Raw genomic sequence first — 57,671 nt, 5'->3', positions numbered from 1 at the left:
CATAATACCCTGCTTTCCTTCTATACGCACTCTGCAATGCCCGGGTTACTGGACCGGCCGCACCTTGTCCAATGACAATAGACTGATCTCCCGATCCAACCAGTGTCGTGACCGGTACGATTTCCTGAACAGAGCCTGTCGTAAATATTTCATCCGCTCCGCTGAATACTTCCCAGCTGTAGTGCCCTTCTTCGGCTTCGATTCCAAGCTCGGTAGCCAGTTCCAGGACAACGGCCCGGGTAATCCCCGGTAAAATGCCCGTACTGATATCAGGCGTATATAAATGCCCCTCTTTGACAAAAAAGACGTTGCTGACAATACCCTCAGCCACATCCCCTCCTGCGGTTAGCATCAAGCCTTCTGCCGGTCCGCCGGGATGGGCAGGATACCGCTCCAATTCCCGCTTTGCGAGTATATTGTTCATGTAATGCAGAGATTTCATCCGGACAGGGGATTCCGGTGTATTCCTTGGAAGAGACAGCAGGCGCATCACTCTGCCTTTTTCGTATACATCTTCCTTCGTGACCGGCAGCTCTTTAGCAAACAGGATCTCGAAGGGCTTCACATAATCACCGAGAGGCAGACCCAGCAGACCCTCGCCCGCCGTAACCGTATACCGGATATAAGCATCCTGAAGGCCATTAGCCTCCATCAGCTCCGATATCCAGCGGCTCATCCCGTCATGGTCTGTCATGTGGGCTATCCCAAGCTGTCGGCAGCTATCCATAAGTCGGTCCAAGTGCCGCTCTAATTGAAATGGCTTCCCCTGATAGGTGCGAAACGTCTCGAATACGCCCATTCCGTACAGAAGACCGTGATCCATTACAGACACCACAGCCCCGGCAGCATCCACGATGCCGCCGTTCAAGCCAATGAATCTCATGCCTTGGCGCCAGCCGTGCGCTTCAAAAAGTTGCGCAGCATCTGATGACCGTGATCGGTAATAATCGATTCCGGATGGAATTGCACACCTTCAACCGGATATTGTTTATGGCGCAAGCCCATGATCTCGCCCTCTTCGGTCCAGGCGGTAACCTCAAGATCATCCGGCAGGCTCTCCTTCTCCACGATCAGCGAGTGATAACGCGTTGCAGTGAAAGGAACCGGCAGACCTTCAAAGACCGAATCGCCTGTATGGTGAATGGGCGAGGTTTTCCCGTGCATCAGCCGCTCCGCGCGAATCACTTTGCCACCAAAAGCTTGGCCTATCGCCTGATGACCGAGGCAAACACCGAAGATTGGAATGACACCCTTGAAGTGTTCAATAATCTCCAGGCTGATACCCGCCTCATTCGGTGTGGCCGGTCCAGGCGATATGAGAATATGATCCGGTGCCAATGCCTCGATCCCGGCAATATCAATCTCATCATTCCGGTATACCTTGACTTCCTCTCCGAGCTCTCCCAAGTATTGAACCAGGTTATACGTAAACGAATCATAGTTATCGATGACAAGTATCATGTTATTTCCCCCCTATATTCGCAGCCACCGCTGCAGCTTCTTCTTCACTGCACATCAGTGCCGCAATCAAAGCCTTTGCCTTGTTATGGCACTCCCTGTACTCTCGATAAGGATCGGAATCAATCACGATGCCCGCTCCCGTCTGAATGTAGCCAATCCCATCCTGTACCGCAAGGGTCCGGATAATAATGTTTAGCTCCATATCCCCATTATAATCGATCCAGCCCATAGAGCCGGTATAAGGCCCCCGGGTAACAGGCTCCAGTTCTTCAATGATTTCCATGGTCCTGATTTTGGGAGCGCCTGTTATAGTGCCGCCAGGGAATGTTGCCGCGATGACATCATATGCATTGTTTCCCTCTGCAATTTGACCCTCCACCTGTGACACCAAGTGCATCACGTGGGAGTATCTCTCCACCGTCATCAGCTCAGGAACATGAACCGATCCGTATGCCGCAATCCGTCCAATGTCATTCCGCTCCAGATCAACCAGCATGATATGCTCCGCCCGTTCCTTCTCACTGCCAAGAAGCTCAGCTTCCATAGCAGCGTCCTCATCCGGGTTGCTTCCGCGGCGGCGGGTTCCTGCGATCGGCCGCGCAGACACAACATCGCCATCAAGCTTCACCAGCAGCTCCGGTGAGCCGCTCGCCAGACTAAAGCCAGGTGAGGACAAATACCCCATGTAAGGCGACGGATTCAATATACGCAGCCATTCATAAATATCAGCAGGGTCCGCATGCAGCTGCAAATGCCGCCTTAAGGATAAATTCACCTGAAACACATCGCCTTGGCGGATGTATTCTTGAATGGATAACACCGCTTGCTGGAATGCTTCTTGTGAAAAATCAATCTGCAGCCGATCCCAGATCTCAACGTTGGGCCCGGACAGCTCCTGTGCTTTTGCCTGCCGTTCCTGCCGCACATGCTCATCTTCGGACATAACACCGATTCCTGAATTTGTTCCAAACATCTCGTTCCACTGGGACAGCATGGATTCAGCTCTAATAGCGGCTGTTTCATATAACTGGCCCAATAGTTTCTCCTGCTCGGGCGCAAGTACCGAGTCATTACACGTGCCTGAAGGATCACCCGACACTGACACCGGCTCTTCTGACTGAATGTCCAGGGCTGCTGATTTGTTTGCCCATGGCAGCGGAACGTGAACCGAGCAGTACATGCTATCATCGGTGTGATCATATATCCAAATCTCTTCCATGCGCATCCACAGGTAATCCGGAAAGCCCGGCTCATCCTTGGCCATCGTGGGGAGCTGTTCAATCGAGCGGACCACATCATAGCTCAGGAAACCGGCGCAGCCTCCACGAAAATCAGGCCATTCCGGCACACGTGGGGCTTTCCAGGCTCCCATCCACTGCTCCAGGAGATGCAGCGGCTCTCCTGTTACGTTCGTTCTTTTACCGCTGGACAGCTCTATGACCTCGCCGCTGCTTCCTTTTCCCTGGAGAATGGAAACCGGCTGCAATCCAAGATACGTGTAGCGTCCGCCCTTGCCGCTCTCCAGCACGAAGGCATACGGCGACGCCGCTTTCCATGCATGTCTCCAGGACAAGGGCAACCCTCTTGATGTTCCTTTATATTGAACCAGATAGGGAACTACGGACCAGCCCTCTTTAGCCCATTCTTGCCACTGGGCCAGCTTCACTCTTCTCTCCATGCCGATCCTCCCTTAGTCTCCAAAAGCCTTACTGTTGCCTGTCAGTATACTGTATCCCGCTTCTCTTGAAAACCCTAAATAGGGCATGTCCCACAATAATTTTTGTCCATGGATGAGCTTGGATTCCATTAAAGCGTTCTCTTTGGGAGTAGTATACACAAAAAGCCCCCAATGCTATAAAACACATTGAAGGCTTCCTTATAACTACGTATGTCCAGACCCTAACGGAACGGGAAAATTCGCAGTTTTATCTTAAAGTCGTCTTATTCGAAGTTATAGAGAGGCGTGCTCAGGTAACGTTCCCCGTTACTTGGAATCACAGCTACCACCCGTTTGCCCTTACCCAGCTCTTTAGCCACCTTCAATGCAGCATATACAGCAGCACCGGAAGAAATACCGCCAAGAACGCCTTCTTCCTTCGCCACACGACGGGATGTTTCAAAGGCATCATCATTCTCTACGTGCACGATCTCATCGTAGATTTCTTGATTCAGGATTTCAGGAATAAAGTTTGCTCCGATGCCTTGAATCTTGTGAGGACCTGGTTTGCCTCCGGCAAGGATCGGCGAAGCAGCGGGCTCTACCGCAATGATTTTGATGTCAGTGAACTGGCCTTTCAGCACTTCACCTGCTCCTGTGATCGTACCGCCTGTTCCGATACCAGCGATGAACGCATCCAGGGAACCTCCGATGGACTCGATGGCTTCCACGATTTCAGGACCTGTCGTCTCACGGTGTATCTTCACATTGGCTTGGTTCTTGAATTGCTCAGCCATAAAAAATCCGGCATTTTCTTTCTGAATTTCTTCTGCCTTCTTAACCGCGCCGTTCATACCTTCCGATCCTGGCGTCAGGACCAATTCCGCTCCGTAGGCACGCAGCAGGTTGCGGCGCTCCAGGCTCATGGTTTCAGGCATAACGATAACTGCTTTGTAGCCTTTGGCAGCAGCCACCATCGCCAAACCGATACCCGTATTTCCACTTGTTGCTTCAATTATAGTATCACCTGGTTTCAAGCGGCCGTCTTTCTCCGCCTCTTCCACAATGCTGATTGCAATGCGGTCTTTAACGCTTGCTCCCGGGTTCTGGTATTCCAGCTTCAGATAAATCTCTGCGCTATCCTCGGGTACAATCCGGTTTAAACGGACAAGTGGAGTTCCACCGATTAATTCTGTCACATTATTGACGACTTTTGCCATGAATAAAGCCCTCCTCATAAATATAAAATGTACAAACATAGTCAATACATAATGATGTTATTCATTCTAATGTCGAATCATTGAATTTGTAGTGTCTGGGATGTGTTAAAAAGATAGTGGAGCCAGCATAATCTGAAACTTTCGATTATTTCGGCTTTCCTAATATCCGAGTAAAAAGGTGGGTTTTCGTTCTTTCATCTTATCAACGTTATAAGCCATTGTCAATATCCCATTGCTCGAAATTCAACATTTCTAGGCGGATTTTCCTGCGTCTCTTGAACGAGAAGAGGGCGTGTCCCTTACCATTGCGGAATCTGAAATGCCGCTGTGTGCTTGCTTTGACGAATAAGGCTAACTTAAGTGAAAAAAAGCTCCTGCAGCAGATTTACTCCGCTACAGCGAGCTTTTCCTCATTTTGATCTACAGCGTGACTGTGCCCGCGCTGATTCGTGCCTCATACTTCTCCCGAAGCTGCCGCTCCAGTTCCGATAAGGATATCGACTGTTCCAGCGCTAGCTGCTTACGAACCGCTTCGCGAATCTTGTCCTCGCTGGGAGCCTTAGGCTCAATAATATCGTGCAGATAAACGATCGCATAGGTGTCTGTGAGTGAGATAGGTCCCGCAATATCCCCTGGTTCAAGCTCTAAAGCTGCATCAAGCAGTGCGGGCGGCAGAAAAGGATCATCCTCTTCGATCAGCCCTATCTGTCCACCCTCCTCACGGGTGTATTCATCCAAGGATATCTCAGACGCGAGAGCAGCAAAATCTTCACCGTTCTCCAGCCGGTCCATAGCCTGGTTCGCCTCATCCTCCGAAGCCACTTCAATCATGGACAAATTCAGTTGTTTCTTGGGGCGAAATTGATCAGGGTACAACTCCAGATAAGCATCAATCTGCTGCGGTTCGATATAAACATCAGAGGTGGCGATTTTTTCAAGCAGCATCCTATAGGTCGTTTCCATCCTTAATTCTGCTTCGGTAATCCCTAACTGGTTTTCCATTTCCGATAAGAACCGTTCCTTTGAACCGTAGCTGCGGCTCATCACGTCGATCTCCGCATCTACTTCCGCCGTCGTAATATCAATGCCCTTCGCCTTGGCCTCCAGAGCTACCGCTTGCCGATTCAGCATGGTCATCAGCATTTCGCGGCCATAACGCTTTTTTAGCTCGTCAACCCATTCGTCTTCAGTGATCGCCCTGTCCTGTATGGATGCGACTGCCAGGGATCCATCTTTCAATGATGGCGAAGCCTCCTGCGAAAAAATCCCCGAAAACAGCACCCAGCCGCCCATACCTATTACGCATGCTGTCAAGACAATGACGGTCGCCCACAATCCCTTCTCTTGTCTCGTCATCACGGTCGCTCATCCCAACGTTAAGATTTGGCCCGCTCTAGCACGGATCTTAGCTGTTCTTCATCGTAAGTATATTTCTCATTGCAAAAATGACAGGAAACCTCCGCCTTGCCATCCTCTTCAATCATCTGCTCAAGCTCTTCAAGTCCTAAGCTGATCAAAGCGCGCTCAACCCGCTCCTGGGAGCAGTCGCAGCTGAAGATCACTGGCGTTTCCTCCAGAATGGTCACATCCGGAACAACCCGCTTCAGGATATCCTCGAGCTCCAGTCCTTCTTCCAGCAACTCGGTAATCGGTGGAATCTTGCTTAACGCAAGCTCCAGCTCCGTAATCTCCTCGTCGGTCACTCCAGGGAGGAGCTGAACGATGAAACCTCCGGCATTCGCCACGGTGTAATCCGGTGAAACCAGCACACCCAGACTTACCGCGGAATTGGTTTGCTCCGAAACGGCAAAATAATACGTAAAATCCTCGGCCAGCTCACCTGAAATGATCGGAACGCTGCCCCGATAAGGTTCCTTTAGGCCGAAATCCTTAATCACATCAATGTGGCCGGTGGTACCCACCGCTGCTGCAACGTCCATCTTGCCCGGACGAATGTTCGTCAGCTCGACATGCGGATTTTTGACATACCCGCGAACTTCTCCGTTGGCACTACTCTCGGCTGCAATCAGTCCGATCGGTCCATCGCCGCGTACTTGTATGCTAAGGCGTTCGTCTCCTTTCAGCATGGCTCCCATCATCGCTGCTGCTGACACGGTACGGCCCAAAGCGGCTGTGACGACAGGGAACGTATCATGTCTCCGGCGCAACTCTTCTACCAGTTCGGTTGTCCGAACGGCAAATGTCCGTACTTTTCCGTTTAGTGCAGTTCCCCGCAGCATACGGTCTTTTTGTTTATCCATCTTGAGGCCTCCTTGTCCTTCTTAGTTGTTATGTCCAACTGAAGTATAACGATTAATTCCGTTCATAAATAATGCGCAAGCCTTCAAGCGTTAAAAGCGGGGCAATCTCCTCAATGGATTCCGTCTCGCTTGCGATCAGCTCGGCCAATCCGCCGGTAGCAATAACCTTAACATTGTCCGTTCCCATCTCGGCTTTTATGCGTTTGACCAGACCATCGACCTGGCCTGCGTATCCATACACGATGCCGGCCTGCATGGCATGGACGGTGTTGCGTCCGATTACCTTTTTGGGCTTCTCGAGCTCGATGCGCGGAAGCTTGGAAGCACGCTGTACAAGGGCCTCCGTGGCAATCCCAATCCCGGGCACTATAGCACCGCCGAGGTAATTCCCATCCCGATCAATGCAGTCAAACGTCGTCGCCGTACCGAAATCCACTACAATCAGCGGCCCTCCGTACTGCTCGACGGCTGCCACAGCGTTGACGATTCGGTCAGCGCCCACCTCACGCGGATTTTCGTACCGCAGATTAAGCCCGGTTTTTATGCCCGGTCCCACGATAAGAGGGGCTTTGCCAATGTATTTATTACACATCTCCTCAACCACGCCTACAAGCGGAGGAACTACGGAAGACACAATAACCCCTTCTATTTGGCTTACCAATATATTCGACATTTGAAACAAATTGTGAATTAATACGCCGTATTCGTCCACGGTAGATTGACGCGCTGTACTGATCCGAAAATCATGCAGCAGTTTCTTGCCCTGGTATACCCCCAGCACAATATTGGTATTCCCTACATCTACAACCAGAATCAATCCACTGCTCCTCCTTTCTTCTCGTTAAGATCCAGGCTGATATCCAGGCTGTGAAAAGAATAAGTCAGCCGTCCAACGGAGATCACATCCACTCCGGTTTCGGCAATCCCGCGCACGGTCTCCAGCGTCACGTTTCCCGACGCCTCGACACGCACATGAGGGGACCTGGCCTTGATTCTCCGAACAGACTCCGCCATCATGTCATGACTCATGTTATCGAGCATGATGATATCAGCGCCTGCCTCCAAAGCTTCATCCACCTGCACAAAACTCTCAGTCTCAACTTCTATGGTCATTGTGTGTGGAATATTAGCCCTTGCCCGGCTCACCGCTTGCGCGATTCCGCCTGCACCCTTAATATGATTATCCTTGATCATGACGGCATCGTACAAGCCGAATCGATGATTCGCTCCGCCACCGACCCGAACCGCATATTTCTCCAGCATACGGTGCCCCGGTGTTGTTTTGCGAGTATCCACCAGTCGGGTCGGTAATCCCTCCAGCATGTCAACAAAAGAACGTGTTCGGGTTGCTATGCCGGACAGCCGCTGAAGCAAATTCAAAGCGAGCCGCTCCCCTGTCAAAATACGATGCGTGCTTCCCTCCACTTCAGCGAGAATGGTACCCTTCTCCACCATCTCACCGTCACGGACAAATGCCGTAAACGTCAGGGAAGGATCGACCGTTTCGAATACGAGTTCCGCGGCAGGCATGCCCGCAACAACTCCTGCCTCCTTGGCATGAATAACAGCCTTGGATTCGTGACCCGGCTCAATCGTGGTAAGGGTTGTAATATCCCCTGATCCAATATCCTCTTGCAGCCATGTCCGAATGCTCTGGAGAAGGCCATCATGGTATCCGTTAAACATCATCGCTCAATTCCTCCGTCATCTCTTGATCCCGAGTATGCACAATATGCTTCTGCCATACGCTGTCGTTCCGATCCGGGAAATCCTCACGGTAGTGGGCTCCCCGGCTTTCTTCGCGACCCAGCGCGCCCTGAACCACGAGCAGGGATGCGGTGAGCATGTTGGCAAACTCGTATTCCTCACGTTTCGAGAGCAGCGCTTGGAACAATGGCAGCTGACGGCCAAGCTCTTCTGCAGCTCTTAATAGGGTATCCCGATTGCGGCGAAGCCCTGCATATCGTACCATCACTTTTTGAAGTTTCAGGCGTTTTTCAACTATCGCTTGTGACGGGGCATCCTTACGTCCAAGCTGAAATGATACATGAAGGGGCCCTTCTGATGGTTCAGGGAGCTTCTGAATACGTTCCACAATGCGACTGCCGTATACAACCGCTTCCGAAAGCGAGTTGCTTGCCAACCGGTTCGCTCCATGAACACCGGTAGACGAAACCTCTCCGCAAGCGAACAATCGCTTCACGCTGCTCTCTCCGTGCAAATTGGTCTTGATGCCCCCCATCATATAATGCGCAGCCGGGGAGACCGGAATCCAATCTGACGATAAATCAAGTCCATACTGCATGCATGTTTCATAAATCGTCGGGAACCGATGTTTGACCATCTCTGGTGACTCATGGGTAATGTCCAGATACACAAAGGTAGACCGCGTCGCTTCCATCTCGCTGACAATGGCCCGGGCAACAATATCCCGGGGGGCCAGCTCCAGCAAGTCATGGTACTTTGGCATGAACCGTTCCCCTTTGATATTACGAAGAACAGCGCCCTCGCCACGAACCGCCTCGGAGATCAGAAACCGTGGTGCACCCGGATAGCTAAGTGCCGTGGGATGGAACTGAATGAATTCCATATCCCTGATGTCCGCACCTGCCCGGTAAGCCATAGCAACACCGTCGGCTGTCGCAACCTCCGGGTTGGTTGTATACCTGTACAACTGGCCGGCGCCTCCTGAGCACATAATGGTCGCCCGCCCACGTACAAAAACCCGCCTGCCATCCGGCATCTGTACCAATGCACCGTGACATTCCCCTTGCTCCGTGACCAGATCAATGACAAAATGATCGTCCCATACTTCTATATTGTGAAGCATTTCAACCTGAATGGAAAGGGCACGCACAATTTCATATCCGGTAGCGTCCCCATTAGCATGAAGAATACGACGGTGACTGTGCGCACCTTCCTTGGTTAGCGCAAGCTCGCCATTCTCGACATCAAACATCGTCCCAAGACGAATCAGCTCCTGAACCCCAACCGGTCCCTCATTTACGAGGACATCCACCGCAGTAGATGAGCATAGTCCCGCCCCTGCCATCAGGGTATCCTGGCGATGGTAGACCGGAGAGTCATCTTCAGCTGTTACGGCAGCAATGCCGCCTTGAGCATAACGAGTGTTGCTCTCGAGCAGCGATTTCTTTGTAATCAGCAGCACCTTTTGAGTGGCACTTGCCATAATGGCCGTATATAAACCCGCAATGCCTGAACCGATGACAATGACATCCGTCTGGACGACCGGCAGATCGTTCAGTTCAAAATCAATCAAATACTGCGGTATCACGATGCCTCACCTGTCTTTTCACGAAAGAGTAGCGCATGCTACTTAACCTGTAACATGCGCTCTAATGAAGTTCTGGCTTTCTCTGCAACGACCGGAGGCACATAAATTTGCGGCTTCATCGTTTCCAGTGCTTTGACCAGCTTTTTGAGATTATTCACTTTCATATTGGGACAAACCAGGAATTTCGTGGCAAAATGGAACGATTTATCCGGGCTATCCAATCGAAGCTGATATCCTGTGCCATCCTCTGTACCTACAATAAACTCCTTGGCAGACGAATTTTTGCAATATTCCAGAATCGCAGTTGTGCTGCCTACAAAATCACCCATCGCAACGACCTCCGGACGGCATTCCGGATGCACCACAAACTCGGCACCAGGATGCTTGGCTCTCATCTCGACAACATCCTTAACGGTCAGCATATCATGCGTGTTGCAGTACCCTTCCCAGATGATCAGCTTCTTGTCGGTATGCTGCTGGACGTAGTGCCCTAAATTTTTATCAGGCACCCATATAATTTCATCTGAATCGACGGATTGAATCACCTTTACCGCATTGGATGAAGTACAGCAGATATCTGTTTCTGCTTTGATCTCAGCTGATGAATTGATGTAAGTTACCACTTTTGCATTCGGGTGCTGCGCTTTCAACTTCCGCAAGCCGTCAACGTTCACCATATCCGCCATCGGACAACCGGCACGCTCATCAGGAATAAGAACGGTTTTGCCCGGTGCCAGGATTTTAGCGCTCTCACCCATAAAGTGCACACCGCAGAATACGATAACCTCAGCATCGGTTTGTGCTGCTTTCTGCGCAAGCAAGAAGGAATCCCCGCGGAAATCAGCGACCTCCTGTATTTCATCCCGTTGATAATAATGAGCCAAAATAATTGCGTTACGTTCCTTCTTCAATTGCATTAACCGCTCACGCAGTTCACGGTTTTGCTCTGCCTTACGCTCCAGTGCCAAAGCTTCCATGATCGACCCTCTCCCTTTATGTAGTCCGGCTGTAAACCGCTTGATGACCATGTGACTTCCAGGATGGTTTATACCTTTGTGAAAGGATGCGCATCCTTATTTAACAACTAATGTACACGTTCGTTCTGTGCCCTGTCAATGTGATAGAAAGCACAAAAAGAACCGGAAAACGAATTATCGTTCTCCGGTTCTTCGATTTTATTCGGTATTCGATGTTTTATCAGCGAATATTACGTTAACCTGCTGTTTCCGTTGTCCGATCCATCTGGAGGATCCTTACGGTCCGAATCTTTAGGCTCCGGCTGTTGATCATTCGAATCCATCGGGTTGTTCGGAATTTCTTCCGTGGAAATCGGCTGATCTCCGTCTTCTTTCCCTTGGATGCGAACTTTCACGTCACCAATGTTGTCGATGATCGGTTCGCCGCTCTCGGAAGAACCTTCACCTTCTCCATTGCCATTGCCTTCAGCTGATCCAGTCTCAATGAGATTCTTGATTTGCTCAAGCTCCAGTGTTTCCATCTCAAGAAGCGTATTCGCAATCAGGTGAACTTCTTTGGAATGCTTGGTCAGAATCTCTTTAGACTTCTCGTAACAATCGTTGATGAACCGCTGCATTTCTTGATCGATCTCATAAGCGATTTGATCACTATAGTTCTGCTCGTGTCCGATATCGCGTCCCAGGAACACCTGTCCTTGGGATGTACCGAACTGCATCGGTCCAAGCTTCTCACTCATACCGTACTCCACAACCATGCTGCGGATAATGCCGGTTGCCTGCTGGAAGTCACTGTATGCTCCGGTACCGATTTCGCCAATGAACAACTCCTCGGCTACACGACCACCAAGCAAACCGGATACACGATCAAGCAATTCCTGTTTCGTCACGAGCATCCGATCTTCCTTCGGCATCATAATGACGTATCCACCAGCACGACCACGAGGGATAATCGTTACCTTATGAACGGTATCCGCATGCTCGAGGAAGTAACCTACAATGGTGTGACCCGCCTCGTGATAAGCTACGATACGTTTCTCGCGGTCACTGATCACGCGGCTGCGCTTCTCCGTACCCACGATCACACGGTCGATCGCTTCATCCACTTCTCGCATGGAGATATCCTTACGATTGCGGCGTGCCGCAAGCAAGGCTGCCTCATTGAGGAGATTCTCCAGATCGGCACCCGTAAATCCTGTCGTACGTTTAGCGATGATGTCCAATTTAACATCCTTCGTCAACGGCTTGTTGCGTGCATGGACTTTCAGCACAGCTTCACGGCCCTTCACATCTGGACGATCTACTGTAATCTGACGGTCAAAACGTCCCGGACGAAGAAGCGCCGGGTCCAAAATATCCGGTCGGTTCGTTGCAGCAACGATGATAATGCCTTCGTTTGCTCCGAAACCATCCATCTCGACCAGCAATTGGTTGAGTGTTTGCTCACGCTCGTCATGTCCGCCACCAAGACCGGCACCGCGCTGACGACCTACAGCATCAATCTCATCAATAAAGATAATACATGGAGCATTCTTCTTCGCATTCTCGAACAAGTCGCGCACCCGAGATGCGCCAACACCGACAAACATCTCAACAAAATCGGAACCGGAAATGCTGAAGAATGGCACTCCCGCTTCACCGGCAACAGCACGTGCCAGGAGTGTCTTACCGGTTCCCGGAGGACCGACAAGGAGAACACCCTTCGGAATGCGAGCGCCTACCGTGTTAAACTTGCGCGGATCTTTCAAGAAGTCAACAACCTCAATAAGTTCCTGCTTCTCTTCATCTGCTCCGGCTACATCTTCAAATGTAATCCGTTTCTTCTCTTCATTATATAAGCGGGCTTTGCTCTTACCAAAGTTCATCACTTTGCCGCCGCCGCCCTGAGCCTGATTAAACAGGAAGAAGAACAGAACAAACATAATGATGAGCGGAATAAAGGATGAAAGTAATGTCAGCCAAATGCTTTGGCCTTCCATTGGCACCACGGTCAGTTTGACTTTGTTGCTGTCACTGGCTGCAGTCAGCTCTTGCATAGCTGCATCCGTAGCAGGAATATAGGTTGAGAAATTCTCCGATTTTTTCTCTTCGGTAATCTCCCTATACTTACCGGTCACCAGATAAGCGTAACCGTCAAATTGCACCGTCATTTCCTCTATGTTGTTAGCTTTGACTTCCTGCCGCAGCTCGTTATAACTAGGGGCATCGGCTTGCTCGCCGCCATTGGTGACAAATTGAACTATGCCCACCACGACCAAAAATAGAATCAAATAAAAACCAGAATTCCGGATGAACCGACTCATCCCCTACCTCCTCTCAAGACACATAAGATATTTTACCACAGCCTGTCTGGCCATCTCAACAAAGGGCCCTAATCTGTGGCAGCAGCCCATTGGCGCGGTTTAACTGCTGTAGATTTCCGGCTTCAAAATCCCGATGTAGGGGAGGTTCCGGTAATGCTCGGCATAATCGAGTCCATATCCGACAACAAAAGCGTCGGGCAGTACAAACCCGGTATAATCAGCCTGCAAATCCACCGTACGGCGTGCCGGTTTGTCAAACAGGGTAACTACGCACACCGAATTTGCCTTACGGCTCTTAAGCAGCTCAATCAAATGACTTAGCGTAAGGCCGCTGTCGATAATATCCTCCACAATCAGAACATCTCTTCCTTCAACGGACGCGTCCAAATCTTTAATGATTTTGACCACGCCAGAGGATTTCGTAGATGCCCCATAGCTGGAAACAGCCATGAAATCCAGCTCCAGAGGTACTGATATGGATTTAACCAAGTCGGCCATAAAAATAAACGCACCTTTAAGAACGCAAATTACTAGTGGATTGCGTCCCGCATATTCGGCGCTTAGCTTGGAACCGAGTTCCTTAATTTTTGCGTGAATCTCTTCTTCACTGATGAGTATTTCCTGAATGTCATTCTGCAACTTAAGTGGACCTCCTACGTTTATACTATGAAAGCGTGAAACGGGCCATTCTTCGTTTAACACTTGCCTTAAGCATCCGATAGCTCCATCCGGAGAATTCGTGATGTGTGCCGCCCGCAAGCGGCATGAACGGAACGTCGTACACCTGGAATCCACACGATGCTGCCGGAACTGTCACAAAGAATAGGAATCCGGGAACGGACAGACGGTGGAATTTTCTCATCAATGAGAATATCTTTCACCTTTTTGCTTCCGTTTAATCCCATGATCTTCATCTTGTCTCCCGGCTGTCTGTTACGTACGGTTAAAGGAAACTGCAGCCCATCCGCATCAAAATCCGCCACAAAGGGCGATGGTCTGGAGCCGCTCCGGCTTTCGCTTCCTGTCTTTAACGACAATTTCAGCATTTTTCCGATTTCCTTAACATACAGCTCTGAAACATCAGGAGAATCAAGAATGTATATGTACTGTCCCTGTTCTTCCGGAGGCTTAGGCCAGAACTGGACTTGGCCATACTCGCGAACACAGGTAATGCCGTCGCCCAGATCCAGACGCCAATTGCTTCGTTGATCGTTAAGAATCCCTTGGCGAACCGATTCAATCTTGACAAAATCGGTGTTTTCCTGATCTGAGGGCAGGTAATTTAATATTAGTTTAATCAAACGCCGTTGTAAAGCGACATGTAAGCCCAAAAAGGAAGGCGCGTCGAAAGCGAGCCTCCCATCGTTCTCCTGCACCATTCTCCGAAATTGCTTCGCAGCTTCACGCTCCACAAAACCATCCTCCTGCTGGACAATTTCGGCCAGCTGATTGAGTGAGGAGGAGAACTGCCCATTGTATTGTTCCAGGAAAGGCAATACTTCCAGACGAATCGCGTTGCGGCGGTACTTCGTCTGCAGATTGCTGTTATCTACCGCATACTGGAAACCGCACACCCGGCACAGCTCCACGATATCCGCTTTGTACATACGAAGGAACGGACGGATAAGTTCCACTTTTTTTTCCGTGCGCTTAAATTTAATTCCGGCAAGCCCGGGAAGACCGCTTCCCCGCAGAAGCCTCATCAATACCGTCTCGGCCTGATCGTCGGCATGATGAGCAAGAGCCACTGAGCGTGCATTGTATTTCTGTGCAGTTTGCAGCAGAAATTCATAGCGCTTCTCTCTAGCTGCCTCCTGTCCTCCCTTGCCGCTCTCTTCCATATAAGCAGGAATATCAATGAACGCTGTCTCTAAGGGGAGCCCCAGCCGCTCCGCCAACTCACGCACCATCTCTGCCTCTTGATCCGATTCAGTTCGAAAGCCATGATGCACATGGGCGCAGATCAGCCTAAGCGGCGTATGGTTCAGCGAAATTTCGTGCAGCACGTGCAGAAGCGCAACGGAATCGGGGCCGCCGGAAACAGCGACCACGATACCATCACCCTCCGACCACAGCTCAAACTCTGCGGCGGTTCGCTCCACGTTATGAACAAATGTCCGTAAATAATCCTGTTTCACTTGCAGATCCCCTTTATAACTCCCAGTGACAAGACGTTGCTTCATGAGCGGAAGAAGAAATAAACGGCACAGGCCATAATGACTAACGATAAGGCAAATGCGTTCCTCAGCCACCGAGGCGTACGCCCCGGAATAGGACGCGCGCTCTTGGCTGTGCCTTCATACATCCGTTTCTTCCACTCGTTCAACGCTTCCCGTGAATCCGCGAAATTTCCGCATAACGCCTTATTCAGCCAGACAGCGTATGGCTTGAACACAGGGTTTCTTCGCAGTATCAGCTGCAGATCTGCAACACTGCGGGTCTGGGGAAGCTGGCAAGATGCCTCCCTTAAGGATTTCTCATCCAGCAGGCCGATACACATCACGGCAAACGAGAACAAATCATAGGATACGTCGCCGGTTCGGCTTCCGGCATTCCAGTATCCCCGATCATACCATTCTGTAAACTGTTTTACGCTGCGCCCAAAGGAGCTGACGCCTCCGTAATCGATCAGCTCCACTCTTCCGTATGCCGAGACCATTACATTATCCGGCTTCAAATCCCCGAATGCATAGCCTGATGCATGCAGAACAGACAACTTCTCAAGCAGCTTCAATCCAATCAGACTTACCCACTCGGTGCCGCGTTTGCGAATAAACCGATGCAGCGGGCTCCCCTCAATGTAACGCATGACATAGAAGGACACCTCATGGCTGCCATCATGATGATCGTCCGCCTCCACAAGATACGGGTCCGGCATCTGTTCTTTCAACGCATTCAGCACATTAATTTCGGATTGAAGATCCAGAGCGTCATGACCTACTTTCAGAGCATAACGCCCGCGTACTCCTGCCCGATGGACCAGATACACCTTGCCGTTAGCCCCTTTGCCGAGCATACGTTCCACGATATACCGGCTGTTCCGCCATTTACCGGTAATTACGGTTCCTGGCGGGTAACCCGGGTTAGACAACGTAGTCACCGAGCATCCCTTCCTCTTGGCTGGAATCACCCTGCCATGATTGATTACCTTCTAGTGTACCATATCGGTAAAATTCAATCACCTTTAACAGGGCAGGTCCTGTCGGCGTAGCCCCTTTCATCTGAAGCCGGCTGAACATCCCCCTCGCACCATCCAGATCCGAGGTCCAATCCACGTCCATGACCACATCTTCGCCGCTATGCTTGCCCGGAAAATGGAATACGGACAGCTTGCTTGAGCCTAAGCGCGCTTTCAGGCTCAGCATCAAGTCACGTATTGCCTCTTCAACAGCAGCCAGTTTAGGCTTCATGCTGGCACTTGCATCAATTAACAGCGCTACTTGAAGGGATGACGTCTCAGCCAGCTCATCCACCACTTCAACGACTTGTGAACGCTTGTCTGGCGGAAGCTCCTCCAATGACCCGCTCCCTAAAATATGCTGTATCTCTTTATTTACCGCTTGTTGGATCGTCTGAACCACCGTTTTCCGAGTCATCATCTGCATCGTCTGTGCCAGCTGCGGTGTACCTACGATCCGGTGAATGCCTCCTCCCGCTTTGGCAATCTCCTTAATCTCCAGTCCCCCAAGCTCACCGATCGTCCCGTAATCAAGAACCCCCACCACGTTTACGACAATTCCGTCCTGCAGCGCATGGGCTGCGGCCAGTACCGGACTGGCCCCTACATTTGAGCATCCATCTGTAATCAGTAGAATTTGTTTCATAATTAAATAATCGCCTCCGTCTCATCCATTCCTATCGATTTGACTTCTATCTCTATCATTTCCACATTCAAGAGAGTTCAAACGACCAATAGGAAAAGAATAGGCGGAAAAAGATTCAGGGTCTTCTTAGGTTCCTCCATTTCCCGGGTAATCACATATTTTACCTGAATCCGTCAGCTAACCGTTCGGGGCCGTTCCATTCGAGCAAATCCCGGCACATGCACATTGGACCACTCGGGATGAAAATGATCGACGCGTCCGACCACCACCGTCATATCATCATGAATCTGGTTCTGTTGATAACGAATGACTTTCTCTAACAAACAATCGGCAATTTCCTGCGGGTCTTCGCTGCTCACTTCCTGAATCAAGCGCTTCATCCACAGCTCCTTGTTAACGGCGTAACCAGGAGCATCATAGATTCCATCCGTCATCATAATCAGAACATCGCCTGCCTGAAGCTGTAATGATACCAGATCCACCTCGATATCCTGAATGATGCCAATCGGAAGATTGCTGGCCGATACCGGTATGACATCGCTGCCCCGTTTAATAAAGCTTGGGGTTGAGCCGATCTTCATGAACGTGGTCTGAGCGGTATATTGATCGATTAGAGCCATATCAACCGTGGCATAAATTTCGTCCGGCGAGCGCAGCATCAGAATCGAGTTAACCGATTTAATCGCAAGTTTCTCATCCATCCCCGATTGAAGCAGCTGCTCCAATATATTGAGTGCCGAGCTGCTCTCGAGCCGCGCCCTTTCCCCGTTACCCATCCCATCGCTAAGCGCTACCGCAAACGTACCGTTGCCCAACTCGACCGTACTGAAGCTGTCACCCGATAAAATATCTCCTCCCTTGGCTGCCGCCGCTACCCCCGTCATAATTTCAAACGTCTTGGCTGAACCAAAACGCACAGTCGCCAAACCATCCCTCGGATGGGTCAAGGTCTCTTCCATCACAGCGATGTGCTCCCCGATAATGTCAGACAGCAGAGGTCCAATAATCTTCCTGCATTCGTCATACCCTCGGGTATATGCATGAATAATCTCAATCTCAACCTGGCCGGAATCCAAACTGATGATGTCGATGCCTTGAATCGATAACCCGAGCTGCTGCAACGCTTCTCTGATCTGCTCCTCCTGTATGTGCATCGTTTGGCTCTCCCGCTTGATCTCCCGGGCCAAGTCCTCCATCACCTGCGAAACCCCGGATAATTGTTCCGCTACCAGATGACGGCTATCGTATATTTGGCGTTTCCACTGCATATCATGTTGGTAGAGATGATACTGCTGCTTCAGTATGCCAAGCACTTCCTCCTTCTTGGCGCAGATCCGGCTCCATTCCGGCGGCAGATCCTTGGCTTCCAACTCCGGATTCTCCTCAATTGAGGTCATCATATCGGTCATATATTTATAAGTCTGGTAAAACTTCATATCCCAGCACTGATTCCGTTTATAGCATGTGGCACAGCTGCCTTCAGCCACGGCATTCATGAAATGGTTCATCTCCTCCGTTTGTCTGCCTGGAGGCTGCATGACCCCTGAGGTTTGTCCAAAACTTTGCGAGAGCTGGCGGAACACCTTGGAGAACTGCGTCACGCGATCCGCCGTAAGATCTCGAACCCGCTTCGCATATTCGTGCTGAGAACGAGTATGGTCCTGCGTACCCGGCACGTATTTGCCAATGGCCTGCATCACACTCTTCGGCGTGATCAGGAATAACACAATGGCAGCACAGGTTTCCCAAGTCGATATCATCACTTCACCAGGATTGCTGAAATAAATGGAGAGAATGGTAGCTCCCAGAAGCATTCCCAGCGAAACACCGCCTTTCTTTCCTTCCTTCAGCATCCCGGCGAGCATCCCGGAAAATGCGAGCAGGCTCATTTGGGAGAATGCCGATATATTGGCAAGACTGAGGATTAATCCCGTCACTACGCCCACGGAGGCACCCAGCGGAGCTCCCCCCACTAGAGCAAACAGCAAAATCAGATACCGGGATAATACATGCTCCACCGACAGGGATTGGACTGTCCAGCCGACGGCCCCTGTCATGACCGACGCCAGCAGAATGATAATACATAGAATTTCCTCGTTTCGGAGGACATACGATTTTTTACGAAGCGTCAGCACCGGGATGGCCTGGATAAATACCAGCGTCAGAACAAAACTGAGCACGGCGTTCAGGGTAAGCATCATCATGGAGTACCAGGTAATGCTCGGCCCGATGAGGACACTGAAAAGGTTCACAAAGAAAGTGGAGACAAACACCATCAGCGGTGCATAAGACAGTTCCGCCCGTTCATAGGTCTCCAATCCCCGCATCATAAAATAAAAGATCAAGATCTCTGCCGGCACCATCCAAGCCACCGGAAAGGACGCAAATAAACTTCCTGCCACGATAGCCACGCCTACCGGGAGAAGATAATCGCGGCGCATAAAGGCAATGACTGCAAAATAAGCAACTGCAAACGGAGACAGCTCTCCCAGAATCATCGCTCGTCCAAGCAGGAAACCCATGAAGGTTAGCAAGATCATCCACTTCTTTGCGGCCAGGAAGTGGATGGGACGCTGCAGGAAAGACAGCTGCCCTAAACGTTCTGTTACACGGGCACGAATAGAACCCGCTCCCCCTTTAACTGCCTCAGTACCCGGAAACATCACCAGATTTCTTTTGTCCATTACGCTGGCACCCCATTCTTCACGAATTTGTTGGTCCCATTATAAAACCCCCATTCAGGAAAGTTTGTCAGAACACCGGACAAGCCCCAAAGAAATTTCCGACAAAATCGCCGTGCCTTGCGAACGTTCGGGAAAAGAGCGTTCATCCTACGTGCCCAGCGGTGTTTCCACCGATCAAGCTTGAAACATCCAGGCAGATCATTTCCCGAATTGAGGCGGACATCCCGCGCGCATTTCCACGGGAGCGCCGTAAATTGCGTAGGAACCTGTCGTACCCTTGGATACAACGACAAAAAAACCGCAGAAGGCGATTTCCCTCTGCGGTCAGTTTATATTTTATCGAATTACATACGTTTGGCTCCGCGTCCGCCGCGTTTACCTTCCGTATTCTTCTTAAGCGAAGAGATTCGTTCTTCACTGTCTTTTAGGAAGCGTGACATTTTATCCTCGAATGAAGGCTTGTTGGCCGCAGGCTTAAACGGGCGTCCACCGCGTTCACGGTTGAATCCTCCACCACCGCCACCTCCGAATCGTTCTCCGCCGCCGCCTCCACTGCGTTCCGGTCTCGGTGCGCGGGGTGGACGACTTTCGGAAGCCGGCTTGTCGACGGCCTGCTTGATCGATAGACCGATCTTGCCGTCCTTGTCGACATTAATCACCTTCACGGTAACGACATCGTTGATCTTCAAATGATCGTTGACATCCTTAACGTAGTTGTCGGCGATTTCCGAGATGTGAACGAGACCCGTGACACCTCCTGACAGATCCACAAATGCTCCAAAATGCGTTATGCCTGTCACCTTGCCCTCTAACTTGGTGCCCACTTCAATTGCCATAGAATAAAATGATCCTCCCTTAAAAATATACAGTCGGATTTAAAAATCGCGCTGCGGTGATTTGATTATACGATAATGACCTAAACAAGGTCAACAGACGTCTGTCATGCCTAATTACGGCTTTTCGCCCGAATTTTGGGGCTGAATGATCGGTGTTTCATTTGGCAGATATAAACCAAATTTCTTACGGGCAATCTGCCCGATATATTCAGGGTCCTTCAATCGCTCCACTTCATGATGAATCTGGTTTAGCGATTGTTCAACGGACTTATAATCCCCTTGCTTCTGAGCTAGCGCTTCGTTCTGATTACGGATGCGGTCATTCTGGGACCAGAGCGTTGAACCTGCCCAGATCAAAAACAGCGCCATCATCGCCACAAACATTCTTTTACGCCGGCGGGCGCCTTTGTTCTTCGTCTTGGTTTGTTGGGGAGCCTGCTTCGACGGATCAGCAAATCTTCCCATGACCATACCTCCTAAAACCAGCGCTTCCACGCCTTAATAACCTTGTCCGCTAATTGCTTGCTCCATGCAGGTAACCTGACTCTGGATGTGATCGGTCTCAGCATCCATTTCAAGAGTCGCCAAAAAGGCATGAGGCATTTAAGTACCAAACGCAACAGCGACAGGAGAAACTTCCATAGAAACCTTAACAACCCTAAGCATAACATCAGGATTCCTTTAATCGGATTCCAAAGCAACATGCGGAACAACTTGTACAAAAAGGACAATATGCCTTTTGTCACTTGAATTAACATTACCACAAAACGCTGGGTTATGACACTCCATAATAAAAAATAGATCCAAACCCCTATAAATAGCCCTACAAACACGTAAAAACGCAGTTGGCCGTTATTGGTGAAGTACAACATGCGAAAAATGAAGAACGCTGCCGCAATCCAGTAAAGGAAGTCCAGGGTATGCTTGGACCATTTTGGGAAATGGAGCTGCCCGGCCAGCACCCGGTAGCTGTCGAAGGCGACTCCCATCGCTGCTCCGGAGAAGAGCATCCAGAGCAGCGTGATCCATTGTACGCTTGGGTTCATTTAAACAGCTTACCGAGCAGGCTCTTATTCTTGGCCTGAGAACCGGGATTCAGGTAAATAAGTGAATGCACCTGACCTTCAATAGACAAAAGCCCCTCTTCCAGGCTGAGATTTTTAATATGTAAATTTTGCCCCCGAATGGTGAGATGCCCCAGCTCGGTCTGAAGCAGAAATTCTTCACTGTCAAAACTCTCCACATTTTGGACACCCGTTATGTCCAGCAGCTTCCGGTTCTGCATCCTCAGGTCATGAAACTTGCCCTTCCCTTGGTCGATCATGGCATGTACCCCTCCTTTTAACAATAGCTTATGGAAAGGTGCCTGTCTTTAGAACCCGGAAGCGCACTTCAGTGAAGATCATGGCATAAAAAACAGAAGCGTCCCCCTCACCCCATGTGAGAAGGACGCTTCATGTAACGGTTTAGGCTGCTTACCAGTCCAGACCGTGATCTTTAACGATCGGTTCTTCCTTGACCAAGGTATAGAGGCTGGTTGCCTCATCTTTACGGGTTGTCTCGGTAAGACGCTCGACCCGGACGGTCACGAGCTTCTGGCCAAACTGGACGGTGATCTCATCGCCCAATTTAACCGTGCTGCTCGGCTTCGCTTCACGGCCGTTGATCAGCACCCGGCCTTGATCCGATACATCTTTCGCTACGGTACGCCGCTTAATTAACCTCGATACTTTCAGGAATTTATCGACTCGCATTATTTTACAGCTTCTTTAAGTTTGTTGCCTGCTTTGAATGCAGGAACGTTCGATTCTGGAATTTCGATGGTGTTGCCTGTTTGCGGGTTACGGCCTGTGCGTCCAGCGCGTTTGCGAGTTTACGAAAGTACCGAAGCCGATCAATTGAACTTTATCACCATTAGCCAAAGCATCCGTGATTTCGCCAAGGAAGCCATTCAAGACGTTCTCAACGTCTTTTTTTGTCAATCCACTTTTACCGGAAATGTTGTTGATCAGATCTGTTTTGTTCATGAGTTAAATCCTCCCAATTATCAGAAAAATATAAGATTTACGGTTATTCGGTTAAACCGCCTTGCACTCTGCAAGATTTCACCATAAATGATTATTCTGGATGCCTTGCGGAATTCCTGCCGCAAATCCCTATTTTTTTATTTTTTCGTGAAAAGTTGCCTTTTTTCACCCGTGGATCCCGCCGTTGTGTGACGATCCCGATTTGGCAGCCTGCCATAGGGCTTCCATCTCGTCCAAAGTACTTCCCTCAACGGATTTTCCCTGCAAAGCAAGTTGCTCCTCTATGTAGCTGAAGCGACTGACAAATTTCCGGTTCGTTCTCGAAAGTGACTCTTCCGGGTCTGCTCCGATGAATCTTGCTGCATTGGAGACCGCGAACAGCAGATCGCCCAGCTCAAGTGCCGTATCCTCGGCTGACTGACCTTCGGCCACGGCCTGCCGCAGTTCACCAAGCTCCTCCTCAATCTTCTGGAACACACCTTCGATGTTATCCCAATCAAAGCCGACCTTGGATGCCTTCTTCTGAAGCTTGTACGCTTTCATCAATGCGGGAAGATCCCGCGGTATGCCGTCCAGTACAGAGGCTTTCTCCGGGGAGAGGCCTTTAAGGCGCTTCTCCTCGGCTTTCATCTGCTCCCAGTTCTGCAAGGCCGATTCCGCGTCTTTGGCGCTGCTCTCGCCAAAGACATGCGGATGACGGAAGATCAGCTTGTCATTCAGGGCTTGAATGACATCGTACACTGTAAAGGTACCGAGCTCCTCCTCCATCTGTGAATGCAGCATAATCTGCAGCAAGAGATCACCAAGCTCCTCCTGCATATGCTCAGGGTCATCCTCATCAATCGTCTCAAGCACCTCGTAGGTTTCCTCGATCAGATTTTTGCGGATGGACTCATGGGTCTGCTCACGGTCCCATGGGCAGCCTTCAGGACTGCGCAGAATGCCGACAATTTCATGAAGTCTGGCAAACGTCCTCTGCCGGAGCTGGCTGTCATCACTTCGAGGCACATAGACCAGCGACAGGTTCCCGTAACCTTCGATACGATCCAGTTCGTAGAGCGGCACACGCTGAATCGCTTCCTCGCCTTCAACGCCCAGCGCATGGCCCACGATAACCGGGTAATCGTCCGGATACAGTTCCATCAGCGCCAGCTTGACTTCCGAAGCGGTAAACATGTCATACACCTGGCCGATCAGGGTATGCAGCTGCGGCTGAAGGACGCTTGCTTGAAGCTCAGCTGCATCGAGAAGCTGGAAGCCCTCAATGGGATCGAAACCAAGGCGAACGAAGGCCTCGTCCAGAAAGCTCTCACCGCCGAGCACCGTCAGGGTCACATTCTCTCCCGGGCAGCGCTCCCGCAACAACCGAACCGTGGCTTCCGCTACCATGGGATGTCCCGGCACCGCGTAGACAATCTCACGATTATCCTCAGCAGCTCTGGCCAGGTTGATCAGAGCGGATGCAATGGATTCGTACACCTCAGGAAAGGTGTCATGTGCTTCATACACATGGTCAAACGATTCCGGATTGACCTGGAATTCATTCAACGCAGCGATTACGGGATGAGATAATGTGCGCACATACACCTTCGATGCCCGCTGCATGGTTTTTATGATGCCTATAGTCAATCGATCAGGATTGCCAGAACCCAGGCCGACCACCGTAATGGATGCACTCATACGATACTTCCTTTCGCTCTTCGTCCGCCTTGTAGACGTCGTTATCGTACACTACTATATCACAGAAGATCAAACATCTCACGTTTGCCGTGCTTTTAGCGCAGCACACGCAAGGCCCGCAAGAAGGCTGCCAGCGGTCTTCCGACCTTCGGCAGCATCCGAAGCTCCTCCTCCGTGAGGAGCTTCGTGAGCGCGGCGCCGATGAGGAAGGCGCCGCCACCGGCCGCGACGCCGCTCAGGCTCCGGGCCGCGGAGGTAAGGCGGCCTGGGGCGAAGCCGGCCGCCGCCAAGATGCCGCTGGCCGCTTCGCCTGCGCCCCAGGCGGCCAGCGCCACCGCTGCGAGGACGGGCAGCGTCCTCGCGAGCAGCCCGCCGGCGTCAAGCCGTGCGCCGGCACTGCGTGAGAGCAGCGCGAGATTGAGCGCTGCGGCGGTCAGGTGCGCAGCCACGCCAGCGATGGCTGCGCCGGTAATGCCCAGCTGCGGCACCAGCAGCAGGTTGAGCAGCAGCTTCAGTCCAGCCGCCGCCAGCAGATGGAGCGCTGGCGCCTTCACGACGCCGATGCCCTGAAGCAGCGCGGCTGTAATCGTGCTCAGCGTCCCTCCGGCCGCCGTGAAGGCAATCACCTGCATCGTCCCTGTACCGGCTGCATCTTCGTACAGCATGATGTTAATCGGCTCGGCAAGCACGGCCAGTCCTACGGAGGCCGTCATCCCGATCAGCCAGAACCAGCGAAGGGCCATACGGGTTTGCCCTGCAACACGGTCTGACTCTCCTCTGAACTTGGCTTCCGCCAGTGCAGGAATAAACAGAACCGACAAGGAGGCAGCCAGCATCGTAACCAGTTGGACCAGTGGCAGACCCCGGTTATAGATCCCAAACTCCGCCATCGTCAGCGCTTCGCCAAGCCCGCTGGATTTCAACAGCCGCGGCACTGTGAAAGTGTCCACCAGTCCAATCAAAGGAACCGCAAGCAGACTGAGGCAAACCGGGATGCCGTAGGCAAGCAGGCGGCGAATTAGAACACCTGCTCCCTCTTTAGTTACATCGGCATGCTGCCCCGAATCGTTCATATCCGGTATGCCGAATGTTGAACTTCCTTCTCCTCCATGTACCTTGCCTCGATACCCCTTGATGTGCTTCCGCCAGTACAGCCCCATCACCAAGAGCCCGGCTGCACCGCCGGCGGCAGACCCCAGGAGCGCCCCGGCCGCAATCATATCTGCACGGGCTCCGGCACGAATCATGTAGAGCAGCAGCGCAATCATAACCCCTACACGGACAATCTGCTCCGTAATCTGGGAAATCGCCGTTGGCACCATATTGTGCAGACCCTGAAAATAACCGCGCAGTACCGCCATCCAAGGAACGAACGCCAAAGCCAATGCACCTGCGCGAAGCGCAGGAACCACTTGGCTGCTTCCGATCCATAGGCCAATCCATGGAGCGCAAACATACATCAGGAAACCCAGGATTAGACCAAACAGCACCAAGGTGATGGAAGACAGCTTCAGCAGCCGGTGGCTGTCCTCGGTTCGTCCCACCGCCTCATACTCCGCCACATATTTGGAGACGGCAGCCGGGAAACCGACAGCCGCAAGGGTAATCATCATCATATAAAACGGATAAACCGTGTTGTAGATGCCGAATACGGCATCTCCGCCCATATTTTGTAGCGGTATTTTTTGCAATGTTCCAATCAGCTTGGACAGAATCGCGGCCGCACTGAGAATAAACGCTCCCCGCAGGAGCCTTACGCCTGTTTGATCTGGTTTCATAGCCTTCTTCCAATCCCCTACATGATCTTTACGGATCACCAATCAACCATAATACGGATGCCGTCATGTGTATCTCCATTATAACCAAGGGTAGGGGAGCGGTACAAAACTATATCAGACAACAAAAACTCCCAACTGTCGATTGATCCTAAGATCAACATTCAGCGGGAGTCTCCATCCAAGGCGTCATATCCTCGTCTTACTGTTCCATTTGCTTGCCGAGGAAGCCTGCGGCCGTTTCAGACATCTTCACTTCCATTTCACCCATGTTCACGGATTCATCCTTGTTCATCAGCACAACGCTGCCAATCGGATCTCCTCCAGCTATGATAGGCGCAACCACAAAAGCGGACAAGGCTTCCGGGTTGTCTTTGCTGATCTCATAAGTACCGCTGTTGCTTTCCAGAACCGTCTTCCGATTCTCCATGCAGTTCTCCAGAAGGTTGCCAATCGGCTTGTCCAAATACTCCTTCTTGGAGCCGCCTGCTACAGCGATGAAGGTATCACGGTCAGAGATGATCGTGATGTGACCTGTGCTCTCATAAAGGGATTCCGCATATTCCTTCGCAAAATCGCCCAATTCACCGATAGGTGAATATTTCTTCAGAATGACTTCTCCATCCCGGTCAACGAAAATTTCGAGCGGGTCGCCTTCGCGAATCCGCAGTGTGCGTCTAATTTCTTTCGGAATGACCACGCGCCCGAGGTCATCAATACGGCGGACGATACCAGTAGCTTTCATGTCACTTGTTGCCCCACTTTCATTAAGAAGATTTTTCAACTACTGTTCCATTCGGGAAGAGGATGTCCCCAGGTATATAAGAGTTAATGTCTGACCATAGTATTCATCCATTCCCAATTCCTTATACATCATCTACCCTCTGTTGGTTGCGAAATCCAAAAATAAATTCATCAGGTCTTGGGGAAAAAAATCCATAACGCGCGATTTCGCACGTTATGGATTACAAATCCCGCCATTTGAGCCATTCGCTGTCTTACAATACTTGAATATTGGCAGCGCAGCACAAGATAATTAACGGGACGCTTGTCCGTCAAATTATTTGCCCGTGTCTTCCTTGCCAGCATCCGGTGTCTGGTCGCCCTCAGCCGGTTTATCGGTTGTGCCGTCCTTCTGCTCGTCACCTGTGCCTTCAGCAGGCTTGTCCGTATTCTCGCTCTTCGGAAGATCCATGCTCTCAATCAGATCGTTAAGCTCATTCTGCATGAAGTTATCGATCTTCGCGGAAGCAAGCTCATTCAGAATGCCTTCCTTCTGATCGGCAGGAAGCTTGTCATATGCAACTTCCTCGCGCTTCTCCACCTTCATGACATGGTAGCCGTAATCCGTCTCAACAGGAGCGCTGATTTTGTTCAGCTCAAGCGTCAGAGCTTTTTCCTTGAATTGCGGTACCCAAGAACCCGCAGGTTTGTTCTCAATCAGCCCCCCCTTGTCCTTGGAGGCCGGATCCTGGGAATATTCCTTCGCTACTGCGGCAAAATCCTCGCCTTTGTTCAGCTTGTTTTCCACTTCCTTGGCGATTTTAAGGGCTTCTCCCTCTGGTCGGTCCTTGCCTTCCGCATCTTTAAAGCTCACCAGGACATGGCGAACGCTGATGTTGGTATAATCCTTCTTGTTTGCATCGAAATCCTTCTTGATATCCTCTTCGGAGACCTGATTCTTCTCGTGCTCCATTACAGTCAGAACACGAAGCATGTAGTTCTTCAGGTCCTGCTCTGTCAATTTCTGCGTTTCCAAAGCTGCTTTGAACTGATCTTCGCCCATACCGTTCTTCTGCTGCTTGAGCAGATCATCGGCTTGCTTCTCGGCAGCTTCTTTTGCTTTATCGTCAGCTTTGGCATACAGGTATTCATACGCTACGCCCTGCTTGGCCAAATACTCTTTAAATTCATCCATCTGCAGAAATTGGGCGTATTCCGGAGACATGAACTGGATCATGCGCTGCTCCAGATCGAATTCCTTCTCGGTAATTTCTCCGCCTTTATATTTCACAATGACTTTACTGTTATCTTCTTTGGCACCCTCGGTTTTGTCGTTTCCGCATGCAGCGATCATCGACATGGATAGTACGGCTGTGATGGATACAATGAATGTCTTCCATGCCTTTTTATTTCTTAACGGCATTTTGTAGTTCTCCCTTCAGGTTGAATGGCCCTTGTGCAGCCTCCAGGAATTGCTCCAGCAATTCTAACAATTGTTGATCGGAAAGTCCCTTGCCTTTAATGCGAATAGCCATCGCAGGTCCTTGTTCAAATTGTACACGTCTTTCAAACATATTTCCAATCTGCGCAAGACCTGCTGTATTAACCGCCTTGTCCTGTCCTTCATAGAACTGCAGCAGCACATCGTCCCCGCGCTGAATAATCGAGTCGATCCCGTACGTATGACCATATACCTTCAAGCGGGAAACAGCAAGCAGGTTACTTACCGCCAGCGGCAGCTCGCCAAAGCGGTCAAGCAGCTCATCTTCAAGCTCAGCCGATTCGTCAATGGACGAGACGACCGCCACTTTTTTATAAATTTCGATTTTCTGAATGCTGTCATAAATGTAATCCGATGGCAGGTATGCGTCAATGCCCAGATCGATGGATGTATTCCAATCTTTTGTCGGCAGCGCAGGCTCGCCCAGCATGCTGACTTTGCGCTTCTGAATTTCCTCAGCCAGCATCTGCGAGTAGAGATCGAACCCGACAGAAGCAATGAATCCATGCTGCTCCGCTCCAAGCAGATTGCCGGCACCGCGAATCGACAAGTCCCGCATCGCGATCTTGAATCCGGAGCCAAGCTCCGTGAACTCTTTGATCGATTGCAGCCGCTTCTCCGCCACTTCGGTCAATACTTTATCGCGCTGGTACGTGAAGTAAGCGTAAGCGATGCGATTGGAACGCCCTACACGTCCGCGCAGCTGGTACAGCTGGGAGAGACCCATTTTGTCCGCATCGTGCACGATCAATGTGTTTACATTCGGAATGTCGACACCCGTCTCGATAATGCTCGTACTGACCAATACGTCGTATTCGCCATCCAGGAAGTCGAGAATTGTCTTCTCCAGCTCTGTCTCCGACATTTGACCGTGGCCGACACCCACTCTGGCCTCCGGCACAAGCATGGATATCTGAGCGGCCATCTCCTGAATGCCTTGAACCCGATTGTAGAGGTAGTAGACCTGACCGCCGCGGGCCAGCTCACGCTCGATAGCTTCCCGAACCAGGGTCTGGCTGTGCTCCACGACATAAGTCTGCACCGGAAAACGATTCTCCGGCGGTGTCTCAATAACCGACAAATCCCGAACGCCGAGCATCGACATATGCAATGTGCGGGGAATCGGCGTTGCCGTCAGCGTCAACACGTCGACATTGGTCTTCAGCTTCTTTAATTTCTCCTTATGCGTAACGCCAAACCGCTGTTCTTCATCCACGATAAGCAGTCCCAGATCTTTAAACACAATATCCTGAGACAGCAAGCGGTGTGTACCGATCAGAATATCGACGGAACCCTGCTTCACCTTTTTGATCGTCTCATTCTGTTCCTTACGGCTGCGGAAACGGCTCAGCACCTGAATGTTGATCGGATAATTGGCAAAACGCTCCCGGAACGTCTCGTAATGCTGCTGCGCCAAAATCGTTGTCGGTACAAGTACCGCAACCTGCTTGCCTTCGATGGCCGACTTAAATGCAGCACGAACCGCCACTTCGGTTTTCCCGTAACCAACATCGCCGCACAGCAGCCGATCCATCGGTCGATTTTGCTCCATGTCTTTTTTGATCTCGGTAATGGCACGGAGTTGATCGGGTGTCTCGTCATAAGGGAACATGTCCTCGAATTCCTGCTGCTCTGACGTATCTTTCTCAAATCCGTATCCGGGAGCGGACTGACGCTCGGCGTACAGCTTAATCAGATCATCGGCAATATCCTGAACGGAGGAACGGACCTTGTTCTTGACCCGGGTCCATTCATTTCCGCCCAGCTTGTAAACCTTCGGCTCTTTATCTTCAGAACCGACATATTTCTGGATAAGATCGATCTGTTCAATCGGAACGGACAGCTTATCGCCACCAGCATACAAAATATGCATGTAATCCTTATGGATCCCGTTGATCTCCAGCGTCCCGATCCCCATATATTTCCCGATACCGTGGTTTTGATGCACCACATAATCGCCGACTTTGAGCTCTGTGTAACTCTTGATACGCTCGGCGTTGTCCATATTCTTCGTGCTTTTGCGAGTTTTGCGCTGCTTCGAGGAGAACATTTCGCTCTCTGTAATGATGGCGGCATGGACAGAAGGCATCTCGAAGCCATTCTGCAGATGCCCTTCAAGCATCACCGGCTCGTCAATGCCATAGTCCTGCAGCACTCGCCGCATGCGGTCCATCCGCTCCGCATCGCCCGCCAGCATCATGACCTGAACGCCAGATTTCTTCCAGCGCTCCATCTCCGCCTTAAGCACGTTCATCTGACCATGGAAATCCTGCATGCCGCGCGTGATGACATTAATGATATTCTGCGGCTGCATTCTTGGCACCTGACGCAGGAAGATCGAGATCAGCAGGCTTTGATATGGATGCTGATAGATCAGTTCCTCCGTATCCAGCGACAACGGCAGCTCCGGAAGGGATTTGCCATTCTGCATCAGATGCAAATTCCATTCGGCCTCATCCCGTTCCAGCTGCTTCGCTGTTTCGAGCAGACGTGCCGGTTCATCCATAATCAGAATGGTATCCTTCGGCATGTAATCATACAGATTGGTCTTCTCCGGATATAACAAAGAAATATATTTATAGAGCTCAGGGAAATAAATCCGCTCGCGCAGCATTTCAACTTCGCGGTGTATTTCATCCCGCAAACGGAGCTTGGCTTGGCGGTCACTCATACGTTCGAGCTGCGCCTCCAGCAGACGAACCACCGTATCAGCCGTACGGCTGAGCCGCTCCGAATCCGCAATAATCTCCTTGCACGGCGTGATGACTACTTCCCGAACCTTATCAATCGAGCGCTGATCGATGGGGTCGAATGTTCGAATCGAGTCGATATCCTCATCAAACAGCTCAATACGGTAGGCCATCGTCGTTGTCATCGGATAGAAATCGATGATGCCGCCGCGGACACTCATCTCACCGCGGCTCTCAACCCGTTCCACCCGCTCATATCCCATCTCAACCATCCGATTCAAGAAGGAATCCAGCACAAGCGTCCCGCCATCATGAAGCACGATCCGGGCATCCGACATCACTTCCGGTGCTGGAAGAAGCCGGCGCACGCCGGAAAATGGCGCAACGACAATACCCCGGAAGCCCCTGGCACAGCGGACGAGTACATCAATCCGTTGTGCCAGAGTCTCGGGGCTTGATACCGCCGACTCAGCCGCTACCAGTTCATTCGCTGGGTATAACAGCACTTGATCAGATGATAGCGCTTCCTGCAGATCATCCGCGATTTTCTGGGCTGAAAACATATTATGAGTCACAACGAGCAGCGGGCGCTGCTGGTCTTGATGCAGTGCAGCCATTAAGATTTGCCTGGACGACCCGGAAAGACCGGAGATCAATTGCTCCCTCATACCGGCATTAACCCCGGCCGTAATGGATTTGAAATCCGAATCCTTCGAAAATACATCAATAAGTGCTTGTAACAAAAGGGGGCACCTCTCTTATGCAAAAGAAATGAATTTCCTAGAATCTATTTCTCATGGAATTTTAAACATTTGCCAAAAAATTATAACCGAAAAGAAGCCTTGAGCAAAACTGCCAAGGCTAGGGCAGCGGCAGACTATGCCACTGTATGTCTTCTACGAAAAAGCATCGTGTACCCCATTATACTCTCATTGCAGGGGATTTGCCAAAAGACTAAGCTCCGGATGGGCTTCGAGCGCTTCCCTGCAATGATCGCAGGTTACCCGAACCATAACTTCTCCGTTAAAATCATACGCTATTATATCCTTGCGTTCCTCAGGGGTCAAGGAATCAAAACCAAGACGTGCTTCGGATACATGATTGGAATCGATGCGGCCCTGAAACGCTCGACAGTGTCTACAAACATAGGTTATCGCCATCATATGCCTCCTGAAGGTTGTATATACCTTCAGTATGCCCGGACTTTCCTTGTTTAAGACGCTGTTCTTCTGCTTCGGGAGCCTTAATACATCTCTTGTATGTCTGCATCATATGATGCTCCTCTAGGATTTGTTAAACTTCGCCATCGTCTGTTCAAAGGTATGATCCAGGCTGAACTCCAGCGCATCGCAGGTTTCTTCCACCATGCTCTGCAGCTGCTCACGCTCCTTCTTCGGAAAGGTGCCCAGCACATAGTCTACGATGGCATAACCCGGCTCCGGCCTGGATATTCCCATGCGGACACGGTTAAAGCTTTGAGTGCCCGTATGCTGAATGATGGATTTGATGCCATTATGTCCTCCCGCACTGCCCTGATAGCGCAGACGGATCTTGCCAACGACGGTATCCAAATCATCATAAACTACAATCATATCTTCCAGATTTACTTTATAATAATCCATATAGGCGCGTACAGCCTCGCCTGAGAGATTCATAAAGGTCATCGGTTTGATCAAAACGGTCTTGGAACCGCCAATCATCCCTTCGGCGATGACCGATTTGCACTTGTTCTGATTGAACTTCATGCCATGACGCTCCGCCAGAGCATCCAGTGCCATGAACCCAACATTGTGGCGTGTCTTCTCATAAGCTGGACCAGGGTTGCCCAGTCCGACAATCCATTTCATCACTGGTTGATTCCTTTCACGATTTATACTTTCTTCTTTGCGCATTTCTGAGTACAATATGAACAAAACCTATTGGCGTAATGCCCTCATAAGAAGGTGAATCGGCATTGAAAGCTTTTGAACAGAAATTAACACATCACAGCCATTTTCAATACCATATGAAGCATGGCATCCCCGTTCAAGTCTATGAACTCGGTTGTCACATAGACGTGGGTCTGATCACTGCAGTCGACGCCTATTTTGTTGAGCTTGAGGGAACGCTGTACAATCGGAGTACGTTCACTTTCATTTCCAGGCCCGGATACTGACATGGCCAACCGTGTATTAACAGGCCTCTATTATGAAAACGTTTACTTCACAGTTGTTCAACTGCGATGCCGGGGTAAGGCCGAGCCAAAGTCACCATAGCCGACAAGGGCTACATTTCCTAATAAGGAGATGTAACCCTGTCCGGCACGGTTTATTATTCTATTTCAAACAATTTACTAATCGATAATTCCTCGTGAACCCGAATGATGGCTTCTCCCATCAATGGAGCAACCGACAGCACGGTCAGCTTGCTGCTAGGATTAGGATTGGTGATCGGAATGGTGTCTGTTACAACAACTTCCTTCAGCGGAGAGTTCTCCAGACGCTCATGGGCAGGGCCCGAGAGAACCGGATGTGTACAGCACGCATACACTTCTTTTACGCCGCCTTCCATCAACGCGTTGGCACCCAGCACAATCGTTCCGGCTGTATCGATAATGTCATCGATCAGAATGGCTGTTTTGCCTTCGATATTCCCGATGATGTTCATGACTTCACTGACGTTCGGCTCCGGACGGCGCTTATCGATAATGGCCAGCGGAGCATTCAGGAAATCAGCCAGCTTTCTTGCACGAACCACACCGCCGTGATCCGGAGATACAACGACTGGGTTCTCAATCTGCTTCGAGCGGAAGTATTGTGCAAGAATCGGTACGCCGAGCAGATGATCCACCGGAATATCAAAGAAGCCTTGAATCTGCATCGCATGCAGGTCCATCGTTATGACGCGATGAGCTCCTGCCTTCTCGATTAGGTTCGCAACCAGCTTTGCAGTGATCGGATCCCGCGAACGCGCTTTACGGTCTTGACGGGCATATCCGTAATACGGAATAACCACGTTGATGCTCTTCGCGGATGCCCGCTTGAGCGCATCGACCATAACCAGCAGTTCCATCAGGTTATCATTCACCGGCAGGCAGGTAGACTGTACGATATATACGTGGCAGCCCCGTACGCTCTCGGAGAGCTTTACTTGAATCTCGCCGTCACTAAAGCTGGTTGTATGCGATTCCCCCATCGGAATGCCGATATAGTCAGCGATTTGATGAGCAAGTTTAGGATTGGAATTACACGTGAATATTTTTAATTTAGAATCAAGATAAGTCATAGAATAAAAACCCTCCGTGCTGGTTCGTTGAATTAGGCTATCCGATCACCGCTTCCCATCTTCGCGAGAGAAGCAGGCGTATTACGATTTACTTGTTCTTCTTAGCAATAGCGCGTGCCCGAATCTTCTCTGCATATCCAGGCTTGTTCTCTTGACGCTGTCTGGCAATGGCCAGATCATTGTCGGAAACCGAATGCGTAATGGTGGATCCTGCAACAACGAATGCGCCCTTGCCTACCTTCACCGGTGCAATCAAATTCACATTACTGCCGATAAATGCATCATCTTCAATCTCGGTAATGGATTTATTATAACCATCATAGTTGACAGTAATCGCTCCACAGCCGATATTGACGTTCTTGCCGACCTTGGCATCGCCAACATAACTGAGATGGGATACTTTTGAGCCGTTGTCAATCGTGGCATTCTTCACTTCAACGAAGTCGCCAACCTTCACATCTTCACCCAACTTGGCGCCTGGGCGGAGATAAGCAAAAGGCCCCACCGATGTCCGCGAGCCGACTTCAGCACTGCTGAGCACCGAATGTTTGACGCTGGCACCATTCGCGATAACGGAGTCTTCAATATCCGTATCGGGTCCGATCACACAGTCTTCTCCGATCACCGTATTCCCCTTCAGGATGGTACCGGGATAGAGCACGGTGTCAGAACCAATAGTGACATCAGCACCGATATACGTCGAAGCAGGGTCAATGATGGTAACACCGTTTAACATGTGCGTGCGGTTGATGCGCTCTCTCATGAAGCCTTCGGCCTCTGATAGCGCAAGACGATCGTTGACGCCAATCGATTCCGCATAATCATTCGTCTGATAAGCAAGCACGGTCTCGCCGGCTTGTTTCAGGATACCGATGCAATCGGTCAGGTAATATTCTTGCTGCGCATTCTGATTGGTTACCTTATCCAGTGCAGCGAATAGCTTTTTATTGTCAAAACAATAGGTACCGGTATTAATTTCAGTAACTGCGTCCTCTTCCGGACTGCAGTCTTTCTGCTCGACAATCCGAAGTGCACTGCCATCCTCGCCACGGATGACCCGGCCGTAGCCTTTGGGGTTGTCCATATGCGCGGTAAGCACCGTAGCGGCCGCGTTGTTGCTCTCATGAAGCTTCAAAAGATTTTCCAGTGTCTCTGAAGTCACCAGTGGAGTATCCCCGCAAATGACAATCGTGGATCCTTCCTCAGCGCCAAGAAGTTCCTTGGCTTGCTTCACAGCGTGACCCGTACCTAGCTGCTGTTCCTGCAGAACATATTCGGCTGCGTCTTGCAGATATGTGCGGACGGCTTCCGCGCCGTGACCAACGACCACAACACTGCGTTCACAGTTCACCTGCTGTACCGTTTGCAATACATGTCCTACCATCGGCTTGCCACAAACAGGATGCAGCACTTTATATAGTTTGGATTTCATACGTTTGCCCTGCCCAGCGGCGAGCACAATAGCAAATCTTTTCAAGGGCCATGCCTCCTCCTCTTGAACTCACTACTGAATATATATCATTCTACAAAAAAAGAAAAGAGAGCCATAGGTATGGCTCTCTTTTCCTTGAACCCCAATTGTAGAACTTAAGCGCCTTCTTCAATCACTTCTTCTTCTGTAGCCGCGCGCTCATACTCGGCCAATACAGCCGATTGAATCTTCTCGCGGGTACCGGAAGAAATGGGATGGGCAATGTCGCGGAATTCTCCATCAGGAGTGCGTTTGCTCGGCATTGCAACAAACATTCCATTGTTTCCGTCGATGACGCGAATGTCGTGAACGACAAATTCATTATCGATGGTAATGGATGCGATTGCCTTCATTCTCCCCTCAGAGTTAACACGGCGGAGTCTGACATCCGTAATTTGCATATGTGTTCACCACCTTTTTCCATCAGAGACTTGGTGTATAATTCCACACAGCAAACCCGAAATCCTTCTTTTTTCTACTATAAAATGTCCTAAAAACAGGAATTTTTTTTAGAAAGTGATATTTTCGACAGACTTCGGGCAAATTCGAATGAAAACGCTATTATATCGACAAATATCGCGATCCTATTTTTCGAAGTAATTACCTGGGTTCACGGTAATCCTCTTCGTTTTGGAGTCCACATCGCTTAGGATGGCGAGTGAGATATAGTCCTCCAGAAGCCTTTCCTCGGTTTCAACCGCTCCCGACTCTACCAATACACCTACACCTGCGACTTCGGCATTAAATTCACCCAGCAGATCAACCATACCTTGTATGGTACCCCCCGCCTTCATAAAATCATCCACAATCAGTACACGGGAGCGTTCTTTGAGCGCCCGGCGGGACAATGACATGGTGTGAATGCTCTTGTGTGAGCCCGATACATAATTGATGCTTACGGCCGATCCTTCCGTCACTTGATGGTCCCGGCGAACTAGTACGACCGGCAGGTTCAGCTGGGCCGCTGTCGCATAAGCCAGCGGAATCCCCTTGGTTTCCACCGTCATGACTACATCAATATCCCGGTCCGAGAATGCGGTAGCAATGATCTTGCCCGCCTCGTTCATCAGCGAAGGCTGTCCAAGCAGATCCGACATGTACAGGTAACCCCCCGGCAAAATCCGGTCCGATTGCTGAAGCTGCTGACACAGCTCCTCGGCAAACCGCAGCGCATGATCCTTGCGCAGCTTCGGAATGTGCCGGACTCCGCCCGCTGCACCAGCCAGCGTCTGGAGCTCTCCGAGCCCCTCACTCTCAAATACGTCCTTAATGATCGCCAAATCCTCACTGATCGATGACTTGGCCGCTCCATATCGCTCGGCGAACGTCGTCAGCGGAATCAACGTATGCGGTTTGGATAGTAAATATTGGGTCATGTCGACCAATCGTTCGCTTCGTTTTAATTTTTTCACTAGGGTTCCTCGCTAAATCCGAATATTATATGTTAAATATAACACTTTTGTACGTATTTATACAACTTCAATTGAAATTCGCCCCCGAATTGTCAATAATAACCGTTTCTAGGTAAGCAGGCGAACAGCATACACTTCCTTGCAGAAACCCCGCAGACCATTATAAATCCGGGCCACCTTGGATTCCTTCGATACCAGACCGAAGACCGTAGGTCCGCTTCCGGACATCAACGCTCCATCGGCTCCCAGCTTCAGCATCCCTTCCTTCAGCTGCTGAACCTCGGGGTGCATCTTCAAGGTAACCTCCTCCAGCACGTTGCCAAGCGATTGGCACATCAACTGGAAGCTGCCCTGCGAAAGCGCCTCTACCATACGCTCAGCGGATGGATGGTGCTGGATCTGCTCGCTGCGCAGACGGCCGTAAACTTCCGCCGTCGATACGTTGATCGGCGGCTTCGCCACGATCACCCAGCACTGCGGCGGATTCGGGATCGGCGTCAGCACCTCGCCGCGCCCTGTCGCCAGTGCTGTGCCGCCGGTTACGCAGAACGGCACATCCGAGCCGAGCTCCGCGCCAAGCGCAAGCAGCTCTTGCTGGGGGATGTTCAGCTCCCAGAGGCGGTTCAACCCACGCAGAGTTGCCGCTGCATCACTGCTGCCTCCTGCGAGTCCTGCCGCGACGGGAATTTTTTTGTCCAGGTGAATGTGCACACCCTTCTTCACGTCGTAGCGCTCTTTGATTAGTCTTGCTGCCTGAAAGGCCAAATTCTTCTCGTCCAGCGGTATGTATCCTGCCTGTGAGGTGATGATAATGGTATCCCGCCTCTGTTCCGACATTTCGAGCCGGTCGGCGAGGTCGATCATCGTCATGACCATCTCTACCTCATGAAAGCCGTCAGGACGTTTATGGAGTACATCCAGCATCAAATTAATTTTGGCCGGTGCTTTTTCGTATATTTTCAAGAACGTTCACCTATCCTTAGCTTTTCCCATATGCTTGAACTTACCATATTCGGAGAAAAACATCTATTGCCTCTATCTTAACAAACTCCGGCGATGAAGTCATGGGACCGTCCGTTGCAGCGTACCCGTGCCGCTTGAGCCGCAATAAAATAACAGGGCCTCCCGCTTTACGGAAGGCCCTGCCCTGTGGTTTACAGATCTGATTTGCTAGCTGCCCGCTCTGCGAGCTCAATCGCCCGTTTTACCATGTTGCCGGCATCCTTGGCTTTAATGCCTCCCCAGCCTTCCTTCTGCACGGTGTCGTAAAATCCCAATTCCTTAGCCAATTCGGTCTTCAGTTGATCTGACATAATACTGCGCCTTCTCCGGCTCATCAAACCCGCCTCCTTGGAAAATGTATTGAGTATGGCATGAACGGCTTACAGCGCGTTGTAGAGGCCTTACGTAAAGCTCCTCAAGGCTTAAGTCTCCACTGGCCGCATTCAGGCGGCTGAAGAGACCCGCGCAGCCTTAGTATGCGTTCCATCTCTCCTTGTCATTCCTCTGGAGAGCTGGCAACAACAAAAAACAGCCTCCCTGTAAGTGGAGACTGTTCTCGACATATCGTTATGACTTGATATAGGTGATTCGCATCTCGTTGTCATCACCGGTTACCATGATTTCCACGGTTTCGGTCAGAATATCGGCATAACTGTAAGACACACGTTTAAAAGTCTGCTGGTCTTGATCCAGCTTCACAATGAAAACAGAAGGGTACGTTTCTTCCAAAACACCAGTACGCTCGACGGTCTTCCGACGGCCACCGTTAGCCCGAAGCGTAATTTTTTGCCCTAAATGGGCATCGAGACTGCGTTTGATTTCCAACAGCGCATTTTTAGCCATTGTCGACGACCACCTCTTTCCTTGTCCATTATACCGAAGATTCAGTCATTTGTCAATTCAAAAACATTAATTATATCAGCATCAAAAATACCTTGTCAACGAATTTTTTTTGATCCCGTATTTCTCGTGTTCATTTGTTTTAATATGCGCTAAAATGACAAGCTTTATGTATTTTTTTTGACAAATTTCTATAGGTTTCGAAAGAAAAAATAAAAAAACCCCAGCTTGTGGGGTTCTTCTTGGTTCGTCCTCAGCGGCATGATTCAACCGCTAGCACTAGGATTTAAAGGCTAGCTAACGGAAGGCGTAACCTTCAAAGTGGACAAATCCTGCAGTTTGGGCAGACCGATCCGGTAGCTGCCTCTTGTTTCGATTCCGCCCACGCCTTGGCTGCCGCTAATCGTATGATGGACGATATCATGAATATTCACGGTTTCCCTGACCGACGTATAAGCTGCCTTGGCAGCTACATACACTGGATCCAGCGCATGGATGAGAATTCGCCCTGGCGAGCTGGCAAAATTGGCTCCTGCCTGCAGAAGTGCTTCGAAATGCGATTGGCACGCACCGGCCACAATGACCAGGGAATCCAGATTCCGCTCATACTGACGGGCTACCTGGATAGCCGTGACGAAGTTGTGTGAATTTTTATAGCTGTCCAAGCTATATAAGTCGTATGGCTGTCGTCTCTTGAGAACACCATCGTGCCCTGTAATCACAACGATATCGGGTCTTACCCGGGGAAGAAGACGATATAATGAATCGGCCATCGACGACTCATTGATATAATGGCCTTCCGCTGGTACCCGAAGCTGATTGTACAAGGCCATGCTTTTCTTCAGGTACTGGGGATCTCCATCCAAATGCAGTACCTTGCCCGGCACGTCAAAGTATCCCTTATTCGCATGCTGGTCGCCTTCGATATTTCGCAGATTGGCCAGTTGACGCTCGCTCTGCTCCTGACGGTGCTTCTGAAGGCGGTCAAGCGACTCACTGGCTTTAATTTGTGCCTGCTTTGTTCGTTCGCTTACGGCGGGATGCGGGACCGTGACCAAATCAGTAACGGGAGCGTCGGCCAATAACCGGAATTCCGTCCCTTTGATGACGATATTATTATTTTGCCGCATGCCTTCTACCCGGAACGTTACATCGCCGCCGTAGGATTTACGAACGACCAAGTCTCCCAAGTTCATCACAACATCACCCCTACCCTATGGTATGGGCCACTGTGACTATTGGTTCTTACGAAGCTTCAATTTATCATGTTAAACCCCTTCAGGGCCCCCTGCGCACGTCAATCTGCTGGTCTATCGAATATCGGCGTTGTAGAGCACATTGCTAAGTTTGGCATACTCTTCGATGCTGAGTGTCTCTCCGCGCCGTGAAGGCACAATTCCCGCTTCCTGCAGCAGCTGTTCCAGCCGCTCACGTCCTTCACCCGCAAAGAACCGGCTCTTCAGGTTATTGGCGATGGTCTTCCGCCGCTGTGCAAAAGAAGCCTGTACCACTTCGAAGAAAAACCCTTCGTCTTCTACGCTGACAGGTGGCTCTTCCCGTACGGCTAGGCGAATAACAGCCGAAGCGACATTGGGCTGCGGAATAAATACGGTATGCGGCACGATACAGACCAGCTTAGGCTCACTGTAATATTGGACGGCGATGCTGAGACTCCCGTAATCCTTGCTTCCCGGTGCCGCAGCCATACGCTCTGCTACTTCTTTCTGGATCATCACGACGATATTCTCCAGCGGCAGCTTCTCCTCGAGCAGCTTCATCAGAATCGGCGTTGTCACGTAATACGGAAGATTCGCAACGACGCTGACTTTCGATACACCCCCAAAGTCTTGTTGGAACAACTCATGAAGGTCCACCTTCAATACGTCCCCATGATGAACCTTCACGTTCTCATAAGGCTCCAGCACTTCCCTCAGGATCGGAATCAAGCGCTGATCGATCTCTATCGCTGTAACCGTTCCCGCAGTCTGTGCAAGCTTCTCCGTCAATGCTCCGATGCCAGGACCGATCTCTAGCGCTCCTTTATCCTCATCTAATCCTGCGGCTTCCACGATTTTGTAGAGAATATTCTGATCGATGAGAAAGTTCTGACCCAAACTCTTCTTGAAGGAGAATCCATGACGTGAGATGATCTCCTTCGTCCGTCTTGGTGTTGATATATCCTCGAACCGGCTCATGATTTTACGCCCCCCTCTTCCAGCTGCGTCAGCGCGGCCAGAAATTCTTCACGTGATATTTGAAACGTGGCCAGTCGTTTATGAAACTGCTTGCTGTTGCAATATCCGATGCCCAGCAGGTTTCCCATCGCCATCCGTCTTGCCGCTGCCTCCGGATGGGCCGATAAACCGGCCTCCATCATGTCCTCCAGACTGATCAGGCTCTCTCTGCCCTCGAAGGAGGTGTGGACCCGCTCCAGCGCACGCAAAATGGCCTCAGGAGAGGCGTTCTCAACGCCGATATCCCCTTTTCGGGTAGCGTCCTCTTCCGGAATGAAGGCGTGTTTGCAGCCTGGCACGCCCTGCTCCACGATTTTCCGAATCCGCTCTCCTGCATGATCGGGGTCCGTTAATATAATAACGCCTCTGCGCTCCTGGGCAAGCGCGATGCGTTTAAGGATTTGCTTATTGATGGCAGAACCGCCCGTTTCGATCGTATCCGCGTCCACGGCCCGTTTAATGGCTACCGTGTCGTCCCTGCCCTCCACAACGATTACTTCTTTAATCATGCGATTGCTCTCTTCCTTTCCAAGCAAGGCCGGCTTGTACAGCGAATGGTCAGCTTCAAGCCCCATAGGCCTTATATTATTACTCGTTTTTTACAAAACAAAAGAAGAGGAAAGATTCCCTCTTCTTCATCATCATTTATTATAAGCTAAATAGTATAGCATTAGAATGGCATTGTAAATTGGAATTCATTCGTTTAGTTCAATTCAGGTTTAACCGGACCGATCACGTAAACAGTACGGCCGCTTTTACGTCCGAAATTCATGGCGGATTTCAACGAATCGTAATAAACATCAATTTTGTTTCCTTTGATGGCACCGCCCGTATCTTCCGCACGACGGAAGCCGATCCCTTCAATATACACCCACCATCCGATGGGGATGATATTAGGATCTACCGCAATCGTCCGACCTTCCGTCACACGTGTTCCGGATGCTGTCCGAGTGCCGATTCCTTGCTGCTCGGCAGAATACGCCGTCATCGACACGTTGTTCAATACCTTTTTGTATTTAAAATCAACGCCTGCCCGAGAAGCCACATTATTCTCCACCGCTTTGGCGGTTGTTACCTTTTTCGTGCCGGAGAGTTTAGCCGGTGTTGCTTTCACATCGGTGGCTGCCGCTTGAGCAATAGCGGGTTTCTCCACTTTTTTCGTGCCTACAGCAATAATTTTGTCCTTCGTTCTGCGCTCAATCTCCTGGGAAACCTTGGTCTTGGAAACCAGCTTGCCATCGTGATAGACCTTCTCATAGTGATTTACCATGATGCCGGACTCACCCCGCTGAATCACGCGGTTGTCACCCTTTTCGAGCGATGGATCGGCTGTCTTAATCACACGAAATTCCCGGTCTTCTGTTTCCTTAACGTTTTGTTTCGTAACGCGCACGACGTTGATACTCATATCGCTGGTAAGCTTCGTATGCTGTGCCGGTTGTACTATATCTTCACCCTGGATCGTAATGCCAGCTTCTTTCAGTACATGATCAACCGTATCCTGGGATGTAAATATGGTTTTGGTTTTGCTGCCAACTGTAACCTTGACTGGAACTGCCCGTTCAATGATGATCCGGTCGCCGTCCTGGATCGCACCGTTTAGAGGCATCGAAATCTGATCCTCTGGGCTCAACGTGATCGCTTGCTCATCCAGCAATTCCTGCAGCAATGATCCACGTGTTTCTACTGTGGTGACACGACCATCGACCACAAGCTGAACTTCCTTGCCTGTCTGATCATGTACAATCAACGAAACGAGAAGTGATACCGTAACGGCTCCCATCGTGCCGAGCAACATCAATTGACGCAAATTGTCATGCTTCCATCTCAATGCGTAAGACATGCTGGATGATTGTGATTCATGGGTTTCTTCAGGTTGAAAAATGCCCACTATTCCATCCTCCTTCATAGTCCCGCCGTCTTCAGTAACGCATGAATGCATTTGACGTGACTATAGCAATTATTCTCACAAGGCGCCCTGCTATCTATCTAACACCCTGCGTCAATTCCCGTCTTCCCGTCCATCTACCACCACCTCCTGATTACCAAGAGTATGATGATCCCTTCGCCATTATTCAAAAATAAAAGAAAGCCATTGAAAGAGTACTAGAGGCTCTAACGTGGCTTCCTGATGATTAGAATCATGGAAATGGTATGCACGAGATTTCCCCTCTTATTTCGCTTACGGAGTTAGCTGTCGGGTTCGGACGTAAGAGAGACGCCCTATATCCGGATACCCGCTCATGGCGAGATCCTTCAAATTCACCCCAAAGACCCGATAAAGAAATCAAATACGGCTTGGTGCATTCAGACCTGTATGCACGGCAGTATCGGTTCCCCCGTTCTCCAGAATTTCGGAGATTAAGCGAGACGGTTCATGAAATATTCGGCTGGCGATCTGCACATCGCAGCTTCTTATCACTGAAAAGATGATATCCTGTTTACATGCAGGTTGTAAAGCAACAATCAACCACATTTTCTGATGTAAATGGTTAAAATATTGTAATATCAACGCCTTTTCTGATTAAAAAACTTTAATTAATCGAAAATGCTCTCTTTTTCATCGCTTTTGCTCTCAATTTCGTTAAATGCCAAATCGTTCCAGTGCATTTTTGGTGGTAATTTGGGCCAATTCCTCTAAGGACATGCCCTTAATCTCGGCTGCGGTCTCCGCCACTAATTTTACATAAGCGGTCTCATTTCGCTTCCCGCGGAAGGGGTGGGGGGTCAGATAAGGCGAGTCCGTTTCGATCAATAATCGATCGAGTGGAACCTGCGCCAATACCTCTTTAGGCTGCTTCGCATTCTTGAAGGTAATCGGTCCTCCAAATGAAATATGGAATCCCATATCCAGACACATTTTGGCCGTTTCCCAGCTCCCGGAGAAGGAGTGCATTACACCGCCGACCTCAGCGGCTTTTTCCTCCCTCAGAATCTTTACGATATCTTCATGTGCATCCCGGTTATGGATGACAATGGGCATGTTCAGTTCCCGAGCCAGTCCGATTTGGCGGCGGAATACTTGATGCTGTACTTCTTTTGGGGATGTATCCCAATAATAGTCCAGACCAATCTCCCCGATAGCCACCACCTTCTCATGACTGCATAGGGAGGCGATCCAATCCAGATCCTGATCCTCCATGGTGATGGCATCTACAGGATGCCAGCCTACCGCTGCATATATAAAGTCATAGTTCTCTGCCAGCTTCATCGTGGTCGGTATGGTCTCCCGGTTAAATCCGATGTTAATCATCCGGCTCACGCCGGCTTCAAGCGCCCGCGCGATGGTTTCCTCCCGGTCCTCGTCGAATTGGGGAGCATCCAGATGAGTATGCGTGTCGAACAGCATGATATTACCCTCTCCTTTCCTGTCGTTTCCTTGTCGTATATTTTCCTGCAGCACTGCTTATACCCATCATGCTGCGGTTGTCCTGATCACCAAGTTAATTCTGCTGCTTAAAAATCTCACCTATCTTCTCCGGCATCTGCTCCAGTAGCGGATACACCTTCTCCTCCGGAAAATAAAGATGATATCGCCCTTTATGAATGCCGCTGATAGAGCGTACAATATCGGACACCTCGGAAATTTCCCGCAGCTCATCATGCCGATCCAGAAGCAGGATCTGCTTCTCGTTAAGCGGCATATCAGAATGAACCTTATCATAAGGAAGATCGGTTGGAAAATCAATCTCCAGGTCATATTCCGGATGCAGCCCCGCATCGCGAAACGCTTGGCGTATCCCGTCGATGGTCTCCAAATCGATATTGTCGATTTCTACATATTTATAGAGCTTCCGGTGCATGAAACGGCCGCATAATTCGCCAAGAAGCTTGTCTTCCTCCTCGGTCCATTGCAGAAATGCCGTCTGAATAAGCGCTTCATCCAGGCGCAGGTATTGATTTACACCGATATTGCCTTCAAACAGGGCCGGAAGCGGCTCGACCATAAACCGGAAAGCGTACCCGTTGTCATGCAACTCTTTTGCACGACGAAAAATTTGACGCAAGATGATCTCCGAACTTCGGGTGACAGGATGAAAATACACCTGCCAGTACATTTGGTACCGCGACATCAGATAATCCTCCACGGCGTGCATGCCGGATTCCTTGACCACCACGCGGTCACGGAACGGCCGCAGCATCCGCAATATCCGGTCGATGTCAATGGTCCCATAATTCACTCCCGTATAATACGCATCCCGCAGCAGGTAATCCATGCGGTCTGCATCAAGCGGACTGGTTACCAGGTTCATGACAATCGGCTTATCATACGTCTTGTTAATGACGGAAGCCACTTTCTCCGGAAAATCTGCCCCAAGCTCCTGCAGAACCTTGTTAACACAAGTATCACCAAGCAGTATCCGGCATGTCCAATCCTCGTGGTTCATATTGAAGGCTTCTTCTATAGAGTGGGAAAAAGGCCCGTGTCCCAAATCATGCAGCAGCGCCGCACAGAGAGCCACATGCCGTTCCTCGGCTGGCCAGTCAGAATACCCTCTCCGTTCGAATTGAGAGATGATTCTTCTCGTAATTTCATAGACACCCAGAGAATGAGAGAATCGGCTGTGCTCCGCTCCGTGGAAAGTCAGGTAAGAGGTCCCAAGCTGCCTGACCCGGCGGAGCCGCTGGAATTCCGGCGTATTGATTAACCTCCATATGATATCGTCCTGCACATGAACATAATTGTGGACTGGATCCTTGAACACTTTTTCTTCCGATATTGGGGAATGCATCCATCTCATCTCCTTATCATTTTGATGTGGATATGGCCGTTTAACACTTCTTTTGACAACTAATGTCGAACAATGTCGAATAAGGTAAAAACGCGCTTTCCAAATCGACAAATAGAAAATTGCAACAATAATTGGTTCGATTATGGTAATTCCTTTGTTATACAAGGGTTTTGTTCACTATACTTTCGTAAATAGGTTCCGATTTTTCAAAAATATAGGTTGACTGTTTTGGGAATCGTTGGTACTATAAATAACATAAAAACTAGAACTATGTCGAATTATGACTTTTTTAAATTATGGCGAGAGGGGCATTTATAAGTTATGATGAAATCAACAGGAATTGTAAGGAAAGTCGATGAGCTTGGACGGGTCGTCATTCCAATTGAGTTACGCCGTACGCTGGGAATTGGTGAGAAAGACGCATTGGAGATTTATGTAGACGGCGAACGCATCATGCTTAAGAAATATGAGCCTGCCTGCATCTTCTGTGGTAACGCTGAGAATGTCACTTACTTCAAGGGTAAAATTGTTTGCCATGAATGTATCTCGGAAATCCCTACACCTGTGACAAATTAAGATTTTTAGTATATAATAGCATTATTACACTTTGTTAATTCTAACCTTTTTCATATCTCCTTGGCACCTTCCTCGGCTTTGAACCCGGCCGCAGGAGGGTCTTTTTTTGAGATTAAAGAAAGTTTTCAGTGAAATGCAAGCCATTCTTCAATCCTTTACGGGTCCCAGCAAAGTTTTTAAAATAATCATCAAAGCATAGGCTCTACTTTGTGGGCTATTTGGCTATCCCCCTGCGCCAGGTATGGGTGGTCATGAATCTGCTAATAACGCGTTATATATATCCCGCTTCGATACACCGCGATCACCCGCGGTTTTTTTCATAGCATCCTTCCGGCTTAATCCTTCCCGCTCATAATGCTCTACATGCTCTTCCAGCGAAAGCTCCTGCCACCAGGCATTTTTCTCCCGAAGCTCTTCCTCTGCACTGCCCGCCTCTACCACCAAACAATATTCACCCAATGGAGGATGTTCCGTAAGCCACTCCAGGCACTCTGTCACGCTTCCGCGTAGAAATTCCTCATATCGTTTGGTCAACTCGCGTGCGAGGGTCACCTTCCGATTTCCCAGTACCTCTTGCAGGATCTCCAGCGTTTTCTTCACACGATGCGGGGATTCATAGAACAACAGCGTTCCCTGCGCCGATTGCAGTGCCTGCAGCTGCTCCACGATATCCTTGCGTTCCCGCGGCAAAAAGCCGATAAAGGTAAACCGTTCGGTTGGCAGACCCGAGACGATTAAGGCGGAAAGTGCAGCATTGGCCCCCGGGATTGGAATGACGGAAATTCCCGCTTCAATGGCCAGTGAAACCAGGTCCGTACCAGGGTCTGAAATGGCCGGCAGACCGGCATCGCTGACGAGTGCCACATTTTTTCCTTCTATTATATAGCGTATGATTTCAGGACCGCTCGCCGCCTTATTATGCTCGTGATAACTGAACATCGGCTTGGACGGAATTTCGAAATGCGTCAGCAGCTTACGCGATTGCCGCGTATCCTCCGCTGCGATAATGTCGCATTCCTGGAGAATCCGCACCGCACGGTACGTCATGTCCTCTAAATTACCGATCGGCGTCGCCACCAAATAAAGTGAACCCGGGCTTCCCTCGTCCCGAGTTGCATAACTCTGTTGCACGATATTTCTCATTCTTTAGTCTCATCCTCATGTGATCCGTAGTAAATTTCCATGAAATCCGGGCCGTAATTTCCTTGCTCGTCATACACAATCAGCGGAGGCTTCAACCGTACCTCCGGCTTCCCCTCCCGAATGCCTTCTATGAGCACCATGTTGGCCTCCATATCTACACGCGGATGGACAAAACGGATGACTTTCGGTTCAATCCGGTATTTGCTCATCAGGGTAATAATCTCCGCCAAACGCAGCGGCTTGTGAACCATGCTCATCTTCCCGCCCTGGCGCAGCAGCTTCGCACAGGCTTCAATCACTTCCGCAAGCGTGCAGTGGATTTCATGCCTTGCAATCGCTTGATGCTCATTCAGCTTTAAGTCACTGCCATTCATCGGCATATAAGGCGGATTCACCGTAATCAGGTCATAGGCTCCATACCCTTTTTCCTTGTACAGCTCCCGCAGATCGCCTTCATGTATCGTGATCTGCTCCTGTAGACCATTCATCGTTACACTCCGTCTAGCCATATCGGCCAGTCTGGGTTGTATCTCGATGCCTTCAATCGGTGCACCCGTACGTGTCGACAGCAGAATGGGTACAACTCCGTTCCCCGTGCACATATCCAAAATGCGGCCCCGCCGTGGTACGCTGGCAAACCTGGCAAGCAGGACCGCGTCCATGGAGAAGCTGAAAACCTCCTCGCTCTGGATGATTCCAAGCTCATGGGTGAGCAGATCATCAATCCGCTCTGATGTCTGTAACAGCACTTCTTTCAATTTCATAGTTTCAACCCTTTATCTCCATAATAGATCCTTGCCTCGTATTGCCCTAACTAACCGCATGTCGGGCCTATAAAATACACAAAAGGCTGCTCTTCACATTGCATGACAAGCAGCCGTATGACGTTCTTATCGATCCTTACAGTATAACCTTTCCATTCTAGAAAAAAACCGTAGGCAGTTTCTCCTACGGCTTCTCATTTATTCAAAAAAGACAAGCAGAACAGGCAATCCCCTTCCGTGCGCAGATGTCCATAATAGACATTGCAAATGTGGAAGCCTTCATGATACAGCCGGGCCAGGTTATCATATCCCTCACCGACCACATCTTCTCCATGTTCCTCATCCTTCACATGAGGCTGAGGTTGTATAGCAACTGGGTTTTCAAATTCTGCCGGATTGACTTCCCTCTTTAATATTTTCCGGAGCTGTTCATTTTCAAGACTGAGGCGATGGTTCTCTTCCAGCAGTTCCTTGATGACCAGCTTAAGTCCACCCAGTTCACTGTGTATATGTCCCATCTGTGTTTCCAACTCTTGAATGAGCACAAAAATGTTTTTCTTCTCCAAGTCTACACCCCGAAAATAAACATTCTATTGGACTACTTGATGACAACGTCATCCATCGGAAGTTCCTTAACCTTTCCAATTTCAAACAGCTGAACATGAACCGTCCGCTTATCCGCATTAAGTCCGACTACTTTGCCTTCTCCCAGCGAAGTAACGACAAGCTTTCCAGCGGATGGAAGCTCTTCTTTCACGCTTTCATAATTATCATGCTCAAATTTCAGGCAGCACATCAATCTTCCGCATAGCCCGGAAATTTTAGTCGGATTGAGCGATAGGCTTTGATCCTTTGCCATCTTGATCGATACCGGCTCAAAATCACCAAGCCATGAGGAACAGCACAGTACGCGTCCACAGGGTCCAAGACCGCCGAGCATTTTGGCTTCGTCACGAACTCCGATTTGGCGAAGCTCGATTCGAGTTCGGAATATACTGGCCAGATCCTTAACCAGTTCACGGAAATCCACACGGCCTTCGGCGGTGAAGTAGAAAATGATTTTGTTGCGATCAAATGTGAATTCCACATCGACCAGCTTCATTTTCAGCTCGTGATCCCGAATTTTATTTAAACAGGTGGTGAATGCATCTTTCGCGGCGTGCTTGTTCTCTTCAACCACACGGGCATCGGAATCACCAGCGATGCGAATGACCTTCTTCAGTGGAAGAACAACGTCCGATTCACCAACCTCCTTCTTTCCTATCACAACTTGACCATACTCTATGCCTCTCGCGGTTTCCACAATGACGGATTGTTCCTTCTCCACGGGCAGATCGAGCGGATCGAAGTAATATATTTTGCCCGCTTTCTTAAAGCGGACACCTACTACACTGTACAAAAATAAACCCCCTTGTGCCTGTACATATTGGCCATTCTTCGGGCCTGGGGGTGCGCTCACGCCGGAGTGTTACCGCCCAAACCCATCAACAACTGCTCTAAACTGAGCTGTCCATTGACATTATAGCGTAACTTCTTCTGACACTCTGCGGCCAAATCCATGTATGACACCCACTGTGCTGTGCTGCGGGCTGACGCATGACCAGAGATATACTCCGCCTGATCTATGAAAACGAGAGACTCTTTCCTTCCATACTGGACATGGATCATGTCCTTAAACCATAAATGAAACATGCTGAACAATAGGTCCAGATGATCAGAGAGTTCTGTTTTGAACACTTTTTGACTCGCTGTAATCATAGCTGAGCCGCTTCGGTTCAAAGACTCCTTCCCTAATTGTAACACTACGTTTCTAATTTCTGCAAACCAATTCTCATTCAATATTTTCCTGCACTCATCAATTCCTGATGCAAGATGAACTGCGCAGCGCACAAGTGCAGCAGGATAACCTTCACCTACCAGGACCTTCTCCATCATCTGAGGATCCAGTGCCCGGAACGGTACTTGCTGGGATCTGGACTGAATGGTGGGCAGAAGTGCCTGTCCATTCTCGGCTATCAGGATAGCTACCGCCGGCGACTGCGGCTCCTCCAAAAATTTAAGCAGACTGTTGGCTGCCTGTGTTGTCATTTTCTCCGCCCGGTCAATAATATAGACCTTCGGATTGCGGTTCTCCGAGCGATAGGAAAATATGCGCTGCAGATCACGAATCTGATCGATCTTGATGCTGGCCCCATCCGGCTCGACCATCGTAAGGTCAGGATGATTGCCATGGTCCACCTTGCGGCATTCCAAACAATGCCCGCAGGCATCATCTTCAAGCTCCGTACAAAACAATGCCTTGGCGAACGTAAGCGCCGTCTGCATCTGCCCGGCACCGTTAGGACCGCTGAACAGATAAGCATGACTAACTGCATGGCGGCGCAAGGCATTTTGCAGCAATTGCTTCGCAGTCTCTTGACCTACGATATCATTAAAAGACATAAGTCCTCACTTTCTACCGATCCCCATGCCTTCATGGCCGTAACACCTCATGGATCGTTTTAAGCTTCCTTACAATTAAAATACAAGATTGATTAGCATGCCGCGAATTTCTCCAACCTTGTTCAGCAAATCAATTCTCCCTTGCTCCGTATCAAGCAGATCATCTGCCATAGCCAGCAGCGCAGAATCAACCTCATCTATGACATTATAACGCTTGCCGCGCCCCCGGCGGTCCCAGCCCCGTGTTTCCTTCATCTTCACACCGCGCCGAACCGTTTCCTCAAGGAAGCGCCGAACCATCATTTTATAAGTCTTCAGCTCCCGAACAGTCATGACTTTGGCCAATCGGTCCCCTTGTAGTGCAATTTCACGCATTTGACGATTCAGTTCCTCATGGGTTGCACGTTCCCCCTGCTGCTGCATCATATCGGAGAATGATCGCTGCTGAATCGGTCTGGCGTTGCCATCCGGCACCGTGATTTCACTTTTCATGGGCCGAAAGCCCGGATTAATCTTCACCCTGATCCACCGCCTCTTGCGTAATTCTAGCATCTTAATAAAACGGAGGCATCCGGTACGTTCATAAATCGAACAACCTATGCCTCACGTGAACGTACCTTGAAATGGTTTTCTTGTCAAGCGATTTACAGGCAATCATCCGATACATTCAATACTTTATTTGGAGTTCATCTACATCATTACCTATTAAAGATCATCTCCCGAGTACGGCGATCTACGGTAACTATTTTTATTATGATACAGAAGAGGTTCAAAAGATAGTCGATACAGGAGAACACAGCCGTCAAATATCCCAATAAAAACATCCGTTACGTGCTATCGCAGATCCAGAAAATGAATTTAGAAATGCTCGAATCGTTCAACAGGGAGCACAAATACCGTAGCACCGCCAACCTGTACTTCGACTGGAAGCGGTAGATAGGAATCTGTAGTACCACTCATTGGGGTTACCGGAGTGACCAGCTGCTCACGAACCTTACAGCTTGTGCGAATGACACTAAGCACGCTTTCAACCTGTGAATCGTCTACCCCAATCATAAAGGTGGTATTTCCCGCCTTCAGGAAGCCGCCTGTGCTGGCAAGTTTCGTTGCCCGAAAATTAGCTTTGACCAATGCGGCAGAGAGACGGTTGCTATCTTTATCCTGTACAATCGCAACAATCAATTTCATGGTAAACCCTCCTTGTTTAATTTGGACATCGTGTGCCCCTATCACTACTTATTTGACAAACAACCTCAAAAATCCTTTAATATCGCGTCTTCCAGGTGACGATTCATTTCCCGTTCGACCTGCGCCGGTGTCTTGGAAGCATCCACGATGCGAATTCGATCCGGATTACGCTCTGCTACCAGCAGATAGCCCTCCCTAACTTTCTCGTGAAATGTCAGGTTCTCCATATCCAGTCGATTCCATTCTCTTTCGGCATTCGCTGCGATCCGTGAAAGGCCAATCTTTGGCTCGATATCAAACAACAGCGTCAAATCCGGCATCCGGGTATCGATGGCGAACTGATTGATGCTCCACACCTCTTCCATCCCCAATCCGCGTGCATATCCCTGGTAAACCAGGCTGCTGTCCACGAATCGGTCACAGAGCACGGTCAGCCCCTGCCTTAATGCCGGCTCCACCTTCTCCACAAGATGCTGTCGGCGGGCTGCCGCATATAATAATGCTTCGGTGCGTGCATCCATCGCAGTGTGCTCCGGATCCAGAATAATGGAGCGAATCTTCTCCGCAATCTCAATGCCCCCAGGCTCGCGGGTAATCAGATAAGGTATCGAATGATTCTGCATAAAGGCGGCGAGTCTGCCCATCATGGTCGTTTTACCGGATCCTTCTCCTCCTTCCAGGGTAATAAATAGTGGTCTGCGATTATTCATAAGTATCCTGCTTTCATCTTTTGTTGATCACGGATCTAATATGTGTCGACTATCGATATCAGTGTATACTTCGAGTTCCTTGCCTCATAATTCCTTAAAAACGACAATGCTTGCCAGTGTTGGATCCTTGATGCCCTGGCACTTGGCCCCTGCCTCCCTTAATGCCAGCATTCTCTGTGCCATCTCCATGGCTATGACCTCGCCCGGATACAGAATCGGAATTCCTGGCGGATAGGGAATCACCATCTCCGCGACCGTTCGTCCGGCGATGCTCTCTATTGGCACGGACTCCACCATCTCCCTGTCGATCGGCTTCAGTGAAAAGGGAACCGGAGCTGAATAGGGAGTTTCCCCGGGCAAATTGTTCCACGTGGAAACATTGGGGGTTACATATTCTTCAGTTAACAAGCTAGCATCGACATCGATATAATCAAGATTTTCTTCCGGACGAAACACTGGCTGCTCATACCTCGTGAAATCCCCCTGATCCCGCAATTTCCGGATCAGCAATTCCGTACCCTCTGGTTGATCGCCTGGTTCAGTCCCGGTCTTCTCCAACGCCTCCTCCTGCTCTACAATATGCACAAGAGCCCATAAGACGTGATTCGCATCTTCCTGGGTCGACCCTAACGTAAACAATAAGACGACGTACAGCTCGTCGCTCATCTCCGGCACACAGCCGCGCGCCTCTAGTGCGCGCTGGAGTGCATACCCGCTCAGGGACCCGGTGCGGTCATATATGACCGCTTTGAACGGGTCCTGGCGGTTATACGCCGCAGCGGCTGTGCCCGCGGCGTGGCCCCCGGGCTGCGGCGGCTGCAGCAGCCCGAAGCGCGGCAGCTTCGCTAGGCCGCGCCGGAAGGCATCCACGGCGGCAAGGCCAGCCGTGAAGGCGCCTGCGCTCTGCGTGTGCAGCAGGCGCCGCGCCAGGTCCAGCGAAGCCATGAGCGGGTACGAGGGGCTGGAGCTCTGGACCATTGCCAGCCGCTGACGCAGCAGGCTGCGGTCGAGCAGCCCGCCCTGTACGTGCAGCATGGCTCCCATCGTCATCGCGGCTAACATCTTGTGCGTGGATTGAACCACGCCATCCGCGCCGCAGGACAGGGCATTCATCGGCAGCCGGGGATGCTGCCCGTAATGGGCTCCATGCGCCTCATCCACAAGCAGCGGAATTTCATGCTCATGGCATGCCTCTGCTAGCGGCCTCAAGTCGCTGCCCATCCCGTAGTAGTTGGGCATCGTTACGACGGCCCCTCTTGCCTCCGGGTAAGCCTCAAGCGCTGCTGCCAGCGTCGCTGCAGAAGGAGCAACAGCCAGACCACTGGACTTGTCCATTTCCGGCTGAAGAAAGACCGCCCTTGCCCCTGCCAGCATTAATCCGTTTAAGACAGACTTATGTACATTCCGTTGTACAAGCACGATATCCCCAGGCTCCCGGCATACCGTTAGGATTAACGCCAGATTGCCGGCAGTACTTCCACCCACGAGGAAAAAGCTCTCCTCGGCTCCAAAACAATCTGCTGCCAGCTCCTGTGCGTCCTGAATGACCCCTTCAGGATGAAACAAATCATCCGTCCCGGCAATTTCCGTCACATCAATACGCATGGCTTCATGCAGCATGTCTGCGCCGTTCCTGTCTGCCTCGTATGCCCTGCCATTCTTGTGACCGGGTACATGAAATGAGGAAGCCCCCCGATCCCGGTATAACGCCAATGCTTCTGCAAGTGGGGCAAGGTCTCTATGTGTAGTCATCGACATATCCCTTCGGATTACATTCTCTAACCTATTTTAACGCAATTTGAAACCTACGCCTACGCCCCAATCCCACTAAACAGCCTGCACAAACAAAAAAAGGCCTTCAATTCAGGCCCATTACACGCGTATCGCGTCTATGCATTTTTAGGCATGGCAATCTGTTTTAATTGACGGATGAAAAAATGATATTTGGCATCTTCCGCACTGGTATGAACGATTTCCGATTCACATTCCTCGCATACGAATTGCGATACAATGGTGATTCCGTCTGTCTTGGACTGATTGCATATGATACACACGTGTTCGGTCAATTCTTCCATAACCATCCCACCTTGATCCTTTTACTATTAGTATGACACAGTTTCTATTATTTTAAACCTTTTCATAGGATATCTTTCTACGCTTTATTTATATGTACCCCTTGCTGGCCTTGTGTCTGTACCTTTTTTTAACTTAATAAAAATATGATTTTGTCCGATAAAAACATAAAAGACTGTTACTTCTTGTCTATCGAAATTTATCTTATACCTAAGGAGGACGGCACAGCCCAATGGCAGATCCACACGGTCAAGCCACCTTTTATCACTACCGACTCATTAAAAAAATTCAGATTTCCAAAAGCTTGCTCATCCTTTACCTAGGTCTGCCTGTGCTCGCTGCAGTTGCGGGGATATTTACGGTATCACCCTATATCCCGCTCTATATGCTAATCGCCTTTCCGCTTATGCTATGGATCCAGTATGTCATCGGGCATACGGTGCTTATTCTGCTCGGAGCAGGCTACCGGAAGCGCTGGCGCTTTCGTCTAAAGCTGCCGTGGCTTGGCTATATACCGGATCAACACGTCAGCTTGCGTGTATTCACTTTGGTACAGTTCTATACCTGCTGGGTAGGGATTGTCTTAAGCGCTATGATGGCTTTCTGGTTACCGCTGCCTTTAGCGATTGCGCTAGCATTCTGGCATCTGTGGCTTCTTCTCCCCCGTGGCTATACGATGCTGCGCCTGACTGGTCAGCGTAAGGAAGGCATGTTAAAAATGAACGAACAAGACATCTCTTACTACATGCAATAACACAGTAAGCTGTCTTCCATCTACATGGGTACATATAGTAATCATCCAGTCCATCTTTAAAAAAACACCTCATTCCGAAGTGGTCAAGACCCCATTTTATAGAGATTTGAAATAAACCTAGGCGGAAAACTGGCGTCGATACTCTACCAGCGTCAGTTTTTTTAGTTTTCGTTGTGGTCGTTTCCGGTTATAAAAACAGAATGTATTTCTCAATTTTGTTTTGTGCTTCGGTGACCGTTCGGATATGAAAGGGTAGAGTCCTTCCGTTTTGAGATGCGAGAAGAAGCTCTCCATCGAGCATTGTCATAACAATTTCCTCGGCGAGACATGCTGATTCGGGCGCCAACCTTTGGCTGGCAGCATGTCGTGGTAAGCATGAGACGTGTACTGGAAACCCTGATCGCTATGAGCGATCCATCCGGTCACGTCTTTTTGTTTAACAAATGCTTTGCTGAATGTGCGGAGCACGAGTTCATTGTCGTCGCGTTCGCCCATGTCGTAAGCCACAATTTCGTTATTAAACAGATCCTTAATGGCTGACAGGTACACCCATCGCTCTCCAACTCGGTACTGAGTAATGTCAGTTACACATTTCTGATTTGGTTTTTCCGCAGTGAAATCCCTTTTCAGACGGTTCTTCGATACACGCTCAGCAGCTGCACACGTGCTTCCAAATCGTCTCTTACGGCGAATTCGAGATTGAATGCCGTGTGCTTGCATGAGACGAAAGACCTTCTTGTGGTTCATCCAAATCCCTTGATCTTGCCAAAGAAATAACTGAAGCAGCCGATAGCCATATTTTCCTTCATAACGCTGATAAACTTGAAACACCTGCTTCTTTGCCTTTGCATCACGATCGATTCGTTTGCGCTTTAAATAAGCGTAATAACCACTTCGGGACACACCAAAAACGCGGGAGAGTTTCTGGACATCTCCGTATGCTGCTACCTTTTCCATGATCTGATATCTCTCTTGTTTACTTCCTCCTTCCAGGCGACCAAGCACTTTTTTAGCAACTCATTCTCCCGTTTCAACTTTTGCACATACCGATCCTGACTCCTATATTGCTTCCGACGTCCCCGTCCATCCAGTAGACCGAACTCACCTAGCTCCCTATATATTTTCTCATTCACTTTTTCACACGATCCGAGTCCTGAATCTCCAGGTGCTTCGTAATTCGGCGATACGTCCATTTCTCATCGATGTGAAGACGAATAGCTTCCTTTTTCATTGGCAAATTGAATAGGTCTTAAACTTTTGTCCCATAAAAATACACCCCCTAGAATTTCATCGGTTAAACCCGGGGGTTTTTCCAATGTCTATTCTAAGGGGTGCACTTCAAAGCCGGAAAGAGGTCTTTATTCATTCGCTTTGTTGCTTTCCAATCCTTGTATGACTTGTTTCTTAAACTGAGCAGGAACCGTGATTATGAGAAAATCGTCATGCACCGACAGGTGGACGATATTTTTTCCTTTTTCAAAAACTAATGAAGAACCATTGTCTTCCGTTTCCTTCTGCTTCCATCCCCAGGACACGATTTCATCCAGGTAAGCTTCAGGTATACTATCGTCTTCCTTCAGCCCCGGAAGCGCATAACGTACGTAGTCCAAATCACTATTGCCTGTGGTTTGTTCGGTTTTATTCGCTTCCTTCGGAACCGGGAACGACTTTACATTCGCCGCACCGTCGAAGGACTTCCAGCTTGGTTCTGTGGATGCGCCGCATCCGGATCCGATTAACAAAATCGTACCCGCACATATGATCTCTGCTACACGCAGACTATTTTTACGCAACATGTAATTGTCCTCCTTCCCCCACAATAACCGGTCTCCAGATGAGTATTCGTAGTTGGTTGGTTAATGGAGAACCCTCCAATCAGGCCTTCATTCCTATAGCCTGCGTAAATCGGTAAGCACTTTCCCGATTATGCCTAATTCTATTATACTGATTTTCTGCGTGATATCGGTAACAAAATCTTCATCTGTTTATGTTAATTTTATGACCATGTTATATAACAGTTACGGTTATTGACGACTCAACACAATATCATTCATGAGTCGGACAACCTATTCTCCGTAAAAAGCAAAAATAAAAACCGACCATCGATTACATCGACAGTGGTTTTTCGCTTGGCGACGTCCTACTCTCCCGGGA

The 57,671-nt window shown here is 49.9% G+C and carries 57 protein-coding genes, 1 pseudogene and 1 riboswitch (1 of these 59 running past the window's edge); of the genes and pseudogenes, 2 read left to right on the top strand and 56 right to left on the bottom strand.

What is annotated here, in order from left to right:
* From PVOR_RS02240 to PVOR_RS02030, 43 genes and pseudogenes are all read right to left on the bottom strand, one after another.
* On the bottom strand, positions 1 to 883 hold the 5' portion of the coding sequence (locus PVOR_RS02240) for an aminotransferase class IV (RefSeq protein ID WP_006207452.1). The gene continues 5 nt to the left of window position 1, outside the view; the window shows 883 of its 888 coding nt (coding positions 1-883); it begins with the start codon at positions 881 to 883; its stop codon lies beyond the left edge, outside the window.
* Complete coding sequence (pabA, locus tag PVOR_RS02235) at positions 880 to 1,461, bottom strand: aminodeoxychorismate/anthranilate synthase component II (RefSeq protein ID WP_006207451.1); 582 nt, start codon at positions 1,459 to 1,461, stop codon at positions 880 to 882. Before pabA ends, PVOR_RS02240 begins: the two co-directional genes overlap by 4 nt.
* A 1-nt stretch (position 1,462) precedes the next feature.
* A complete protein-coding gene (locus PVOR_RS02230) occupies positions 1,463 to 3,139 on the bottom strand; it encodes an anthranilate synthase component I family protein (RefSeq protein ID WP_006207450.1) in 1,677 nt (558 codons plus the stop codon).
* A 263-nt stretch (positions 3,140 to 3,402) separates the two neighbouring features.
* Entirely contained in the window at positions 3,403 to 4,338 is a 936-nt protein-coding gene (gene cysK / locus PVOR_RS02225) for a cysteine synthase A (RefSeq protein WP_006207449.1), read from the bottom strand.
* Between the two features lie 420 nt (positions 4,339 to 4,758).
* Positions 4,759 to 5,694 (bottom strand): peptidylprolyl isomerase, encoded by a 936-nt coding sequence (locus PVOR_RS02220; protein ID WP_006207448.1) that lies wholly within the window; start codon positions 5,692 to 5,694, stop codon positions 4,759 to 4,761.
* A 20-nt stretch (positions 5,695 to 5,714) separates the two neighbouring features.
* Positions 5,715 to 6,599, bottom strand: coding sequence for an Hsp33 family molecular chaperone HslO (hslO, locus tag PVOR_RS02215; RefSeq protein WP_006207447.1), 885 nt, complete (start codon positions 6,597 to 6,599; stop codon positions 5,715 to 5,717).
* Positions 6,600 to 6,651: 52 nt separating this feature from the next.
* Positions 6,652 to 7,416 (bottom strand): type III pantothenate kinase, encoded by a 765-nt coding sequence (locus tag PVOR_RS02210; RefSeq protein WP_006207446.1) that lies wholly within the window; start codon positions 7,414 to 7,416, stop codon positions 6,652 to 6,654.
* The gene (gene nadC / locus PVOR_RS02205) at positions 7,413 to 8,288 is read right to left on the bottom strand and encodes a carboxylating nicotinate-nucleotide diphosphorylase (protein WP_006207445.1); all 876 of its coding nucleotides are present in this window, start codon (positions 8,286 to 8,288) and stop codon (positions 7,413 to 7,415) included. Before nadC ends, PVOR_RS02210 begins: the two co-directional genes overlap by 4 nt.
* Complete coding sequence (nadB, locus tag PVOR_RS02200; RefSeq protein ID WP_006207444.1) at positions 8,278 to 9,894, bottom strand: L-aspartate oxidase; 1,617 nt, start codon at positions 9,892 to 9,894, stop codon at positions 8,278 to 8,280. The genes nadC and nadB overlap by 11 nt, the downstream gene beginning before the upstream one ends.
* Before the next feature lie 38 nt (positions 9,895 to 9,932).
* Positions 9,933 to 10,871, bottom strand: a complete 939-nt coding sequence (gene nadA, locus PVOR_RS02195; protein ID WP_006207443.1) for a quinolinate synthase NadA — start codon at positions 10,869 to 10,871, stop codon at positions 9,933 to 9,935.
* A 230-nt stretch (positions 10,872 to 11,101) separates the two neighbouring features.
* Positions 11,102 to 13,171: an ATP-dependent zinc metalloprotease FtsH gene (ftsH, locus tag PVOR_RS02190; RefSeq protein WP_006207442.1), complete on the bottom strand. Its 2,070-nt coding sequence runs from the start codon at positions 13,169 to 13,171 to the stop codon at positions 11,102 to 11,104.
* A gap of 99 nt (positions 13,172 to 13,270) precedes the next feature.
* A complete protein-coding gene (gene hpt, locus PVOR_RS02185) occupies positions 13,271 to 13,810 on the bottom strand; it encodes a hypoxanthine phosphoribosyltransferase (protein WP_006207441.1) in 540 nt (179 codons plus the stop codon).
* Between the two features lie 68 nt (positions 13,811 to 13,878).
* Entirely contained in the window at positions 13,879 to 15,309 is a 1,431-nt protein-coding gene (gene tilS / locus PVOR_RS02180) for a tRNA lysidine(34) synthetase TilS (RefSeq protein WP_006207439.1), read from the bottom strand.
* A gap of 41 nt (positions 15,310 to 15,350) precedes the next feature.
* Positions 15,351 to 16,271, bottom strand: a complete 921-nt coding sequence (locus PVOR_RS02175; RefSeq protein WP_006207438.1) for a serine/threonine protein kinase — start codon at positions 16,269 to 16,271, stop codon at positions 15,351 to 15,353.
* Entirely contained in the window at positions 16,255 to 16,995 is a 741-nt protein-coding gene (locus PVOR_RS02170; RefSeq protein ID WP_006207437.1) for a hypothetical protein, read from the bottom strand. Before PVOR_RS02170 ends, PVOR_RS02175 begins: the two co-directional genes overlap by 17 nt.
* A gap of 173 nt (positions 16,996 to 17,168) precedes the next feature.
* The gene (gene spoIIE, locus PVOR_RS02165; RefSeq protein WP_006207436.1) at positions 17,169 to 19,679 is read right to left on the bottom strand and encodes a stage II sporulation protein E; all 2,511 of its coding nucleotides are present in this window, start codon (positions 19,677 to 19,679) and stop codon (positions 17,169 to 17,171) included.
* A 344-nt stretch (positions 19,680 to 20,023) separates the two neighbouring features.
* Positions 20,024 to 20,515, bottom strand: coding sequence for a S1 domain-containing RNA-binding protein (locus PVOR_RS02160; RefSeq protein WP_006207435.1), 492 nt, complete (start codon positions 20,513 to 20,515; stop codon positions 20,024 to 20,026).
* 114 nt (positions 20,516 to 20,629) lie between these two features.
* Positions 20,630 to 20,980 carry an FtsB family cell division protein gene (locus tag PVOR_RS02155; protein ID WP_006207434.1) on the bottom strand — a complete coding sequence of 117 codons (351 nt, stop codon included), beginning with the start codon at positions 20,978 to 20,980 and terminating at the stop codon, positions 20,630 to 20,632.
* Between the two features lie 11 nt (positions 20,981 to 20,991).
* Positions 20,992 to 21,561, bottom strand: a complete 570-nt coding sequence (yabQ, locus tag PVOR_RS02150) for a spore cortex biosynthesis protein YabQ (RefSeq protein WP_006207433.1) — start codon at positions 21,559 to 21,561, stop codon at positions 20,992 to 20,994.
* Positions 21,558 to 21,839 carry a sporulation protein YabP gene (yabP, locus tag PVOR_RS02145; RefSeq protein WP_006207432.1) on the bottom strand — a complete coding sequence of 94 codons (282 nt, stop codon included), beginning with the start codon at positions 21,837 to 21,839 and terminating at the stop codon, positions 21,558 to 21,560. The genes yabQ and yabP overlap by 4 nt, the downstream gene beginning before the upstream one ends.
* A 151-nt stretch (positions 21,840 to 21,990) precedes the next feature.
* Entirely contained in the window at positions 21,991 to 22,269 is a 279-nt protein-coding gene (locus PVOR_RS02140) for an RNA-binding S4 domain-containing protein (protein WP_006207431.1), read from the bottom strand.
* Positions 22,269 to 22,542, bottom strand: a pseudogene (locus tag PVOR_RS02135) (HU family DNA-binding protein). The gene PVOR_RS02140 and the pseudogene PVOR_RS02135 overlap by 1 nt, the downstream one beginning before the upstream one ends.
* A gap of 165 nt (positions 22,543 to 22,707) precedes the next feature.
* Positions 22,708 to 24,222, bottom strand: coding sequence for a nucleoside triphosphate pyrophosphohydrolase (mazG, locus tag PVOR_RS02130; RefSeq protein ID WP_006207429.1), 1,515 nt, complete (start codon positions 24,220 to 24,222; stop codon positions 22,708 to 22,710).
* A 95-nt stretch (positions 24,223 to 24,317) separates the two neighbouring features.
* Complete coding sequence (locus tag PVOR_RS02125) at positions 24,318 to 26,000, bottom strand: putative polysaccharide biosynthesis protein (protein WP_006207428.1); 1,683 nt, start codon at positions 25,998 to 26,000, stop codon at positions 24,318 to 24,320.
* A 199-nt stretch (positions 26,001 to 26,199) separates the two neighbouring features.
* Positions 26,200 to 26,742 carry a stage V sporulation protein T gene (gene spoVT / locus PVOR_RS02120; RefSeq protein ID WP_006207427.1) on the bottom strand — a complete coding sequence of 181 codons (543 nt, stop codon included), beginning with the start codon at positions 26,740 to 26,742 and terminating at the stop codon, positions 26,200 to 26,202.
* 315 nt (positions 26,743 to 27,057) lie between these two features.
* The gene (locus PVOR_RS02115; protein WP_006207426.1) at positions 27,058 to 28,143 is read right to left on the bottom strand and encodes a peptidylprolyl isomerase; all 1,086 of its coding nucleotides are present in this window, start codon (positions 28,141 to 28,143) and stop codon (positions 27,058 to 27,060) included.
* Entirely contained in the window at positions 28,127 to 31,654 is a 3,528-nt protein-coding gene (gene mfd / locus PVOR_RS02110) for a transcription-repair coupling factor (protein WP_006207425.1), read from the bottom strand. The genes PVOR_RS02115 and mfd overlap by 17 nt, the downstream gene beginning before the upstream one ends.
* A 186-nt stretch (positions 31,655 to 31,840) precedes the next feature.
* The gene (locus PVOR_RS29465; protein WP_006207424.1) at positions 31,841 to 32,071 is read right to left on the bottom strand and encodes an anti-sigma-F factor Fin family protein; all 231 of its coding nucleotides are present in this window, start codon (positions 32,069 to 32,071) and stop codon (positions 31,841 to 31,843) included.
* A 123-nt stretch (positions 32,072 to 32,194) separates the two neighbouring features.
* Positions 32,195 to 32,758 carry an aminoacyl-tRNA hydrolase gene (gene pth, locus PVOR_RS02100; RefSeq protein ID WP_006207423.1) on the bottom strand — a complete coding sequence of 188 codons (564 nt, stop codon included), beginning with the start codon at positions 32,756 to 32,758 and terminating at the stop codon, positions 32,195 to 32,197.
* A 128-nt stretch (positions 32,759 to 32,886) separates the two neighbouring features.
* Positions 32,887 to 33,069 (bottom strand): hypothetical protein, encoded by a 183-nt coding sequence (locus tag PVOR_RS30905; protein ID WP_200860815.1) that lies wholly within the window; start codon positions 33,067 to 33,069, stop codon positions 32,887 to 32,889.
* A gap of 152 nt (positions 33,070 to 33,221) precedes the next feature.
* Complete coding sequence (locus PVOR_RS02090) at positions 33,222 to 34,175, bottom strand: ribose-phosphate diphosphokinase (protein WP_006207421.1); 954 nt, start codon at positions 34,173 to 34,175, stop codon at positions 33,222 to 33,224.
* A gap of 88 nt (positions 34,176 to 34,263) precedes the next feature.
* Positions 34,264 to 35,652 carry a bifunctional UDP-N-acetylglucosamine diphosphorylase/glucosamine-1-phosphate N-acetyltransferase GlmU gene (glmU, locus tag PVOR_RS02085; protein WP_006207420.1) on the bottom strand — a complete coding sequence of 463 codons (1,389 nt, stop codon included), beginning with the start codon at positions 35,650 to 35,652 and terminating at the stop codon, positions 34,264 to 34,266.
* 110 nt (positions 35,653 to 35,762) lie between these two features.
* Positions 35,763 to 36,047 carry a septation regulator SpoVG gene (gene spoVG / locus PVOR_RS02080; RefSeq protein WP_006207419.1) on the bottom strand — a complete coding sequence of 95 codons (285 nt, stop codon included), beginning with the start codon at positions 36,045 to 36,047 and terminating at the stop codon, positions 35,763 to 35,765.
* 183 nt (positions 36,048 to 36,230) lie between these two features.
* Positions 36,231 to 37,058, bottom strand: a complete 828-nt coding sequence (gene purR / locus PVOR_RS02075; RefSeq protein ID WP_006207418.1) for a pur operon repressor — start codon at positions 37,056 to 37,058, stop codon at positions 36,231 to 36,233.
* 108 nt (positions 37,059 to 37,166) lie between these two features.
* A complete protein-coding gene (gene ispE / locus PVOR_RS02070; protein ID WP_006207417.1) occupies positions 37,167 to 38,021 on the bottom strand; it encodes a 4-(cytidine 5'-diphospho)-2-C-methyl-D-erythritol kinase in 855 nt (284 codons plus the stop codon).
* Positions 38,022 to 38,212: 191 nt separating this feature from the next.
* A complete protein-coding gene (locus PVOR_RS02065) occupies positions 38,213 to 38,395 on the bottom strand; it encodes a small, acid-soluble spore protein, alpha/beta type (protein ID WP_006207416.1) in 183 nt (60 codons plus the stop codon).
* Positions 38,396 to 38,627: 232 nt separating this feature from the next.
* The gene (gene veg, locus PVOR_RS02060; protein WP_006207415.1) at positions 38,628 to 38,903 is read right to left on the bottom strand and encodes a biofilm formation stimulator Veg; all 276 of its coding nucleotides are present in this window, start codon (positions 38,901 to 38,903) and stop codon (positions 38,628 to 38,630) included.
* A 290-nt stretch (positions 38,904 to 39,193) separates the two neighbouring features.
* Positions 39,194 to 40,096, bottom strand: coding sequence for a sporulation peptidase YabG (gene yabG / locus PVOR_RS02055; RefSeq protein ID WP_006207414.1), 903 nt, complete (start codon positions 40,094 to 40,096; stop codon positions 39,194 to 39,196).
* Positions 40,097 to 40,210: 114 nt separating this feature from the next.
* Positions 40,211 to 41,095, bottom strand: a complete 885-nt coding sequence (gene rsmA, locus PVOR_RS02050; protein ID WP_006207413.1) for a 16S rRNA (adenine(1518)-N(6)/adenine(1519)-N(6))-dimethyltransferase RsmA — start codon at positions 41,093 to 41,095, stop codon at positions 40,211 to 40,213.
* Positions 41,092 to 41,643 carry a ribonuclease M5 gene (rnmV, locus tag PVOR_RS02045; protein ID WP_040680119.1) on the bottom strand — a complete coding sequence of 184 codons (552 nt, stop codon included), beginning with the start codon at positions 41,641 to 41,643 and terminating at the stop codon, positions 41,092 to 41,094. Before rnmV ends, rsmA begins: the two co-directional genes overlap by 4 nt.
* 194 nt (positions 41,644 to 41,837) lie before the next feature.
* Positions 41,838 to 43,025, bottom strand: a complete 1,188-nt coding sequence (locus tag PVOR_RS02040; protein ID WP_006207411.1) for a 3D domain-containing protein — start codon at positions 43,023 to 43,025, stop codon at positions 41,838 to 41,840.
* Between the two features lie 272 nt (positions 43,026 to 43,297).
* A riboswitch (cyclic di-AMP (ydaO/yuaA leader) is annotated at positions 43,298 to 43,512 on the bottom strand.
* A 206-nt stretch (positions 43,513 to 43,718) separates the two neighbouring features.
* On the bottom strand, positions 43,719 to 44,483 hold the full coding sequence (locus PVOR_RS02035) for a TatD family hydrolase (protein WP_006207410.1): 765 nt from the start codon (positions 44,481 to 44,483) through the stop codon (positions 43,719 to 43,721).
* 94 nt (positions 44,484 to 44,577) lie between these two features.
* Positions 44,578 to 45,867 (bottom strand): HD domain-containing protein, encoded by a 1,290-nt coding sequence (locus tag PVOR_RS02030; RefSeq protein ID WP_006207409.1) that lies wholly within the window; start codon positions 45,865 to 45,867, stop codon positions 44,578 to 44,580.
* A gap of 321 nt (positions 45,868 to 46,188) precedes the next feature.
* On the opposite strand from PVOR_RS02030, the gene PVOR_RS02025 reads away from it, so the two are divergent.
* Positions 46,189 to 46,443, top strand: a complete 255-nt coding sequence (locus PVOR_RS02025) for an AbrB/MazE/SpoVT family DNA-binding domain-containing protein (protein WP_006207408.1) — start codon at positions 46,189 to 46,191, stop codon at positions 46,441 to 46,443.
* A 249-nt stretch (positions 46,444 to 46,692) separates the two neighbouring features.
* Here PVOR_RS02025 and rsmI read toward each other — a convergent pair whose 3' ends face one another.
* The 10 genes from rsmI to PVOR_RS01975 all read right to left on the bottom strand — a co-directional run bounded on the left by rsmI (position 46,693) and on the right by PVOR_RS01975 (position 54,765).
* Complete coding sequence (rsmI, locus tag PVOR_RS02020; protein ID WP_006207406.1) at positions 46,693 to 47,586, bottom strand: 16S rRNA (cytidine(1402)-2'-O)-methyltransferase; 894 nt, start codon at positions 47,584 to 47,586, stop codon at positions 46,693 to 46,695.
* Positions 47,583 to 48,350 (bottom strand): tRNA1(Val) (adenine(37)-N6)-methyltransferase, encoded by a 768-nt coding sequence (locus PVOR_RS02015; protein WP_006207405.1) that lies wholly within the window; start codon positions 48,348 to 48,350, stop codon positions 47,583 to 47,585. Before PVOR_RS02015 ends, rsmI begins: the two co-directional genes overlap by 4 nt.
* Before the next feature lie 194 nt (positions 48,351 to 48,544).
* Entirely contained in the window at positions 48,545 to 48,916 is a 372-nt protein-coding gene (yabA, locus tag PVOR_RS02010) for a DNA replication initiation control protein YabA (RefSeq protein WP_006207404.1), read from the bottom strand.
* A 32-nt stretch (positions 48,917 to 48,948) separates the two neighbouring features.
* The gene (locus tag PVOR_RS02005) at positions 48,949 to 49,749 is read right to left on the bottom strand and encodes a PSP1 domain-containing protein (RefSeq protein WP_006207403.1); all 801 of its coding nucleotides are present in this window, start codon (positions 49,747 to 49,749) and stop codon (positions 48,949 to 48,951) included.
* Positions 49,750 to 49,805: 56 nt separating this feature from the next.
* Positions 49,806 to 50,792, bottom strand: coding sequence for a DNA polymerase III subunit delta' (gene holB, locus PVOR_RS02000; protein ID WP_006207402.1), 987 nt, complete (start codon positions 50,790 to 50,792; stop codon positions 49,806 to 49,808).
* A 75-nt stretch (positions 50,793 to 50,867) separates the two neighbouring features.
* A complete protein-coding gene (locus PVOR_RS01995; protein ID WP_006207401.1) occupies positions 50,868 to 51,311 on the bottom strand; it encodes a YaaR family protein in 444 nt (147 codons plus the stop codon).
* Positions 51,312 to 51,650: 339 nt separating this feature from the next.
* Positions 51,651 to 51,980, bottom strand: coding sequence for a cyclic-di-AMP receptor (locus tag PVOR_RS01990; protein WP_006207400.1), 330 nt, complete (start codon positions 51,978 to 51,980; stop codon positions 51,651 to 51,653).
* Between the two features lie 65 nt (positions 51,981 to 52,045).
* Positions 52,046 to 52,690 carry a dTMP kinase gene (gene tmk, locus PVOR_RS01985; RefSeq protein ID WP_006207399.1) on the bottom strand — a complete coding sequence of 215 codons (645 nt, stop codon included), beginning with the start codon at positions 52,688 to 52,690 and terminating at the stop codon, positions 52,046 to 52,048.
* A gap of 84 nt (positions 52,691 to 52,774) precedes the next feature.
* Positions 52,775 to 54,442, bottom strand: a complete 1,668-nt coding sequence (locus PVOR_RS01980; RefSeq protein WP_006207398.1) for an aminotransferase class I/II-fold pyridoxal phosphate-dependent enzyme — start codon at positions 54,440 to 54,442, stop codon at positions 52,775 to 52,777.
* A 137-nt stretch (positions 54,443 to 54,579) separates the two neighbouring features.
* Positions 54,580 to 54,765: a sigma factor G inhibitor Gin gene (locus PVOR_RS01975; protein ID WP_006207397.1), complete on the bottom strand. Its 186-nt coding sequence runs from the start codon at positions 54,763 to 54,765 to the stop codon at positions 54,580 to 54,582.
* Between the two features lie 230 nt (positions 54,766 to 54,995).
* On the opposite strand from PVOR_RS01975, the gene PVOR_RS01970 reads away from it, so the two are divergent.
* Positions 54,996 to 55,517 carry a hypothetical protein gene (locus tag PVOR_RS01970; RefSeq protein WP_006207396.1) on the top strand — a complete coding sequence of 174 codons (522 nt, stop codon included), beginning with the start codon at positions 54,996 to 54,998 and terminating at the stop codon, positions 55,515 to 55,517.
* A gap of 117 nt (positions 55,518 to 55,634) precedes the next feature.
* On the opposite strand, the gene PVOR_RS32940 is transcribed toward PVOR_RS01970, so the two are convergent.
* The 3 genes from PVOR_RS32940 to PVOR_RS01955 all read right to left on the bottom strand — a co-directional run bounded on the left by PVOR_RS32940 (position 55,635) and on the right by PVOR_RS01955 (position 57,313).
* A complete protein-coding gene (locus tag PVOR_RS32940) occupies positions 55,635 to 55,811 on the bottom strand; it encodes an IS3 family transposase (protein ID WP_100086452.1) in 177 nt (58 codons plus the stop codon).
* Positions 55,812 to 55,820: 9 nt separating this feature from the next.
* Positions 55,821 to 56,474: an IS3 family transposase gene (locus PVOR_RS01965; RefSeq protein ID WP_006207395.1), complete on the bottom strand. Its 654-nt coding sequence runs from the start codon at positions 56,472 to 56,474 to the stop codon at positions 55,821 to 55,823.
* A 401-nt stretch (positions 56,475 to 56,875) separates the two neighbouring features.
* A complete protein-coding gene (locus PVOR_RS01955; protein WP_006207393.1) occupies positions 56,876 to 57,313 on the bottom strand; it encodes a hypothetical protein in 438 nt (145 codons plus the stop codon).
* Between the last annotated feature and the right edge of the window lie 358 nt (positions 57,314 to 57,671).

Source organism: Paenibacillus vortex V453 (assembly GCF_000193415.1).
Taxonomy (GTDB): domain Bacteria; phylum Bacillota; class Bacilli; order Paenibacillales; family Paenibacillaceae; genus Paenibacillus_AQ; species Paenibacillus_AQ glucanolyticus.
This window is presented reverse-complemented; position numbering and strand designations above follow the sequence as displayed.

Coding starts and splice junctions, on each gene's coding strand:
- pabA (WP_006207451.1), bottom strand. CDS start 1,461: ATGATACTTGTCATCGATAACTATGATTCGTTTACGTATAACCTGGTT.
- PVOR_RS02230 (WP_006207450.1), bottom strand. CDS start 3,139: ATGGAGAGAAGAGTGAAGCTGGCCCAGTGGCAAGAATGGGCTAAAGAG.
- cysK (WP_006207449.1), bottom strand. CDS start 4,338: ATGGCAAAAGTCGTCAATAATGTGACAGAATTAATCGGTGGAACTCCA.
- PVOR_RS02220 (WP_006207448.1), bottom strand. CDS start 5,694: ATGACGAGACAAGAGAAGGGATTGTGGGCGACCGTCATTGTCTTGACA.
- hslO (WP_006207447.1), bottom strand. CDS start 6,599: ATGGATAAACAAAAAGACCGTATGCTGCGGGGAACTGCACTAAACGGA.
- nadC (WP_006207445.1), bottom strand. CDS start 8,288: ATGATGTTTAACGGATACCATGATGGCCTTCTCCAGAGCATTCGGACA.
- nadA (WP_006207443.1), bottom strand. CDS start 10,871: ATGGAAGCTTTGGCACTGGAGCGTAAGGCAGAGCAAAACCGTGAACTG.
- ftsH (WP_006207442.1), bottom strand. CDS start 13,171: ATGAGTCGGTTCATCCGGAATTCTGGTTTTTATTTGATTCTATTTTTG.
- PVOR_RS02170 (WP_006207437.1), bottom strand. CDS start 16,995: ATGAAACAAATTCTACTGATTACAGATGGATGCTCAAATGTAGGGGCC.
- spoIIE (WP_006207436.1), bottom strand. CDS start 19,679: ATGGACAAAAGAAATCTGGTGATGTTTCCGGGTACTGAGGCAGTTAAA.
- PVOR_RS02160 (WP_006207435.1), bottom strand. CDS start 20,515: ATGGCAATTGAAGTGGGCACCAAGTTAGAGGGCAAGGTGACAGGCATA.
- PVOR_RS02155 (WP_006207434.1), bottom strand. CDS start 20,980: ATGGGAAGATTTGCTGATCCGTCGAAGCAGGCTCCCCAACAAACCAAG.
- yabQ (WP_006207433.1), bottom strand. CDS start 21,561: ATGAACCCAAGCGTACAATGGATCACGCTGCTCTGGATGCTCTTCTCC.
- yabP (WP_006207432.1), bottom strand. CDS start 21,839: ATGATCGACCAAGGGAAGGGCAAGTTTCATGACCTGAGGATGCAGAAC.
- PVOR_RS02140 (WP_006207431.1), bottom strand. CDS start 22,269: ATGCGAGTCGATAAATTCCTGAAAGTATCGAGGTTAATTAAGCGGCGT.
- mazG (WP_006207429.1), bottom strand. CDS start 24,222: ATGAGTGCATCCATTACGGTGGTCGGCCTGGGTTCTGGCAATCCTGAT.
- PVOR_RS02125 (WP_006207428.1), bottom strand. CDS start 26,000: ATGAAACCAGATCAAACAGGCGTAAGGCTCCTGCGGGGAGCGTTTATT.
- spoVT (WP_006207427.1), bottom strand. CDS start 26,742: ATGAAAGCTACTGGTATCGTCCGCCGTATTGATGACCTCGGGCGCGTG.
- PVOR_RS02115 (WP_006207426.1), bottom strand. CDS start 28,143: ATGCCGTTAAGAAATAAAAAGGCATGGAAGACATTCATTGTATCCATC.
- PVOR_RS29465 (WP_006207424.1), bottom strand. CDS start 32,071: ATGGCGATAACCTATGTTTGTAGACACTGTCGAGCGTTTCAGGGCCGC.
- pth (WP_006207423.1), bottom strand. CDS start 32,758: ATGAAATGGATTGTCGGACTGGGCAACCCTGGTCCAGCTTATGAGAAG.
- PVOR_RS30905 (WP_200860815.1), bottom strand. CDS start 33,069: ATGTCAGTATCCGGGCCTGGAAATGAAAGTGAACGTACTCCGATTGTA.
- PVOR_RS02090 (WP_006207421.1), bottom strand. CDS start 34,175: ATGACTTATCTTGATTCTAAATTAAAAATATTCACGTGTAATTCCAAT.
- spoVG (WP_006207419.1), bottom strand. CDS start 36,047: ATGCAAATTACGGATGTCAGACTCCGCCGTGTTAACTCTGAGGGGAGA.
- PVOR_RS02065 (WP_006207416.1), bottom strand. CDS start 38,395: ATGAGCCGGAGAAGGCGCAGTATTATGTCAGATCAACTGAAGACCGAA.
- veg (WP_006207415.1), bottom strand. CDS start 38,903: ATGGCTAAAAATGCGCTGTTGGAAATCAAACGCAGTCTCGATGCCCAT.
- yabG (WP_006207414.1), bottom strand. CDS start 40,096: ATGAACTTGGGAGACTTGGTCGTTCGTAAATCCTACGGCGGCGATGTA.
- rsmA (WP_006207413.1), bottom strand. CDS start 41,095: ATGAGCCGGTTCGAGGATATATCAACACCAAGACGGACGAAGGAGATC.
- rnmV (WP_040680119.1), bottom strand. CDS start 41,643: ATGATTAAAGAAGTAATCGTTGTGGAGGGCAGGGACGACACGGTAGCC.
- PVOR_RS02035 (WP_006207410.1), bottom strand. CDS start 44,483: ATGCTGTTCGACACGCATACTCATCTGGATGCTCCCCAATTCGACGAG.
- PVOR_RS02030 (WP_006207409.1), bottom strand. CDS start 45,867: ATGCATTCCCCAATATCGGAAGAAAAAGTGTTCAAGGATCCAGTCCAC.
- PVOR_RS02025 (WP_006207408.1), top strand. CDS start 46,189: ATGATGAAATCAACAGGAATTGTAAGGAAAGTCGATGAGCTTGGACGG.
- rsmI (WP_006207406.1), bottom strand. CDS start 47,586: ATGAGAAATATCGTGCAACAGAGTTATGCAACTCGGGACGAGGGAAGC.
- PVOR_RS02015 (WP_006207405.1), bottom strand. CDS start 48,350: ATGAAATTGAAAGAAGTGCTGTTACAGACATCAGAGCGGATTGATGAT.
- holB (WP_006207402.1), bottom strand. CDS start 50,792: ATGTCTTTTAATGATATCGTAGGTCAAGAGACTGCGAAGCAATTGCTG.
- PVOR_RS01990 (WP_006207400.1), bottom strand. CDS start 51,980: ATGAAATTGATTGTTGCGATTGTACAGGATAAAGATAGCAACCGTCTC.
- tmk (WP_006207399.1), bottom strand. CDS start 52,690: ATGAATAATCGCAGACCACTATTTATTACCCTGGAAGGAGGAGAAGGA.
- PVOR_RS01980 (WP_006207398.1), bottom strand. CDS start 54,442: ATGACTACACATAGAGACCTTGCCCCACTTGCAGAAGCATTGGCGTTA.
- PVOR_RS01975 (WP_006207397.1), bottom strand. CDS start 54,765: ATGGAAGAATTGACCGAACACGTGTGTATCATATGCAATCAGTCCAAG.
- PVOR_RS01970 (WP_006207396.1), top strand. CDS start 54,996: ATGGCAGATCCACACGGTCAAGCCACCTTTTATCACTACCGACTCATT.
- PVOR_RS32940 (WP_100086452.1), bottom strand. CDS start 55,811: ATGGAGAGCTTCTTCTCGCATCTCAAAACGGAAGGACTCTACCCTTTC.
- PVOR_RS01965 (WP_006207395.1), bottom strand. CDS start 56,474: ATGGAAAAGGTAGCAGCATACGGAGATGTCCAGAAACTCTCCCGCGTT.
- PVOR_RS01955 (WP_006207393.1), bottom strand. CDS start 57,313: ATGTTGCGTAAAAATAGTCTGCGTGTAGCAGAGATCATATGTGCGGGT.